This window comes from Micromonospora sp. NPDC050686 (genome assembly GCF_040654475.1).
Lineage (GTDB): Bacteria > Actinomycetota > Actinomycetes > Mycobacteriales > Micromonosporaceae > Micromonospora.
Genome location: NZ_JBFAID010000044.1, coordinates 1 through 54,233, shown reverse-complemented (window position 1 = coordinate 54,233; position 54,233 = coordinate 1). Strand labels below are relative to the sequence as shown.

Genomic DNA, 54,233 nt, shown 5'->3' with positions numbered 1-54,233 from the left:
TCATCTCGCCGGTCTGGCCGGCCGGGGCGGAGTTCGCCGCCTGGCTGGGGAGCTGGCCGGCGTGGTGGCTGGTGTGCATCGCCCGGTACGGGGCGCGGCTGCCGGCCGGCACGCTGCCCTGGCCGGGCGGCACGCTCGGGGCCCTGCTGCTCGCCGCGCTGACGGTGGCGTTGCTGGTGGCGGCCCGCCGGCCGGTGCTGCGCCGGCTGCTGACGGTCGTCGCGGTGGCGGTGGTGCTCGGCGCGCTGCCGGTGCGCCTGCTCGCCCCCGGGTGGCCGCCGCAAGGCTGGGTGGTGGTGGCCTGCGCGGTGGGGCAGGGCGACACCGTGGTGCTGCCGGTCGCGCCGGGCCGGGCGGTGGTGGTCGACGCCGGACCGGAACCGGGAGAGGCGGACGCCTGCCTGCGCCGGCTGGGCGTACGGGAGGTGCCGCTGCTGGTGGTCAGCCACTTCCACGCCGACCACATCGGCGGGGTGGCCGGGATGTTCCGGGGACGGCGGGTGGCGGCGGTGCTGGTGCCGGGCTGGTGGGAGCCGGCCGCCGGTCGGGCCCTGGTGCGGGCCGCGGCGGCCACCGGCGGCACGTCGCTCCGGCCCGCCGTGGCCGGTGAGCGCTTCCGGTTCGGCGCTGTCGAGCTGGCGGTGCTCGGGCCGCCGTACCCGCTGCGGGGCACCCGCTCGGATCCCAACAACAACTCGGTCATCCTGCGGGCGACCGTGGCCGGGGTCGGCATCCTGCTGCCCGGCGACGCCGAGACGGAACAGCAGCGGGCGCTGCTGGACCGCGCCCCGCCCGGCGCGTTCCGGGCCGACGTGCTGAAGGTGGCCCACCACGGCAGCGCCTACCAGGATCCGGACTTCCTGGACGCGGTCCGCCCGGCGGTGGCCCTGGTGCCGGTCGGCGCGGGCAACGGGTACGGCCACCCCAGTCAGGAGGTGCTGGGCCGGCTGGCCCGCAGCGGCGCCCGGGTGCTGCGTACCGACACTGACGGGGACGTTGCGGTGGTGTGGGGGCGGCACGGGCTGGCGGTGGTCTCCCGGGGCCTCGACCCCGGCCACCGGCCCTGATCTGCGCTCGGGCAACTTGCCGGGAATGATGAGACTGCGGTGAATGTCGGGATTTGCGATGTGTGCGGGGCCGGCCGCCGGAGGGTGGAACGAGCAGGCACGATACGGCGCGGGGCCGTGCGAGTATGGGCGGCGTGACCGCCGCCAGTCTCCCCCCCATTCTGCTCGTCCTGGGCGACGAGGAGCTGCTCGCCACGCGCGCCGTTTCCGAAACGGTGGCGGCGGCCCGCGCGGTCGATCCGGGCGTGGACGTCCGGGAGTACCAGGCGGGCGCACTCGCCGTCGGGGAGATCGCCGAGATGCTCAGCCCGTCGCTGTTCGGCGGGCGGCGGGTGCTGGTGCTCCGCGCCGGCCAGGACGCCCGCAAGGACCTGGTCACCGCGCTGCTCGCGTACGCGAAGAACCCCGACCCGGAGGTGCAGTTGGTCGTGCTGCATCTCGGGGGCGCCAAGGGCAAGGCCTTCGCCGACGGGCTGCGCGCCGCCGGCGCCACGGTGGTCCCCGCCGCGAAGCTCAAGGGGCACCGGGAACGGGTGGCGTTCGTGCGCGACGAGATCCGCCGCGGCGGCGGCAGGTGCACCGAGGACGCGGCCGAGGCGTTGATCGCCGCGGTCGGCACGGACCTGCGCGAGCTGGCGGCGGCCTGTTCGCAGCTGCTCGCCGACACCGACGGCCGGATCGGGGCGGAGACGGTGTCCCGCTACTACCGGGGTCGGGTCGAGGTGAGTGGCTTCACGGTCGCCGACGCCACCATGGTCGGGGACGTGGCGGGGGCGCTGGAGGCGCTGCGGTGGGCGCTGCACGTCGGGGTCGACCCGGTGCCGATCGCCGATGCCCTGGCCGACGGGGTCCGGACGGTGGCCCGGGTCGCCGCCGCCGGCCGGGGCGACCCGTACCAGCTCGCCAGCACCCTGGGCATGCCCGCCTGGAAGATCAAGAACGCCCAGCAGCGGGCCCGGGGCTGGACGCCGGAGGGCCTGGTGGTGGCGATGCGGGTCGCCGCCGAGTGCAACGCGGCCGTCAAGGGCGGCGCGGACGACCGGGCGTACGCCCTGGAGAAGGCGGTCTTCTCGGTCGCCGCCGCGCGACAGGGCGGCGGCCGGTGACCGGGGCGCCCCGCACGGCCTGGGCCACCATCCCGGCGGACGAGGAGCGGTTCCGGCCGCTCTACGCCCGGCTGCTCGGCCTGCGCTTCGTCAACCCCGGCGGGGTGCTCTGCTTCCTCTTCTTCGAGGGCGCCGTCGCGCTGGCCGTCCTGCTCGCCCTCGCCGAGCTGGTCAGCTGGTGGGCGGTGCTGGTGCTGCCGGCCGCGGTGGCGGTGATGGTGAAGCTCAACGACGTGGTGGCCGAGGTGGTGGTCCGCTCCGCGGCCCTGGTGCCCGAGCAGGAGCGGGACCGCTTCCGCCGGGAGATGGAGCCGGCCGTGGGGCGGGTGGCGGTGGACTGGTCCGCCCACGCCGTGCCCGGTGTGGTGATCGGGTCCGGCTCCGCGCTGCCCGCCGCCGACCGCAAGCACGAGCTGCCCGGCTGGGAGCGGCGCGAGCCATCGCACTGACCGCCCGGCGGCGGGGTCGCCCCGGCCGGGTCGGGGTTCCGCCCGGCGACCCGGGGCGGGCCGCGCGGGCCGGGCCTGCGCCCGGAGACGCAGACAACCGGAAGCCCGGAGACGCAGACAACCGGAAGCCCCGGGTCGGACCCGGGGCTTCCGGTCAGGTCTGGGCTCGGCCGGTCAGGCCGAGAAGGATGCCACCCGCTTGGCGATGGCCGACTTGCGGTTGGCCGCCTGGTTGCCGTGGATGACGCCCTTGCTGGCAGCCTGGTCCAGCTTACGGGCGGCGTCCCGCATCAGCGCGGTGGCCTTCTCGGTGTCGCCGGCCTCGGCAGCCTCGTGGAACTTCCGGATGGCGGTCTTCAGCGACGACTTGACCGACTTGTTACGCAGCCGGCGCTTCTCGTTCTGCCGGTTGCGCTTGATCTGGGACTTGATGTTCGCCACGCGACAGCCTCGTCTTGATAGCTCGGGTTGGTCTGCTTACACGCAACGAGCATGGGTCATCGCCGCGCGAAAAGCCAGGTTACCAGGTCTGCCCGGACGAGCCAAAACGGCTCAGGTCCACCCTCGCCGGGCGGCCAGCCAGCCGAGCGCCTGCTCCCCGCTGAACCGCTGGTGGGACCGGATGTGCGGGGAGGCGGTCGAGGGGCCGGCCGGGGCGCTGGTGAGAAAGTATCCGGCGAGCGCGGCGAGGGTCACGTCGAGCGCGTCCGGCGGCGCGCCGGCGGCGGCCGGGTGGGTGGCGAAGGCGACGTCCGCGTCCGGTCCGGCGGTGCGGCCGGTGAGCAGCAGGGTGACCAGGTCGAACCAGGGCGGGCCGTGACAGAGCCAGGTCCAGTCGCAGAACCAGGCCCGCCCGGCGGGGTCGAGCAGCACGTTGTCCACCCGCAGGTCGCCGTGGATCAGCCCGGACGCGGGCGCCGCGTACGCCGGCAGCCGCGCCTCCAGGGCCGCCAGGTCCGGCAGCCGCCGGGCGGCCCACGGCGGCAGCTGCGGGACCGGCTCGTGGCCGGCGGCCACGTCGCCCCAGCGCAGGATGTCCTCCCGGGCCAGGTCGGCGAGGTGGGGCGGCCGGAGCGCGACCAGGCCCGCCGGGGGCGTGGCGAGCGCGGCGGCCACCTCTGCGTACCCGTCCAGGACAGCGGCCAGCTCGGCCGGGGCCCAGGGCAGCCGGGGCGTCCGGCCGTCGACGGCGTCCAGGCCGACGGCGTACCAACCGGCCTCGGCCAGGGCCCAGCGCGGGCGGGGGACCGCCAGGCCGGCCGGGAGCCAGGCGAGGACGGCCGCCTCCCGGTGGTACCAGTCGGCGAGGTGCCGCTGGTGGGCCAGGTCGGCGGCCTTCACGAACGCCCGGGCCCCGTCGGCGGTCGCCAGCACCGCGGCGAACCCGCGGGTGAAGCCCGCCCCGGCGCTGCGCGCCGACACCACGGGCCCGCCGAGCCGCGCGGCCACCGCGGCGCGCAGGGCCGCCGGCAGCGCCGGCCACGACGGACGTACGGCGGTGGCGTGGTAGGGCACCGGGCTGGCTGCGGTCACGCCTCCCAGGATGCCCGAGGCGAGGCGGCCCGGCCGGGACCGCTTGTCGGCCGGCTCTGCCAGACTGCGAGACCATGCGGACCGACGAGTTCTGGCAGTTGATCGACGAGGCGCGGGCGGGCGCCGGGGGAGAGGCCGACGCGGTCGCGGCCCGGGTGGTCGCGCTGCTCGCCGAGCGCGACCCGGCGGACATCGCCGGGTACGCCGAGCATCAGCGCCGGGTGCTCGTCGCCTCCTACCAGGTCGACCTCTGGGGCGCGGCGTACCTGATCAACGGCGGCGCCTCCGACGACGGCTTCGAGCACTTCCGGGGTTGGCTGATGACCCAGGGTCGGGCGGTCTTCGCGAGGGCGGTGGGTGACCCCGACTCGCTGGCCGAGCTGCCGAGGGTCCGGGCCGCCGCGCTCAGCGGCGAGGAGTTCGAGTGTCCCGACATGCTGACGGTGGCCTGGGCGGCGTACCGGAAGGCGACCGCCACCGAGCTGCCGGCCGAGCGGGACGCGGTGGTCCAGCCGGACCTCAACGACTTCTGGGACTTCGACGACGAGGAGGAGGCCCGCCGGCGGCTGCCGAAGCTGGCCGCCCTCTTCGTCGAGCCGCCGCAGGAGTGACGCCCCTCCGGGGCCCGTCCGGCCGGCACCGGAGGAGTGATCCGACCGCGTCCGGAGCGACGTGGGAGCATAGAGGGGGCCGGCGCGCGCCGGCCCGCTCACGTCAGCCGACCAGAACGGACCGCTGTGCCACCGACGCTCGATCCCGGCGCGAACGCTCCTGGTGCCACCGACCCGGCGCGGATCAGGAACTTCTGCATCATCGCCCACATCGACCACGGGAAGTCGACCCTGGCCGACCGGATGCTGCAGCTCACCGGCGTGGTCGACCCACGGCAGATGCGCGCGCAATACCTCGACCGGATGGACATCGAGCGCGAGCGTGGCATCACCATCAAGAGCCAGGCCGTCCGGATGCCGTGGACCATCCGGGAGGGCGAGCGGGCCGGTGAGCAGGCCGTCCTCAACATGATCGACACTCCGGGCCACGTCGACTTCACCTACGAGGTGTCCCGCTCGCTGGCCGCCTGTGAGGGCGCCCTGCTGCTGGTCGACGCCGCGCAGGGCATCGAGGCGCAGACCCTGGCCAACCTCTACCTGGCGCTCGAGAACGACCTGAAGATCATCCCGGTCCTCAACAAGATCGACCTGCCGGCCGCCCAGCCGGAGAAGTACGCCGAGGAGCTGGCCCACCTGATCGGCGGCGACCCGGCCGACTGCATCCGGGTCTCCGGCAAGACCGGCGACGGCGTGCCGTACCTGCTCGACGAGATCGTCCGGCAGTTCGTCCCGCCGGTCGGTGACGCCGCCGCCCCCGCCCGGGCGATGATCTTCGACTCGGTGTACGACGTCTACCGGGGCGTGGTCACCTACGTCCGGGTGATCGACGGTCGGATCAGCGCCCGGGACCGGATCAAGATGATGTCCACCGCCGCGGTGCACGAGCTGCTGGAGATCGGCGTCATCTCGCCGGAGATGGTGAAGGCCGACGCGCTCGGCGTCGGTGAGGTGGGCTATCTGATCACCGGGGTCAAGGACGTCCGGCAGTCCCGGGTCGGTGACACGGTCACCATCAACTCGCGGCCGGCGGCCGAGGCGCTGGGTGGCTACAAGGACCCGAAGCCGATGGTCTACTCCGGCCTCTACCCGATCGACGGCTCGGACTACCCGAACCTGCGCGAGGCGCTGGACAAGCTCAAGCTCAATGACGCCGCCCTCGACTACGAGCCGGAGACGTCCGGCGCGCTGGGCTTCGGTTTCCGCTGCGGCTTCCTCGGCCTGCTCCACCTGGAGATCATCCGGGAGCGGCTGGAGCGGGAGTACAACCTCGACCTGATCTCCACCGCCCCCAACGTGGTCTACCGGGCCATCACCGAGGACGGCCAGGAGATCGTGGTGACCAACCCGAGCGAGTACCCGACGGGCAAGATCGCCGAGGTGTACGAGCCGGTGGTGCGGGCCACCGTGCTCACCCCGAATGACTACGTCGGCGCGGTGATGGAGCTGTGCCAGGGGCGCCGGGGCAGCCTGCTCGGCATGGACTACCTCTCCGCCGACCGGGTGGAGCTGCGCTACACGCTGCCCCTCGCCGAGATCATCTTCGACTTCTTCGACCAGTTGAAGAGCCGCACCAAGGGCTACGCCTCGCTGGACTACGAGCCCTCCGGCGAGCAGGCGTCCGACCTGGTCAAGGTGGACATCCTGCTGCACGGCGAGCCGGTGGACGCGTTCAGCGCGATCGTGCACAAGGACAAGGCGTACGCGTACGGCACCACCATCGCCGCCAAGCTGCGCAACCTGATCCCGCGGCAGCAGTTCGAGGTGCCCATCCAGGCCGCCATCGGCAGCCGGGTCATCGCCCGGGAGACCATCCGGGCGATCCGCAAGGACGTGCTCGCCAAGTGCTACGGCGGTGACATCAGCCGTAAGCGCAAGCTGCTGGAGAAGCAGAAGGAGGGCAAGAAGCGGATGAAGATGGTCGGCCGGGTGGAGGTCCCCCAGGAGGCCTTCATCGCCGCCCTCTCCTCCGACTCCGGCGACGGCAAGCCTCCCGCCGGGAAGAAGTGACGCCAGCCGGGTTCTCCGGAGCCACCTGACGGCGGCGCGGTGACCCCGGACCGCCGGACCGAGCCGGGCGGCGGAGCCACGTGCGACCGAGCGCGACACCGCAGAGTGCCCCTGAGGTGTCGCGCTCGTTTCGTTTGACGAGGCGGCGGTAGCCCGGGCCTCGGCGGGCGGGCCGGCCGAGGCGCCAGCGGGAGCGGAGACCGAAACCGGCTGGCCGGCGGAGGAATTTTCGCTCTGTCCGCCACGCCCCCGATGATCGTTCCTGCCCCGCTGAGCTGCGGCTGTCGTCCGCCGCCGGCGCGATCGAGGCAGCCGCGGGCATCGACGGTCGGCCACCTGTTGGGGCTGAGTCGGTTTGGGTTCTCGGCGGGTCGGGCATCTAGCGGTCACGACAGGAAACACACCAAACGGTGTGACAGTAGCTTTTCGAGGAGAATCGACATGGAGCTCACCGTCTGGGGCATCATCACCGCCCTGTTCGTCGGTCTGATCGTCGGGGCGCTCGGCCGGCTGGCCGTCCCCGGCCGCAACCCGATGCCGATCTGGCTGCACATGCTCATCGGTGTGGGCGCCGCGCTGCTCGGTACGGTCCTCGCCCGGGCGATCGGCATCGCCACCGAGACTGCCGGCATCGACTGGCGTGAGCTGCTCGTCCAGGTGGTGCTGGCCGCCATCGCGGTCGCCCTGGTGTCCGGCGTGGGCCGTCGCCGCCACGTCACCCACCGGTAATTCCGCGACATCTCGCGACCTCAGCGGGCGCCCGACCGATCCGGTCGGGCGCCCGCTTCGCGTCGGTGACCGTTCGTCTCCGTGGCTCCCCGATTCACCGAGGATGGCGCGCGTCGATGGCCACCGGCCCTTCGGGCGCCCGGCCGACGCGCGTAGGCGCCTCCGGGGTTGCCCCGGGAGGCGGCGTCTGTGCAGGGAGAACGGCATGCATCGTCCCAGATCGGGTGATCCGGCCCCGGCTGCGGCCGAAATTCGGTTTGGCAATTCGGCGGCCCGGGAATCTATTGCTCCGACAGGAAAACCACACAGTTTGGTGTGACTGAGTCTTGAAGGAGGAGGGCGACCATGGAGCTCACCGTTTGGGGCATCATCACCGCCCTGTTTGTCGGTCTGATCGTCGGGGCGCTCGGCCGGCTGGCCGTCCCCGGCCGCAACCCGATGCCGATCTGGCTGCACATGCTCATCGGTGTGGGCGCCGCGCTGCTCGGTACGGTCCTCGCCCGGGCGATCGGCATCGCCACCGAGACCGCCGGCATCGACTGGCGTGAGCTGCTCGTCCAGGTGGTGCTGGCCGCCATCGCCGTCGCCCTGGTCTCCGGGGTGGGTCGCCGACGCGGCGTCTCGCGCTACTGATCCCACGCACCCCAGCGGGCGTCCGACCCTCGTGGTCGGACGCCCGCTCGCGGGTGTCCCGCCGGCCCCGTGGTGACTCGTCCCGATCTGCCGCCCCACCGCACTCCTGCGGTACCGTCGCCTCGCGCGGCTCGCCACCGCCCCCTGTCGTAAAGAAATTTTACCTACTAAGGTGCGGCGGAGAAGGTTAGTGCCAGGACGGCGCGAGGGAGAGTGGCGTGAACAGGTGGAAGCGGCTGGCCCCGGTCACCGCCTTCGTGGCGTCGGCCGCGATGGTGCTCACCGGCTGCGGAGGCTCCGACAAGGCGGAGTCCCCCGACAACAGCAAGCTGACGGTCTGGATGATGGGCGAGGGCGGCGACGAGCAGACGGCGTTCCTCGACGGCGTCGAGACCGAGTTCCGCAAGAAGCATCCCGACACCGACGTGGTGGTCCAGTACGTTCCCTGGCTCGAGGCGCCGAAGAAGTTCCAGGCGGCGCTCGCCGGCGGTGAGGGACCGGACGTCACCGAGCTCGGCAACACCGAGACCCAGGGCTGGGCGGAGCAGGAAGCCCTCGCCGACGTCTCCGACAAGTTCAACGGCTGGGCCGAGGGCAAGGACATCCTGCCCGACCTGGTCAAGAACGCCCAGCTCGACGGCAAGCAGTACGGCGTGCCGTGGTACGCGGGCGTGCGCGCCGTCTACTACCGCACCGACTGGTTCGCCGAGGCCGGCGTGCAGCCGCCGAAGACCTGGGACGACATGGTGGCCGCCGCCAAGGCCGTCCAGGCCAAGAAGCCCGGCACGTACGGCATCGCCCTGCCCGGCAACTCGGAGCTGCCGTTCTACTCCTTCCTCTGGGGCGCCGGCGCGGAGATCGCCACCAAGCAGGGCGACACCTGGAAGTCCGGTTACAACACGCCGGAGGCACAGAAGGCGGTCAAGTTCTGGACCGACCTGGTCACCGTGCACAAGGTCGCCCCGCCCGCGGCGGCCGGCTGGAACGAGGTCGACGCCCGTACCCAGTTCGCCACCGGCAGGGCCGCGATGGCCTTCGCCGGCAGCTGGCAGGGGGGCGCGATGAAGAAGGACAACCCCGAGATCGAGAAGGTGTGGGGCACCTTCCCCATCCCCGGCCCGGACGGCCAGGCGGCCCCCGCCTTCGCCGGTGGCTCGGACGTCGCCATCTGGAAGGACAGCGAGCGGCAGGCGCTGGCCTGGGACTACCTCACCGTCCTGCTGAGCAAGCAGAACGACAAGGAGTTCGCCGGCAGCCTCGGCTTCTTCCCGGTCTACCAGGACCTGGTCGGCGGCGGTGAGTACACCGACGACAAGGTGATGGGCGCGTTCGCCACCGCCATGCAGAACACCAAGCTGACCCCGCTGACCCCGAAGTGGGTGGAGGTCAGCCGGACCAAGACCGTGACCCAGGCGATGAACAGCGCGGTCATCAAGGGCCAGAAGACGGTCGAGCAGGCCACCGCCGACGCGGCCACCGAGATGGAAGGCATCTTGAACAGCAAGTGAGCCTACTGACCAAGGGCCCCGGGACGGCCGCCGCGCGGGAGACCCCCGCGCGGCGGCGGCCCCGCGTGGACCGCCTGCCGTACCTGCTGCTGCTGCCCTGCCTGGCGATCATCGCGGTGCTGCTGCTCTGGCCGCTCGGCCAGGTCGTCGCGATGTCGTTCTTCAAGCTGAACAACGTCCGGCAGTTGCGCGGGGACCGCGAGTGGCCGTGGGTGGGGCTGGCCAACTACGCCCAGATCCTGGGCGACCCGTTCTTCCGTACGGTGCTGCGCAACACGGTGCTCTTCGCCGCCGCGAACGTGGTGCTGACGATGATCCTCGGCACCCTGGTCGGCCTGCTGCTCAACCGGCTCGGCAAGCGGATGGCCACCTTTGTCGCCAGCTGCGTGATGCTGGCCTGGGCGACGCCGGCGCTGACCGGCACCATCGTCTGGAAGTGGATCTTCGACGACACCAGCGGCCTGGTGACCTGGCTGTTCAACAAGCTGCCCGACGGGCTCTCCACCGCCCTGTTCGGGCGCAGCGACTGGACCGGGTACGGCTGGTTCAACGCCCCGCTGCTCTTCTTCACCATCCTCACCCTGGTGGTGGTCTGGCACTCCTTCCCGTTCGTCGCGGTCAGCGTGCTGGCCGGGCTGAAGAGCGTGCCGAGCGAGCTGCAGGAGGCGGCGCGGGTCGACGGGGCCGGCCCGTGGCGGGTGTTCTGGTCGGTCACCTTCCCGGTGCTGCGGCCGGTCTTCGGGATCCTGGTGGTGCTCTCCACCATCTGGGACTTCAAGGTCTTCACCCAGCAGTTCGTGCTGGCCGGCGGCACCCAGGACCGCTCGACGTTCATGCTCTCCATCTACTCGTACGCCGAGGCGTTCTCCCCGCCGCCCAAGTACGGCCTCGGCGCGGCGATCGCGGTCATCCTCACCGCGATCCTGCTCCTGGTGACCGGCCTCTACGTCCGCATGGTGCTCCGGCAGGAGGAAGCGTGAAGCGGATCGCGCTGAACGGGGCCGGCCTGCTGGTCGCGCTCTTCGCGGCCTTCCCCGTCTACTGGATGGTCGCCACCTCGCTCAAACCGAACAGCGAGATCTTCGCGTCCACCCCACGGCCGGTGCCCACCGAGCCGACGCTGGAGCACTACCGGGAGATCCTCGGCGGCAACCTCATCCCGGGCGTCACGTTCCTCGACTTCTTCCTCAACAGCGTGCTGGTCGCCGTCGCCACCGTGCTGCTCAGCGGCCTGGTGGCGCTGCTGGCCGCGACCGCGGTGGCCCGGTTCCGGTTCAAGCTGCGGACCAGCTTCCTGATCATGCTGCTGGTGGTGCAGATGATCCCGCTGGAGGCGCTGGTCATCCCGCTGTTCCTGATGATCCAGCGGCTCGGGCTCTACAACACCCTGCCCAGCCTGATCCTGACCTACCTCGGCTTCTCGCTGCCGTTCGCGGTGTGGATGCTGCGCGGCTTCGTCGCGGCGGTGCCGAAGGAACTGGAGGAGGCGGCGGCCATCGACGGCGCCAGCCGGGCGCAGACCTTCCGCCGGATCCTCTTCCCGCTGGTGGCACCGGGCCTCGTGGCGACCAGCATCTTCTCCTTCATCACCGCCTGGAACGAGCTGATCTTCGCGTTGACCTTCATCAACGACCAGGGGCGCTACACCCTGCCGGTCGCGATGACGTTCTTCTTCGGCCGCGACGACACGGCCTGGGGGTCGGTGATGGCCGCGTCGACGCTGTTCACCCTCCCGGTGATCGTCTTCTTCCTGCTGGTGCAGCGCCGGATGGTCTCCGGGCTGGTCGCCGGCGCGGTGAAGGGGTAAGGCCGGGCCCTGCTCAACGCCTCCGGTAGAGCAGCGGCCCCCGGTTAACACAATCCGCGCCTCGCGGGGCTGCCCGTAGGCTCGTCGCCATGACGGGCAGAGTGGTGGCGGTGAACCTCGGGGTGGTGACCGAGGCGGAGTGGGCGGGCGACGCGAGCGGCCGCAGCGGGATCGACAAGCGGTCGGCCGACGGTCGGGTGCCCGTGTCGTCCGAGGGCGTGGCCGGCGACTTCATCGGCGAGCGGGCCCACCACGGCGGCCCCGACCAGGCCGTCTACGCGTACGCCGAGGAGGACGCCGGCTGGTGGGCCGCCGAGCTGGGCCCGGCGCCTTCGGCGAGAACCTGACCACGTACGCCGTGGACGTCACCGGGGCGGTGATCGGCGAGCAGTGGTCGATCGGTTCGGCGCTGCTCCAGGTGACCAAGCCGCGCACCCCGTGCACCACCTTCGCCGGCTTCTGGGGAATGCCGGATCTGATCAAGCGGTTCACCGTGCGCGCGGCGCCGGGGGCGTACCTGCGGGTGCTCCGGGAGGGCGACGTGGGCGCCGGTGACCCGATCGAGGTGGTGCACCGGCCCGGGCACGGGGTCACCATCGGCGAGGTGTTCCGGGCGATGAACCTGGAGCCGGCGCTGCTGCCGCGCCTGATCGAGGCGACCGACCTGCCCGAACCCCTGCGCGAGAAGGCCCACCGCCGGCTCTCCGGCATCCGCCCCTAGCCGCTCCGCCGCACCCGAAAGGGGCCGGCGGCGGGGCTCAGGCGTCGGCGAAGACCTCGGCCAGCACCTGCGCCTGGTCCGGCCGGTCGTCGGTGATCTTGTTCCACCGGCCGGCCCGGGCGGTCCACTCCAGCTCGCCGAAGCGGACCCGCTTCACCCCGTGGTCCTGGGCGTGCGAGACCAGCCAGTGCGCGTACCGCCAGCCGTCCCGGGGGTCGGGGGCGGGAACGGCCAGGCCGGTGAGGTCGGCGGCGGCGCTGCTCAACCCCCAGTCGAGGGTCAGCCCCTTGGTCAGCGCCAGCGTCGCCGCCTGCCCGCGCATCGTCGGGTACGGGCCGACCGCGCAGGCCACCGCGCCGGTCGCGTCGCCGAGCAGCGCCCGGGTCAGCACCGCCGACTCGTCCGACCACTTCTGGTACGCCTCCGGGAACGCCGACCGCTGCACCTTCTGCGCCGCGTCGGTGACCCGCATCCGCTCCCAGCCGCGCACCTTGGCCAGGGCGGCGTAGAACTTGTTGGCCGCGTACCTCGGGTCACGGATCTCCGCCGGGCTGCCCCAGCCCTGGCTCGGCCGCTGCTGGAACAGGCCCACCGAGTCCCGGTCACCGCCGGCCAGGTTGCGCAGCCCGGACTCCTGGAACGCGGTGGCCAGCGCGACCACCACGGCCCGCTCGGGCAGTTGGCGCTGGATGCCGATCGCGGCGATGGTGGCGGCGTTGGCCATCTGGTCGCCGTCGAGCACGACCCGGCCGTCGGCCTGCACCACGCAGGACCGGTCGGCCACCGGGAGGCGCAGCTTGTCGCCCACCTGCCGGGCGAGGAACCAGACTCCGACCACGGCGACGAGAACGAAGACCACTCCACCTGCCACGACTGCCCGAGTTCGCACCCGCACCTCCCGTTCCGACAGTCCGACAAGAGTACGTTCCGGAACCCGGCGTGCGGGTCGTCCGACCGGTTGGCCTCCGTTCCGTGTCGCACCGGCTGCACAGTGTGTCGGGGTTCCCCCACCCGGCGGCCGGAAACCGGGTCAGTCGACCGGCACCCAGGCGGCCGGCCGCTTCTCCCGGAAGGCCGCCACCCCCTCCCGGCCCTCCTCGGACAGGAAGTAGCCGGTGGAGCGGGCGGCCAGCTCGGCGATCTCGGCGCGCAGGTCGGTGGCGGCCGGCCGGCGCAGCAGCTCCTTGGCCCCGGCCAGCGCCGTCGGCGCGCCCCGCACCAGCGACGCGCAGCAGCGCGCCACCGCCTGGTCCAGCTCGGCGGCCGGCACGGCGGCGGTGACCAGGCCGACCTCGGCGGCCCGGCGGCCGTCGAAGGTGTCGCCGGTGAGGTAGAGCTCGGCGGCGGCCCGGGGCTGGAGGCGGGGCAGCACGGTGGCGGAGATGACCGCCGGGATGACCCCGATCCGGACCTCGGTGAAGGCGAAGGTGGCCGCCTCGGCGCAGATCGCCAGGTCGGCCGCCGCGATCAGGCCCAGCCCGCCGGCCCGCGCCGGCCCGGCCACCCGGGCCACCACCGGCTTCGGGCACTCCCAGACCGCGGCCAGCACGTCGCCCAGCTTTCCGGCGGGCACCGAGCCGCTGGCGTACGCGGCGGCGGTCTCCTTCAGGTCCGCGCCCGAGCAGAAGACCGGGCCGGTGTGGTCCAGCACGATCACCCGGACCGTGTCGTCGGCGACCGCGGCGGCCAGCCCGTCCAGCAGTTCGGTCATCAGCGGGGTGGAGAGCGCGTTGCGGTTGTGCGGGCTGTCCAGGGTGAGGGTGGTCACCCCACGGGCCGTGGAGACCCGCACGAGCGCGTCGGAGGAGGTCATGCCGGGCACACTAGTGGCCATGCCCGGCGCTCTTCCAGAAGGTGATCCCGTCCCCGCGGACGGCTCGCTGCCCGCCACCGCCACCGCTGCGGTGGGCGCGCGCGGCTTCGGCGTCTACGTCCACGTGCCCTTCTGCGCCAGCCGCTGCGGCTACTGCGACTTCAACACGTACACGGCGGCCGAGCTGGGTGGCGGGGCGAGCCGGGAGACGTACGCGGACACCGTGCTGGCCGAGCTGGCGCTGGCCGCCCGGGTGCTGGGCGACTCGCCGCCGCCCCGGGTGGACACGGTCTTCGTCGGCGGCGGCACCCCGACCCTGCTGCCCGCCGACGACCTGGCCCGGATCCTGGCCGGCATCGACCGCACCTGGGGGCTGGCCGCCGACGCCGAGGTGACCACCGAGGCCAACCCGGAATCGGTCACCCCGCAGTCGCTGAAGACGCTGCGGGCGGCCGGCTACACCCGGATCTCGCTGGGCATGCAGTCCGCCGCGCCGGGAGTGCTGGCGATCCTCGACCGGCGGCACAGCGCCGGCCGGGCCACCACCGCCGCGGCCGAGGCCCGCGACGCCGGGTTCGACCACGTCAACCTGGACCTGATCTACGGCACGCCGGGGGAGAGCGGCGACGACTTCGCCGCCTCGCTGGCGCAGGTGGTCGCCGCCGGGGTGGACCACGTCAGCGCGTACGCCCTGATCGTCGAGGACGGCACCCGGCTGGCCGCCCGGATGCGGCGCGGCGAGCTGCCGTACCCCTCCGACGACGTGGCCGCGGACCGCTACCTGGCCGCGGAGGCCGCCCTAGGCGCGGCCGGTTTCTCCTGGTACGAGGTCTCCAACTGGGCCCGCACCGAGGCGGGCCGGTGCCGGCACAACCTGCTCTACTGGACCGGCGCCGACTGGTGGGGCCTCGGCCCGGGGGCGCACAGCCACGTCGGCGGGGTGCGCTGGTGGAACGTCAAACACCCCACCGCGTACGCGAAGCGGCTCGCCGCCGGGGAGTCCCCGGGCCTGGCCCGGGAGCTGCTCACCCGGGACGAGGCGCACATGGAGGACGTGATGCTGCGCCTGCGGCTCGCGTCCGGCCTGCCGCTGCGGGCGCTGGACGCGGCCGGCCGGGCTGGGGCCGAGCGGGCCCTGGCCGGCGGCCTGCTGGTCCCCGACCGGTACGCGGCCGGCCAGGCGGTGCTCACCCTGCGCGGCCGGCTGCTGGCCGACGCCGTGGTGCGCGACCTGCTGCCCTGACCGGTGCGCCCGGCCGCCGACGCCCACCGGCCGCGTCGACCGGTGGGGCGCCGGAACCCGGCCGGCGGGTGGCCGGCCGGGCGGGCGTCACTTGATGAAGCTGGCCGACATCGGGTAGCGGTACAGGTTGCCCTCGTTGGCCCTCATGCCGGCGATGATGCCCAGCACGATCTGGATCAGCACGACGGCGACGCTGGGCAGGAAGAGCAGGCACCAGCTGACGAAGAGCAGCACGAAGGCGATCGCCGACCAGAGCAGCTGGAAGTTCAGCGCGGCCAGGGCGTGCGCCCGCGCCGCCGGGGACTTCTGCCCCTGCACCAGGTAGGCGATCAGCGGGGCGACGAAGCCCAGCGGCCCGAAGCTGATCAGCGCGCCGACGGCGCCACCGAAGTGCGCCACCAGGGCCCAGGTCTTGTCCTCGTTGCTGGCGTAGCCGGCCGGCGCGCCGTACCCGCCGGCCGGGTAGCCGCCGCCTGGCGGGGGGTAGCCGCCCGGTGGGGGCTGGCCGCCGGGTGGGGGATAGCCGCCGGGGTCCGGCGCGCCGGACAGTGGTGCGGTGGGCTCGTTGGCCGAAGAGGGGCCGAAGGGAGCCGACGGTGGGATCGGTTCCGGCTGCGGGCCGGGTTCACCCGATCCCGGAGGGCGAGGTGGTTCAGTCATGGACGTCACGGTAGGTGTTGCCGGCAAGGGCGCACCAGAGCGACACCGGTGTCCGGACGGCGACGTTCGGTCACTCTCCGCGCCGACGGCCGGCCCGCCGGGGCCCGGACGGACCGGCGGTCCGTCGTTGATCATCGCGCGGACGGGTACGCCGACGTAGACTGGCACTCGCTACAGTCGAGTGCCAGACGCTCGCCCGGCGTGGGGCGTGCACCGGGTGGATCCGGCAGGAGGTGGGAGATGGGTCTCGACGACCGCAAGCTCGCCGTGCTGCGCGCGATCGTCGAGGACTACGTCGCGACGCAGGAGCCGGTGGGCAGCAAGTCCCTGGTCGAACGGCACCAACTGGGCGTCTCCCCGGCCACCGTGCGCAACGACATGGCGGTGCTGGAGGAGGAGGGCTACATCCGGCAGCCGCACACCAGCGCCGGCCGGGTGCCCACCGACCGCGGCTACCGGCTCTTCGTCGACCGGCTCTCCCGGGTCAAGCCGCTCAGCCCGGCCGAGCGCCGGGCGATCGAGCGCTTCCTGGTCGGCGCGGTCGACCTGGACGACGTGGTGCACCGCACCGTACGCCTGCTGGCCCAGCTCACCCGGCAGGTCGCCGTGGTGCAGTACCCGAGCCTGGCCCGGTCGAAGGTGCGCCACCTGGAGCTGGTGCCGATCTCCACCACCCGGCTGATGGTGGTCATGATCGCCGACACCGGCCGGGTCGAGCAGCGGCTGGTCGAGCTGCCCGGGCCGATCTCTCCCGAGGACGTCACCGACCTGCGCCGGCTGGTCAACGAGAAACTCTGCGGCAGCCGCCTGGCCGACACCCCGCCGCTGGTCCAGGCCCTGGTCGACGAGGCCACCCCGCAGCTGCGCGGCGCCATGACCACCCTCTCCACGGTGCTGCTGGAGACCCTGGTGGAGCGGCACGAGGAGCGCATCGCGCTGGCCGGCACCGCCAACCTCACCCGGGGTGGCCTGCTCGACTTCCAGGGCTCCCTGCGCCCCATCCTCGAGGCGCTGGAGGAGGAGGTGGTGATGCTCAAGCTCATCGGCGAGGCAGAGTCGACCACCACCCGGGTGCTGATCGGCGACGAGAACGAGATCGACAACCTGCGGGCCGCCTCGGTGGTCAGCACCGGATACGGCCCGGGGGCGACGGCGCTCGGCGGGCTCGGCGTGTTGGGGCCGACCCGGATGGACTACCCCGGCACCATCGCCACGGTGCGGGCCGTGGCACGCTACGTGGGCGAGCTGCTGGCCCAGAACTGATCCACCGACGCCGGGCCGGTGGGCGGCGCCGGCCGACGACCGCGCAACGCGACACGAACATGAGGACACGGAACGCAGTGGCCAGGGACTACTACGGCATTCTCGGCGTGAGCCGGGAGGCCTCCGACGACGAGATCAAGCGCGCCTACCGCAAGCTGGCGCGGCAGTACCACCCGGACGTCAATCCGGACCCGGAGGCACAGGAGAAGTTCAAGGACATCAACGCCGCGTACGAGGTCCTCTCGGACGACCGGAAACGGCAGATTGTCGACCTGGGCGGCGACCCGCTCGCCCCGGGCGGCGGGGGCGGTGGCGCCGGCGGTCCCGGTGGCGCCGGCCCGTTCGTCGGCTTCCAGGACATCATGGACGCCTTCTTCGGCGGGGCGGCCGGCGGCGCGCGCGGCCCCCGCCCGCGTACCCGGCCGGGCGCCGACGCCATCCTGCGTCTGGAGCTGGACCTCAACGAGACCGCGTTCGGCGTCGAGGCGCCGATCACCGTCGACACCGCGGTGCTCTGCACCACCTGCTCGGGCGCCGGCACCGCGGCCGGCACCCACCTGGCCACCTGCGAGGCGTGCGGCGGCCGGGGCGAGGTGCAGTCGGTGCAGCGCACCTTCCTCGGCCAGGTGGTCTCCGCCCGGCCGTGCACCGTCTGCCAGGGCTACGGCACCACCGTCCCGCACCCCTGCCCGACCTGCGCGGGCGATGGCCGGGTGCGGACCCGCCGGTCGCTGACCGTGAAGATCCCGGCCGGCGTCGAGGACGGCATGCGGATCCGGCTGGCCCAGCAGGGCGAGGTCGGCCCGGGCGGCGGCACCGCCGGCGACCTCTACGTGGAGATCCACGAGCGGCCGCACGACGTGTACTCCCGCAAGGGCGACGACCTGCACTGCCGGGTGACGGTGCCGATGACCGCCGCCGCGCTCGGCACCCGGCTGACCATCAAGACGCTGGACAGCGAGGAGACCGTCGACGTCAAGCCCGGCACCCAGCCGGGCAGCACGCTGCGGCTGCGCGCCCGGGGCGTACCGCACCTGCGCGGCACCGGCCGGGGTGACCTCTACGTCCACCTGGACGTGCGGACCCCGACCAAGCTCGACGCCGACCAGGAGCGGATGCTGCGCGACTTCGCCAAGACCCGGGGCGAGGAGGTCGCCGAGCTGACCAAGCAGGGCGGCTTCTTCTCCCGGATGCGCGACGCGTTCAACGGGCACGCCTGAGGTGTCGGCGCCGCTGTTCCTGGTCGAGGCGCTGCCCACCGGCGACACGCTGACCCTGGACGGCCCGGAGGGGCGCCACGCGGCCACCGTCCAGCGGCTGCGGGTCGGCGAGGAACTCGTGCTCGCCGACGGCCGGGGCGGCACGGCGGCCGCCGAGGTCACCGCCGTCGGCCGGGGCACGCTCGACGCGCGGGTCACCTCCCGGGGGTATGTCGACGCGCCCGTACCCCGGCTCGTGGTGGTGCAGGGCATCGCCAAGGGTGACCGGGGCGAGTTGGCCGTGCAGGCGATGACCGAGGTCGGGGTGGACGAGATCGTGCCCTGGGCGGCGTCCCGCTCGGTGGCGCAGTGGCGGGGCGACCGGGGCGTACGGGCCCGGGAGAAGTGGGCCGCCACCGCCCGGGAGGCGGCCAAGCAGGCCCGACGGGCGTGGCTGCCGGTGGTGGCCGGTGCGCCGGACGAGTCGAGCACCACCGTGACCCGCCGACTGGCCGGGGCGGGTGCCGCCTTCGTGCTGCACGAGGAGGCCGAGGAGCGCCTGAGCACCGCCGAGCTGCCCGGGACCGGGGAGATCGTGCTGGTGGTCGGCCCCGAGGGCGGGATCGCCCCGGCCGAGCTGTCCGCCTTCCGCGAGGCCGGCGCCCGCCCGGTCCGCCTCGGCCCCACGGTCCTGCGCACCTCCACCGCCGGAGTGGCCGCCCTGGCCGTCCTCGCCACCCGCCTCGGCCGCTGGTAACCCTGCCGGCCTCTCGTTGACCAAGGGGTTTGCGTCGGCTTCCGCGCCGGATCCGGACGCAAACTCCTTGATCATCGCGCAGGGCGGAGCGCGGGGAGGCGGGGTCAGGTGCGCAGGTAGGAGGCGCCGTTGAGGTCGACGATGGTGCCGGAGGCCCATTCGGCCTCGGGGCTGGCCAGCCAGTGCACGGCGGCGGCGATCTCCTCGGGGCGGGCCACCCGGTTGAACGGGGACTGGGCGCGGATCGCGGCACCCCGCTCGCCAGCCAGGTGGGTGGTGGTCATGTCCGTCTCGACGAAACCCGGCGCGACCGTCGCCACGGCGATGCCGTACGGCGCCAGCGCGAGCGCCAGCGACTGGCCCAGCGCGTTCAGGCCCGCCTTGCTGGCCCCGTACGCGGGCTGCTCCGGCTCGCCCCGGAAGGCGCCCCGAGAGGAGACGTTGACGATCCGCCCGCCCCGTTCGCGCATGTGCTGGGCGGCGCACCAGGTGACGTTGGCGGCCCCGGTCAGGTTGGTCTCCACGACCAGCCGCCACTGCTCGCGCCACTGCTCGTACGTGGCGCCGAAGACCGGGTGCGGCAGGTCTCGCGGGCCGTACACCCCGGCGTTGTTGACCAGAACGTCCAGCCCGCCCAGGGCCTGTGCCGCCGCGTCGACCATGGCGCGTACGCCGTCCGGGTCGGCCAGGTCGGCGCGGACCACCACATGTCCGTCGCCGGGCAGCTCGGCCCGCAGCGCCTCGGCCAGCTCCGCCGAGTCCCGGTGGTGGATCGCCACCCGGTCCCCGTCCGCCGCGAACGCCCGTGCCACCGCCCGGCCGATGCCGCGTGAGGCCCCCGTCACCAATACCGCCCGTCCCGCCATGGCCGCCATCCTGCCGCAGCGGCAACCGGTGTTGAGCGGGGGGCCCCTTCCTCCACCCCAGGCGTTAGGCGGGGCCCCTTCCTTACACTGCCCGGATGGGAACCGACTGCCTGTTCTGCCGGATCGCCGCCGGGGAGATCCCGGCCACCATCGTGCGGGAGACCGACCGCACCGTCGCCTTCCGGGACATCGACCCCAAGGCGCCCACCCACGTGCTGGTCATCCCGAAGGAGCACTACGCCGACGTGGCGACGCTCGCCCTGGACGACCCGGGCCTCGCTGGCGAGGTGCTGGTCACCGCGGCGGCGGTGGCCGAGGAGGAGGGGCTGGACGCCGACGGCTTCCGGCTGATGTTCAACACCGGGCCGCACGGCGGCCAGGAGGTCTTCCACGTCCACGCGCACCTGCTCGGTGGCGCCCCGCTCGGCCCGATGCTCTGCAGGTAAGGAAAAGCCTGTTGTTAACAGACGTCTGTTAACAACAGGCCCCTCCTTACACTGCACGGGTGAACGAACGGTACGAACGGATCGTGCGGCGGGTGCAGGCCGACGCCCGGGTACCCGCCCTCGCGGCCGCCCTGCACCGGGCCGACCGCCCGCTCTGGGCCTGCGCGGTGGGCGGCACCGGCAACGACACCCCGCTGGACGCGGACACCGTGTTCCGGATCGGGTCGGTGACCAAGACCTTCACCTCGGTGCTGGTCCTGCAGTGCCGGGACGACGGACTGCTCGACCTGGACGACCCGATCGGGCGGCACCTGGACCTCCCGGCGCACGGGGACGCCACCGTACGCCGGCTGCTCTCGCACACCTCTGGCCTGCAACGCGAGCCGTACGGCGACGTGTGGGACAGCCTGCGCGCCCCCGGTGTCGCCGAACTCCTCGCCGACCTGGCCCGGGCCGAGCGGGTACTGCCCCCGGCCCGGCGCTACCACTACTCGAACCTGGGGCTGGCGCTGCTCGGCGAGCTGGTCGCCCGGCTGCGCGGCGGTACCTGGGCGGAGGTGCTGGCCGACCGGGTGCTGGCCCCGCTCGGGTTGACCGGCACCGGCCCGGTGCCGGGTGAGCGGGCGGCGACCGGCTTCCTGGTCGACGCGTACTCCGACGAGGCCCACCCGGAGCAACCGACCGACTTCGGCGCGATCGCGCCCGCCGCGCAGCTCTGGAGCACCGCCCCCGACATGGCCCGGTGGGCGGCGTTCCTGGCCGACCCGGCGGCGCTCGACCCGGCCGGCGCGGTGCTCGCCCCGGCCACCCTCGACGAGATGCGCTGGCCGCTGACCGTGACCGACGAGACCTCCTGGGGCGGCGGCTTCGGGCTCGGGTTGATCCTGGTGCCGCAGGAAGGCCGGGTCATGCACGTCGGGCACGACGGGGCGATGCCCGGCTTCCTGGCCGCCGTCTACGGCCGGCGGGGCGGCGAGGGCACGGCGGGCGCGATGGGCGCCGCGGTGCTCGCCTCCTCGGGCACCGCCGCGGAGGTCTTCGACCTGCCGCACCGGCTGCTGGCCGCCGCGGCCGAGCACGACCCGGCGGAGATCGAGCCGTGGCGGCCCGGCCCGCCCGCCCCGGCGCACCTGCGCGGGACGCTGGGCCGCTGGTGGGGCGAGGGTTTCGAGTACGTCTTCTCCTGGTACGACGGGACGCTGCGGGCCCGCGGCGCCGACGACCCGGCCGGCAAGCCGCCGGCGGTGTTCGCGCCGCTGCCGGACCGGCCTGACGTGTTCCGGACCGTCGCCGGCCGGGAGGTCGGCGAGCTGCTGCGGCTGACCCGCGACGAGCGCGGCGTGGTGGTCCGGATGCACTGGGCGACCTACCGCTTCACCCGCCACCAGGAGACCTTCGACGGGTACGACTTCCGCTCCGGTAGTTGACCTTCGACCAGCCGAAATGGGCGAGGTGCCCCGGGTGTTGACCCGATACGATGGGGGCAACGTCCGTCCGCCGGGCCAGCAGGGTTCGGCGCCGAGATCGAGAGCAGGTGGCGCAGGGCCCGTCGGGCCCGAGCTATGACCGACACCCCACCTCCCGCCCCGCCCCGGGTGCAGACCAGGATCACGGTCCCCAACCCGAAGATCATGGTGAACCTGCTCGGCGCGGGCGACGAGATCCTGCGCCTCATCGAACGCTCGGTCACCAGCGACGTCCACGTGCGGGGCAACGAGATCACCATCACCGGCGCGCCCGCGGACAATGCCCTCGCCGAGCGCCTCTTCAGCGAGCTGCTCGAACTCATCGAGAAAGGCGAGACCCTGACCACTGACGCGGTGCGGCGCACCGTCGGCATGCTCGAGCAGGGCAGCGCCGAGCGGCCCGCCGAGGTCCTGACGCTCAACATCCTCTCCCGGCGCGGCCGCACCATCCGCCCCAAGACCCTCGGGCAGAAGAAGTACGTCGACTCGATCGACTCGCACACCATCGTCTTCGGCATCGGCCCCGCCGGCACCGGCAAGACCTACCTGGCGATGGCGAAGGCCGTCCAGGCGTTGCAGGCCAAGCAGGTCGACCGGATCATCCTCACCCGGCCGGCGGTCGAGGCGGGGGAGCGGCTGGGCTTCCTGCCCGGCACCCTCAACGAGAAGATCGACCCCTACCTGCGGCCGCTCTACGACGCGCTGCACGACATGCTCGACCCGGACACCATCCCCAAACTGATGGCCGCGGGCACCATCGAGGTGGCGCCGCTGGCGTACATGCGGGGGCGTACGCTGAACAACGCGTTCATCATCCTGGACGAGGCGCAGAACACCACGCCCGAGCAGATGAAGATGTTCCTCACCCGGCTCGGCTTCGGTTCCAAGATCGTGGTCACCGGTGACGTCACCCAGGTGGACCTTCCGGGCGGGACGTCCAGCGGCCTGCGGGTGGTCCGGGAGATCCTGAACAACGTCGAGGACGTGCACTTCGCCCAGCTGTCCAGCTCCGACGTGGTCCGGCACCGGCTGGTCGGGGAGATCGTCGACGCGTACGCCCGCTGGGACGCCGAGCGGGAGAACCAGCAGGCGCAGAGCGTGCACGCCGTCCCGGGGCGGACCGCCCAGGGCGGCCGGGCCGGCCGGCGCCGCTAATCCACCAGAGGAAGCCACTTGTCCATCGAGATCGCCAACGAGTCCGGTGTCGAGGTCGACACCGACGCCGTGCTCGCCGTGGCCCGGCACGCGCTCGACGAGATGGGGGTCAACCCCCTCGCCGAGCTCTCCGTGCTGCTGGTCGACGTCGACTACATGACCGAGCTGAACCACCGCTGGATGGGTGGCGACGGCCCGACCGACGTGCTCGCCTTCCCCATGGACGAGGGCAGCGTCGACCACGGTCCGGGGGAGGCCGCCGCCACCGGCGGCGAGCCGGCGCTGCTCGGCGACATCGTGCTCTGCCCGGAGGTGGCGGCCAAGCAGGCGGCCACCGCCGGCCACGCCGCCGCCGACGAGCTGCACCTGCTCACCGTGCACGGGGTGCTGCACCTGCTCGGCTACGACCACGCCGAGCCGGAGGAGGAGCGCGAGATGTTCGAGCTCCAGGCCCGGCTGCTGGCCAGCTGGCGGTCGACCCGGTCCCGGTGATGTCCTCTCCGACACTGGCGGCCGGTGCCGCCGCCGGCCTGCCCGACCTGCAACTGATCTTCTTCGCGGCGAGCCTGGTGGTGCTCGCCGGGCTGATCGCGATGACCGAGGCCGCGCTGGCCGCGGTCTCCCCGGCCCGGGCCGCCGAGCTGGCCCGGGACGGCGCCCGCGGCGCGCGCGCCCTCCAGGTGGTGGCCGGTGACGTGGTCCGTCACCTCAACCTGCTGCTCCTGCTGCGGCTGCTGGCCGAGTTGACCGCCACCACGCTGGTCGCGCTGGTCGCCGTGGACACCTTCGGCGCCGGCTGGCGGGCCGCGTTGGTCACCGCGGGCGCGATGACGGTGGTCAGCTTCGTGGTGGTCGGCGTGGCGCCGCGCACCATCGGCCGGCAGCACGCGCACGCGGTGGGTCGTGGGGTGGCCCCGCTGGTGCGTTGGCTCGGCCGGGCGCTGAACCCGCTCGCCTCGCTGCTGATCCTGATCGGCAACGCGGTGACCCCGGGCAAGGGCTTCCGGGAGGGCCCGTTCGCCACCCAGGTGGAGCTGCGGGAGCTGGTCGACCTGGCCGAACAGCGCGGCGTGGTGGAGCACGGCGAGCGGCAGATGATCCACTCCGTCTTCGCCCTGGGCGACACGATCGCCCGGGAGGTGATGGTGCCGCGCACCGAGATGGTCTGGATAGAGGAGAGCAAAAATCTCTCCCAGGCGCTCGCGCTCTTCCTGCGCTCCGGCTTCTCCCGGATCCCGGTGATCGGGGAGAGCGTGGACGACGTGCTCGGCCTGCTCTATCTCAAGGACCTGATCCGGCGTACCCAGGGCGGGGATCCCCGCACGGCCCAGCTGCCGGTGTCGGAGCTGATGCGCCCGGCGACCTTCGTGCCGGAGTCCAAGCCGGTCGACGACCTGCTGTCGGAGATGCAGGCCGCCCGCAACCACCTGGTCATCGTCGTCGACGAGTACGGCGGCACCGGCGGGCTGGTCACCATCGAGGACATCCTGGAGGAGATCGTCGGTGAGATCACCGACGAGTACGATGTCGAACGCCCGCCGGTCGAGCGGCTGGCGGACGGGTCGGTCCGGGTGACCGCCCGACTGCCGGTGGAGAACCTGGGCGAACTGTTCGACACCGACCTGCCCACCGACGAGGTGGAGACGGTCGGTGGCCTGCTCGCCCAGGCGCTGGGCCGGGTGCCGATCCCCGGGGCGGCGGCCGAGGTGGCCGGGCTCCGGCTGGTCGCCGAGGGCACCACCGGCCGGCGCAACCGGATCGACACGCTGCTGGTCAGCCGGGTCGGGCCGGACGAGGGGCAGGACGCCCCGGGGCGCGGCGAGCGCGCCGAGTCCCGTGACCATCAGAACGAATTTGAGGAGAGGCAACCCGCCGATGCCTGAGTCCGCTGCCCTACCGGCCGCCCGGCCGACCCCGTCCGATCCGGCCGAGCTGAGCGCCGAGGACGGCAAGCTGGTCGTCCTGGCCCGGGGCGCGCGCGGTCGGGTGGGTGCCGTGGAGGGCGCGGCGGTCCGCGACCAGGACGGCCGGACGTACGCCGCGGCGAGCGTCTCGCTGCCCTCGCTGACCCTGACCGCGCTCCAGCTCGCGGTCGCCTCGGCGGTCGCCGCGGGGGCCAGCCGGCTGGAGGCGGCGGTGGTGGTCACCGAGGCGTCGACGCTGGACGGGGCGGGGCACGCGGCGGTCCGCGACCTCGCCGCCGACGCGCCGATCCACGTGGCGGCGCCGGACGGCACGGTGCTCGGCACGGTGGTCGAGTGACCGGCGCCGGTCAGCCGCAGGAGCGTCCGTACCGGGCGGGGTTCGCCTGCTTCGTCGGGCGGCCGAACGCGGGCAAGTCGACGTTGACCAACGCGATCGTCGGGCAGAAGATCGCGATCACCTCGAGCAAGCCGCAGACCACCCGGCACGTGATCCGGGCCGTGCTGCACCGCCCGGACTCCCAGCTCGTGCTGGTCGACACCCCGGGGCTGCACCGCCCCCGTACGCTGCTCGGCGAGCGGTTGAACGACCTGGTCCGGGAGACCTGGAGCGAGGTCGACGTGATCGGGCTCTGCATCCCGGCGAACGAGCCGATCGGCCGGGGTGACCGGTTCATCACCGGCGAGATCGCCGAGCTGAAGGCCACCGTGATCGCGGTGGTCACCAAGACGGACCTGGTGGACCGGAAGCGGCTGGCCGAGCAGTTGCTCGCGGTGAGCGAGCTGGGGGAGTTCGCCGAGGTGGTGCCGGTCAGCGCGGTCTCCGGGCATCAGGTGGACACCCTGGTCGACGTGATGACCGGCTACCTGCCGCCGTCGCCGCAGCTCTACCCGGACGACATGCTCACCGACGAGCCGGAGCAGGTGCTGGTGGCCGAGCTGATCCGGGAGGCGGCGCTGGAGGGGGTCCGCGACGAGCTGCCGCACTCCATCGCGGTGGTGGTCGAGGAGATGATCCCCGAGGGCCGGCTCATGAAGATCTACGCCGACGTGTACGTCGAGCGGTCCAGCCAGAAGGCGATTGTGATCGGCCACCGGGCCAGCCGGCTCAAGGAGGTCGGTACGACCGCCCGGAAGCAGATCGAGGAGTTGCTGGGCGGCCGGGTCTATCTGGACCTGCACGTCCGGGTGGCGAAGGACTGGCAGCGCGACCCCAAGCAGCTTCGCAAGCTCGGCTTCTGACGCCCCCCAGGCCGGGACGCTGATCCGTACCGGTCTGGCATATGGGATGTTTCACTTTCGTTCGGGGCGGCTGGCCGTTTTCCGGGGACGGCCAGCAGGGTAGGGAAAGTTTGCTTCCTTGCCCCCGGACATAGCTGCAGGCTGATGCGTAACCGATACCTGGACGTCCTCCGCTTCCTGGCGATCATCCGCGTGGTCGTCTACCACGTCACCGGCTACGCGGTGCTGACCCTGGTCTTCCCGGCCATGTCGGTCATGTTCGCGCTGGCCGGGTCGCTGATGGCGGCCTCGCTGGACCGGTCCGGTCCGCGGGCGGTGGCGCGCCGGCTGCGCCGCCTGCTGCCCTCGCTGTGGGTGGTCGCGGCGGTCTTCGTGCCGGCGATGCTGCTGACCGGCCTGCCGCTGACCAGCAGGGTGCTGCTCTGGCTCTTCCCGATCGCCGACCCGCCCGCCAACGGGTGGGGTGCGCTCGCGCTGAGCGTCATCTGGTACCTGCGGGACTACCTGTGGTTCGTGCTCGCCTCGCCGGTCGCGCTCTGGCTGTTCCGCCGCTGGCCGGTGCCCACCCTGCTCACCCCGTACGTCCTGCTCGCCGCGATCGAGTTCGGCCTGCTCCCGGCGGCGCCGGTGGTGCTGCGCGAGTTCGGCCTGTACTTCGGCGCCTGGCTGCTCGGCTTCGCCCACCACGACGGCCTGCTCCGCCGGCTCGCCAACCGGGTGCTGCTGCCGGTGGTGGCGGTCGTCGGCGGCGCGGGCGCGGCCTGGATCGCCACCCACCCGGGTCCCCGGGGCTACGACCTCAACGACATCCACCTCGGCAACGCGCTCTGGTCGACCGCCTTCATCCTGGTCGCGCTCGGCCGGGCGCCCGCCGCGGCGGACTGGGTGGAGCGCAGCCCGCGGTTCAGCCGGGCGGTCACCGTGGTGAACCGGCGGGCCCTGACCATCTACCTCTGGCACATGTCGTTCGTGGTCGCCCTCACCCCGCTGGTCGATGTGGTGGGGATGTCCCGCACCGACCCGGTCGGCCTGGCGATCCGGGTGGTGCTGGTGTTCGCCCTGGTCGGCCTGGTCACCCTGCTGGTGGGCTGGGTCGAGGACGTGGCGGCCCGGCGCCGGCCGGAGCTGGTCCCGGGTGGCCGGGCCGGCGCCGGCGCGGCGCGGACGGTGCCGACCAGCCCGCCCCCGGCCGGCGCGGCCGGGCTGCCGGTGAGCGCCGGCCGCGCGGTGGCCGGCACGCCGCCACCGTTGCCCCGCCCCCGCGATCACTCGGCCGAGTTCACCGGCTACCTCAGCGGGCGGTGAGGGTCACGTTGCCGCTGCCGGTACTCAGGTCGAGCAGCACCGACGCGCTCGGGTCGTCGGCGATCCCCAGGTCGGCGTCGCCGGAGCCGGTGCTGGACCGCACCCGGTAGCGGCCGGCCGGCACCACCACCTCGACGTCGCCGCTGCCGGCGTGGGCGCGGGCCGGCACCGGGGCAGTGACGTCCAGGGTGACGTTCCCCGAGTTCGCCTCGGCGTCCACCGCCCCGGCCAGCCGGCTGCCGGTGATGTTGCCGGAGCCCGTGCGCAGCCGGACCGAAGCGGTCACGTCGGTCACGTCGATGTTGCCGGAGCCGGTCTCCACCCGCACCGCGCCGTCCGCCCCGCGCACCTGGACGTCGCCCGAGCCGACCTGGAACTGCACCGGCCCGGTGTCGCTGAGCTCGACGTCGCCGGAGCCGTTCTCGCCCCGCACGTCGACGCCCTTCGGGACGGTCACCTCGTAGGAGACCGAGCAGCGTCGACCGCAGTCGGTGTCCAGCACCAGTTCGGCGCCGTCGACCAGCCAGGTGTCCGTCGGTTGGTCACCCTGGTAGCGCACCGTCCGCTTGACCCGTACCTCGCCGGCCCGGCCGGTGCCGTGCAGCACCACGTCACCCGCGCCGGGACGGACGGTGACCCGGTCGATCCGGGCCGGTTCGGTGGTGTCGAAGTCCAGCCGCCGGGAGGGCAGGGTGTCGCACCCGGCGAGGACGATCAGCAGGGCGGCGGCGCCGGCGGCGGGGAGAGCACGGGGAGCGGGCATGGCTGCACGCTACGGCCGCCCGCCCCGAGACCACATCCGGGTTCCGCCGCCGCCGCACCCCGAACGGACCCTGATTTCGCACCCCGAGGAGAATGACCGGATGGCCGGATACCGCCGTCAGCTGTACCGCGACGACGCGGTGGTGCTGCGCGTGCAGAAGCTCGGCGAGTCCGACCGGATCATCACCCTGCTCACCCGCCGGCACGGCCGGCTGCGCGCGGTGGCCCGGGGGGTACGCCGCACCACCAGCAAGTTCGGCGCCCGGCTGGAGCCGTTCGGCCACGTGGACGTGCAGCTCGCCGGCGACCCGAAGGGCAACCTCGGCAGCTCGCTGCACAGCATCAGCCAGGCCGAGGGGATCGACCTGTACGGCAAGCGGTTCCTCGGCGACTACCCGCGCTACACGGCGGCCAGCGCGATCGCCGAGACGGCCGAGCGGCTCACCCCCATCGAGCGGGAACCGGCGCTGCGGCTGTTCCAGCTGACCCTCGGCGCGTTGAAGTCGCTCGCCCGGGGCCAGCACGCCACCACGCTGGTGCTCGACGCGTACCTGCTGCGCGGGATGGCCCTGGCCGGCTGGGCGCCGGCGCTGACCGCCTGCGCGGTGTGCGGCGAGTCGGGCCGGCACCGGGCGTTCTCCGTGCCCGCCGGGGGTGCGGTCTGCCCGGACTGCCGGCCGCCGGGCGCCGCCCATCCGGCCCCGGCCACCATCGACCTGATGTCGGCGCTCACCACCGGGGACTGGGTGCTCGCCGACGCCACCGACACCGGCGTACGCCGGGAGTGCAGCGGCCTGGTCGCGGCGCACCTGCAGTGGCACCTGGAGCGCGCGCTACGCTCGCTGCCGCTGGTCGACCGGGGGGCCGCCCCGGCGACCGGGCCGCCCCGGGTGACCGGGCCCGGCGCGCCGCCGGACGCGGTGGCCGACGCGGGGGCAGGGGACGTGAGCAGGGAGATGACCGAGTGATCCGTTCGATGAGGGCCGGCCGGCGCGGGCCTGTGCCGCCGACACCGCACCCGTCGGGCGCCCGGCCGCCGGCGTTGCCCGCCGAGGCGCTGCCCAAGCACGTCGCGGTGGTGATGGACGGCAACGGCCGGTGGGCCAAGGACCGCGGGCTGCCCCGCACCAAGGGCCACGAGCAGGGCGAGTTCTCCCTCTTCGACACCATCGAGGGCGCTATCGAGCTAGGCATCCCCTACCTGTCCGCGTACGCGTTCTCGACCGAGAACTGGCGGCGCTCGCCGGATGAGGTCCGCTTCCTGATGGGCTTCAACCGGGACGTCATCCGGCGTCGCCGGGACCAGTTGGTCGAGCTGGGCGTGCGGGTGGTCTGGTCGGGGCGGGCCGGGCGGCTGTGGAAGAGCGTCATCTCGGAGCTGCGGACCGCGGAGGAGATGTCGCGGGGCAACTCGACGCTGACCCTGCAGTTCTGCGTGAACTACGGTGGCCAGGCGGAGATCGCCGACGCCGCGGCGGCGATCGCCCGCGACGTGGCGGCCGGGCGGCTGCACCCCGACAAGGTCACCGAGAAGACGATCCAGAAATACCTGTACCACCCGGAGGTCCCCGAGGTGGACCTCTTTCTGCGCCCCTCCGGCGAGCAGCGCACCTCCAACTTCATGCTCTGGCAGAGCGCGTACGCCGAGCTGGTCTTCCTGGACACGCTCTGGCCGGACTTCGACCGCCGCCACCTGTGGTATGCCTGCGAGCTCTACGCCCAGCGGGACCGGCGCTTCGGTGGGGCGCTGCCCAACCCGGTCGCGCCGGACGCCTGAGTCACCGCCACCAATTCGTCTCTCCGGCGTCACGCAACACACCCTTCGTTGTACCGGTGCGGTCCGCTCGCAGCGGTTAGATTCGCCTTGAGGGCGCAGCCATTCCCGCCGGCAGCGGGAGCGTGTTGACCAGCGAAGGCTGCCCCGCCTGGGGACGGCAGTCGCGATTCGCCTATCGGAGGCGGTCACTGCCCGGACGAATGGTTGCTGACTGCTGATGACGGTACGCAGTGCTGCCCCGACGGAATCCGGTGACCGGCAGTCGGGGCGGGCCCCGGCGTACGGCCCGGTCTGCTGCCGCCTGCTCGGGGCAGCCGGTTCGTCGGTGATCGTGCTCGGTGGGCTGCTGGCGGGCGTACGGCCGGTGGGCGAGGTGGCGATCGAGCTGCCGATCGTCCCCGCGCTCCGGAACTCGACAGGACTGTCGGTGTCCGTGGTCTACGTCGGGCTCACCATGCTGCTGCTCGCCTGGTGGCGGGTGGGCGTGCTGGTGCGCGCCGACGGTGTGTCCGTGCGCGGCCTGGCGACGACGGCGGCCTGGTGGGCGCTGCCCTTCGCCATCGCCCTTCCGGTCTTCAGCGGCGACGTGCACAGCTATCTCGCCCAGGGGGCGATGACGAGCGCGGGCCTGGACGCGTACCGGGTGGGACCCGCCGCGCTGGGCGGCCCGCTCACCGTGAACGTGCCCGACATCTGGCAGCACACGCCGGCGCCGTACGGTCCGGTCTTCCTTCACCTCGCCGCCGTGGTGACCGACGTGACCGGCGGCGTCTGGGTGGGCGTCGTCGGGATGCGCGTGCTGGCGCTGCTGGGGGTGGGGCTGCTGGTCTGGGCCGTGCCCCGGCTGGCCCGGGCCTGCGGGGTGCGGCCCGCGGCGGCGATGTGGCTGGGGGTGCTCAACCCGCTCGTGCTGCTGCACCTGGTCGGCGACGCCCATAACGAGGCGGTGATGCTGGGCCTGATGTGCGTCGGTCTGGTGCTGGTGCTGCGGCGCCGACCCGCGCTCGGGGTGGTGCTGGTCACGCTCGCTTTGCTCGTCAAGGCGCCGGCGGCGCTGGCGATCGCCTTCGTCGTGCCCATCTGGGCCCGCCAGCTGGAGGGCCGTCGACCGTGGCTGCGGGCGGCGCTGTGGACGGCCACCGTCTCCGGCGGCACCGCCGGTGTGGTCACCGCCCTGACGGGGACCGGCTTCGGCTGGCTACGGGCGCTCGGCACGCCCACCCACGCCCGCACCTGGATGTCGATCAGCACGGACCTGGGCTGGGCGGTCGGCACCGTACTGCACCACCTGAAGGGCCTGGACGTCGAGCAGACCCGGCACGTCGTGTGGCTGGTCGGTCTCGTCGCCGCCGCCGGCGCCTGTCTGGTGCTGTGGCGGCGCAGCGAGCGGCTCGGGCCGATCGCCACGCTCGGGGTGTGTCTCGGGGTGGTCGTCCTCGCCGGCCCGGTCGTGCATCCGTGGTATCTGCTGTGGGCGCTCGTGCCCCTCGCGGCGGGCGCCCGGGGCACCACGATCCGCCGGGTGGCCGCGGCCGGCTCGGTGGCCCTCGTGCTGCTGGTCCTGCCGGGCGGCGTGCAACCCAGCCTGGCCGCCCTCGCCGGCGCGCTGGTCGGCACGGCGACGGTCCTCGTCGCGGCGGCCTTCACCCGCCGGTCGTCGCCCGGCGCCGCGCGCGCGGGATCCGGCGCCTGGCCCGGGCCGATGAGGCTTACCGGGGTGACCGGTGGGGTATCACCTGGACAGCAGCCAACGCGGAGGTGAACCACATGATTCAGAAGCGGATCGCGCAGTGGGCGCTCATGGCGGTCGCCGTGCCGCTGGCAGCGGCCGGCGCCCGCCGACTCAGCAACTCCCTGGAGGCCCGTCGCGGCCCGACCGGGGTGAGCCGCCTGCTCACCAAGGGCGCTGACATGCTCCGGCCGCAGAAGGCCAAGCGTCGTCGGTTCTTCTGATCTCGACGGCCGGTGCCCGCCGGCCGTCCCACGGACGCCCCGCATCCGGCTTTCCGGCCGGAGCGCGGGGCGTTCCGCATACGATCGGCGCAGGGCGCGCCGCCGGGACGCGCCCACCTACGGGGGTGGGGGATGCGCGATCTCCGGTACGAGATGACGGCCGCCCTGGCCGGGGCGGATCTGGCCGACCCGGGGCAGCGGGAACGGATCGCCGACCTGTGCGCCGGGGTGGCCGAGCGGTACTGCGCCGACCTCGGGCACACCCCAGCGGTGCGCTCCGGCGAGATCGCCGAGCTGGCCACCGGGGAGCCGGTCGCCGGCTGGGCGCCGACCCCGGCCGACGAGACCCAGCGGGCCTGGTGAGGCTCACGCCTCCACTTCGGTGCGGTCGCCCGCCCAGAGCGTGTGGAACGAGCCGTCCCGGTCCACCCGCCGGTAGGTGTGCGCGCCGAAGTCGTCCCGCAGCCCCTGGATCAGCGCGGCCGGCAGGCGCTCCGCGCGCAGCGCGTCGAAGTAGGCCAGCGACGACGAGAAGGCCGGGGTCGGCACCCCGGCGCGGGCCGCGTCGGCCACCACCCGCCGCCAGCCGGGCACCCCGGCGTTGACCCGGTCGGCGAACCACGGGGCCACCAGCAGCGTGGCCAGCTCCGGCTCGGCGTCGTACGCCTCCCTGATCCGGTCCAGGAAGCGGGCCCGGATGATGCAGCCGCCCCGCCAGATGGTGGCGGTGCCGCCCAGGTCGATGTCCCAGTCGTACTCCCGGCTGCCGGCGCGGATCTGGTCGAAGCCCTGCGCGTACGCGACGATCTTGCTGGCCAGCAGCGCGCGCCGGACGTCCTCGACGAACGTGTCCCGGTCGTCCACCTGCCACTTCCCGCCCGCGTCGGCGAAGGCGCGGCGGGCGGCCTCCCGCTGGTCGGCGTGCCCGGACAGCGACCGGGCGAAGGTCGCCTCGGCGATGCCGGTGATGGGGACGCCCAGGTCGAGCGCGCACTGCACGGTCCAGCGGCCGGTGCCCTTCTGCTCGGCCTGGTCGAGCACGACGTCGACGAAGGGCCGGCCGGTCGCCCCGTCGGTGTGCCCGAGCACGTCGGCGGTGATCTCGATGAGGAAGGACTCCAGCTCGCCGCCGTTCCACTCCCGGAAGATCTCCGCGATCTCCGCCGGGCCCGCGGACAGCCCGGCCCGCAGCAGGTCGTACGCCTCGGCGATGAGCTGCATGTCGGCGTACTCGATGCCGTTGTGCACCATCTTCACGAAGTGGCCGGCGCCGTCCGGGCCGATGTGCCGGCAGCACGGCGTGCCCTCGACGTGCGCGGAGATCTTCTCGAAGATCGGGCCGAGCTTCCGGTACGACTCCGCCGAGCCGCCGGGCATGATGCTCGGGCCGCGCAGCGCGCCCTCCTCGCCGCCGGAGACGCCGGTGCCGACGAAGTGCAGGCCGTGCCCGCGCAGCGCCTCCTCCCGGCGGCGGGTGTCGGCGAAGTGCGCGTTGCCGCAGTCGACGACGATGTCCCCCTCTTCCAGCAGCGGGACCAGCTCGTCGATCACCGCGTCGGTGGGGGCGCCCGCCTTCACCATGACGATCACCGCGCGGGGGCGCTCCAGCGAGGCGACGAAGTCGGCGAGGGATTCCGCAGCAATGAAGGTGCCCTCGTCGCCGTGCTCGGCCACCAGGCTGCGGGTGCGCTCCGGCGACCGGTTGTGCACCGCCACCGTGAAGCCGTTGCGGGCCAGGTTCCGGGCCAGGTTGCGGCCCATCACCGCCAGCCCGGTCACGCCGATCTGCGCCCGCTCTGCCATGCGTACCGCCGCCTTCCGTCTCGGTGCCCGTCCTGCGACCGTATCGCGGCCGGCGAGGGTCCGGGTGCGGACGTCGACGGCCGGTGATGGCCGCGTTCCGCACGGTGGTCAGCCCTCCGTCAGGTGGGCCTCGACGTGGGCGACCTTGGCGTGCATCGCGTCGGTGACCGCCGGCCGTACGTCGGCCTCGAGCTCGGGCCCGGTGCTGCCGGTAATTCGGGTGCGGGGCGGGGCGGCGGTCGGTTAGCGTGCCGGCATGCGTAACTGACGCCCTCTTCCGAGCCTGGTCCGCCGCCGTTTCGCCGCGGACCCGTCCTGCTCCGGGCGTCCGCATCCTCCTCGCCGCCGTCGCCGCGGTGTCTGTCGTGGTCGGACCCGCCGGAGCCAACCCGCTCACCGTGCCGTTCCGGCACTGTCGACAGTCAGGAGGCCGCGTATGCCCGCCAAGCGCAGTCCGAAGAAATCCCGCAAACCGTCGCCGTCCCGGGTGGACGTCACCCCGGAGGACCTCGACACCCTGGCCGTTACCCCCTTGGCGCTGCCGATGGCGCCGGTGGCCCTGCCGCGTCGGGCGGACACCTCGCCGCCGGCGAGCGTGCCGACCGACCGGCAGGCCGGCTTCTCCGGGCGCGCCCAGCGTGCGGGCCAGACCAGGTTTTACGCGTTCCGGCGCAGCTGACGCACCGGGTAACACGATGGGGAGACAGCCCGCGGGCGGGGCCGTGGTCATCACCACGGCTCCGCCCGCTCCCCTCCGGTCTCAGGAGTGCGTCGCCACGGGCGCTGTCGCCTCCGGTGCCGCGACGGTTGCCCGGTGCCGCCGTACGCCCAGGGCCAGCCCAGACAGGCCCGCCACCATCAGGACGCTCACGATGACCTTGAGCGGGACGCCTTCGGTGACGATGTCGAGCACCAGGCCGGCGGTGAGCACGAGCGGCACCCAGAGCGCCACCACACGGGCGCGCCAGGCGCCGAAGGCCAGCACCAGCAGACCGATCGTCCAACCCAGCAGCCAGACCGCGAACGACGACATCACGAACGGGTCGGCCTCGAGGGCGGTCACCACCGGCCGGGCGGTGTCCGCGTCGACCCCGGCACCGGCCAGCGCCCCGAAGAAGGCGTTGTACTGCCAGAGGTGGACGGTGGAGAAGTAGAGCCCGAGCACGGCCGCGGCACCGCCCACGGTGGCCACCACGGGCCGGAGCTGGCCCAGTACGACGGCGAGCCCGAGCGTGGCCGGCAGCAGCAGCAGGTGCGCCAGCGCGAACAGGAGTGTCTCCGCCCGCCACGCGCCCAGGTTGGCGGCGGCCACCGCCAGGTTGCCGGTGCCCTCCGACACGTCATCGGGGAACATCACCCAGTAGAAGGCGTTCGCGACGCCGTAGAGCAAGCCCCCGGCGGCCAGCGTGAACGCGGTGATCGATCGGCCGTACCGGCGTCCGGTGCTGTCATCCATCACAAGTCTCCCTCTCGAAACGGTGTGCTGGACGCTAGGCGCCGCGCCGGCCGGGATCGTCCGCCGCCGAGTTGACCTCGGGTGGAATCAGGCCTCGGCGCCCTCCACCCTCGGGTGGATGCCGCGAGGGGCCGCCGTCGATACCCTCTCCCCATGTCAGCCCTTGACGTCCGATTCCGGTGGCGGGAGATCGCCGTCGCAGTGGCGGGGGCCGCGCTGGTCGCGTTCGGGCTGGCCGAGCTCTACGTCCCGCTCGCCGGGTACGTCGAGGGCGAGGGACCGGACCTGGCGGCGTTGCCCGCCGGCTGGCTGGCCGTACTCACGGTGCTGCTCGTCGGCTACGGGCTCGCGGTGGCCGGCTGCACGGCGTACCCCCGGGCGGCCGCCGTCCTGGCCGCCGGCTGCTTCACCGCGCAGAGCTTCACGCCGGTTCTCCCCGAATGGCCGGTCGTGCCGCTGGTCGCCCTGCTCGCCGCCTGTTTCGGCTGCGTTGCGGTCGGCGGGCGGGGTGGGCCGGGGGTCGCGGCCAGCGGCTACTTCATCGCTCTCGGCGTCGAGAACGCCATGGCTGGTGACACCGACTGGGTGTTCATCGTCTTCGTCGCGCTGGCCGTGCTGGGCCCCGGTTACGCGGTGCGGATGCGGCGGGCGCAGGCGGCCCGGCTGGTGGCGCTCGCCGCGGAACGGGAGGCCGCGGCCCGGACCGACGAGCGGCTGAGGGTGGCCCGGGAGTTGCACGACATCGTGTCGCACGGGGTCTCGGTGATGGTGCTCCAGGCCGGGGCGGCGCAGGCGGTGCTCGACGCCGACGTCGCACGGGCCCATGAGTCGCTGGAAACCGTGCAGGACGTCGGGCGCGAGGTGGTGACCGAGTTGCGCCGGCTGCTGGTGATCCTCCGGGGCACCGAACCCGCGCCGGAGGGCCTGCCCTCGCTGCGGCGGATCGATTCGCTGCTGACCGCTGTCCGGGTGGCCGGGGGACGGACCGACGTCACCGTCACCGGTGACCTGGCCGAGGTGCCGGTGGCCGCCGACGTCAGCGGTTACCGGATCCTCCAGGAGGCGCTGACCAACGCCGCCCGGCACGCGCCCGGGGCGGCCGTCGCGATCACCGTGGAGGTGAGCGATGGCCAGTTGCGGTTGCACGTCGTCGACGACGGACCGGGCCCGGCCCGCGGCGGCTCCGACGGTGGCCATGGGCTCACCGGCATCCGGGAACGCGCCGAATTGTTCGGCGGGAGGGTCGAGGCAGGCCCGCGTCCGCACGGCGGGTTCCAGGTCCGGGTCGTGTTGCCGTTCGACGCCGACGTGGCCGGGTCGCCGCTGTCCGCGACCGGGAGTGCCAGGTGATCCGGGTCCTTGTCGCCGACGACGAGGCACTGGTCCGGGGCGGTCTGCGCATGATCCTCGGGGTGCACCCCGACATCGAGGTGGTCGCCGACGTCGCGGACGGTGCGGAGGCGGTGCGCCTCGCCGCCCGGCTGGAACCCGACGTGGTCCTGATGGACATCCACATGCCGCGCGTCGACGGGATAGCGGCCACCGAGCGCATCCTGGCCGCGCGCACCGACGTCCGGATCATCATGCTGACCACGTTCGACCTCGACGAGTACGTCTACCGGGCGCTGCGCGCCGGCGCGTCGGGGTTCCTGCTCAAGACCACCCCGCCCCGGGACCTGGCCGAGGCGCTTCGCACGGCGGCGCGCGGTGACGCCCTGCTCTCTCCGTCGATCACCCGCCGACTGATCGACCACTACACCGCCGCCGCGCCGGTCGCCGCCGGCCCTGGGCTGACGGAACTCACCGCCCGGGAGACCGACGTGCTGCGGCTGATGGCGCTGGGCCTGTCGAACCGGGAGATCGCCGGCCAGCTTTTCGTCGGCGAGGCGACGGTGAAGACGCACGTCAACCGCATCTTCGCCAAGCTGGGCGTCCGTGACCGGGTGCAGGCGGTGGTGCGGGCGTACCAGAGTGGGGTGGCGCGACCGGGCGGCGTGGCTTCCTAGGCCTAGCCGAGCAGCGGGCGGAAGGTGCCGAGCAGGACGCTGACCGTCAGCGCCGCACCGGCCGTCAGTGCCGCCGCGACGATCAGCAGCGTGTCGGCGAGAGTGAAGCGCTGCCGGCGGGCGACCGTCCGGGGGATGCCGGCGTCGAAGCCGCGCGCATCCATCGCCACCGCCAGCCGGGTGCCCCGCCGGATGGCGCCGACCAGCAGCGCGAACGCGGTCGACCCGAACAGCTGGAGCTTCGCCAGCGGGTTGCGGCCGGCGTCCACGCCGCGCGCGCGGCGGGCCATGCTGATCATCTGCCATTCCTGCTCCAGGAGCGGCACCAGCCGGAACGCCGCCAACGCGCCGATGGCGAAGCCGGCCGGCGCCTTCGCGTTCTGGACCAGCGCGTCGGCCAGGTCGGTGGCATCGGTGGTGGCGAAGACGATCACCCCGGGCAGCGCCACCGCCAGCAGCCGCAGCACCAGGCCGAGCGCGGTGACCAGGACCCCCTCGGTGACCAGGACGGGACCGGCGTGCAGCAGCACCGGGCCCGAGCGGTCGGCGGCGAAGAGCATCAGCGTGACCAGGATGCCGGCGGCGCCGGCCAGCAGCGGCCAGGCCCGCCGGGCCAGCACCCGGTAGCGGACGCCGAACAGCGGCAGCACGGCCAGTTCGACCGCGAGGGCGAGGGCCGGGGCGACCGGGTCCAGCGTCGCCAGCAGCACGAACGAGAAGACCAGCGCGGCGGCCAGCTTCGCCACCGGGTTGCGGCGGGCCAGCGGCGCGCCGGGCGCGGCGACCGGCTCGACGTCGATCACTGGCCGGCCGCCTCGGTCGGCTGCGCGGCTCGGCCCTCCAAGGTGACGGTCCGGTCGGCCAGCGCGGCGACGAAGTCCGCGTCGTGGGTGACCGTGACGACGCCGTGGCCGGCGTCGCGCAGCTCGGCGAAGAGGTCGACCAGCGCCAGCCAGGTCCGCCGGTCCTGGCCGAACGTCGGCTCGTCGCAGATGAGCAGGCGGGGCGCGGTGGCCAGGGCGGTCGCCACGCTCAGCCGCCGCGCCTCGCCGCCGGAGAGGGTGTACGGGTTGGCGCCCGCCAGCCGGCTGAGGCCCAGCCGCTCCAGCAGGGCGTCCACGGTGGCCCGTACCGCCGGCTCGGGCTGGCCGGTGCGGCGGGGCCCGAGCGCCAGCTCGTCGTGGACGGTGCCGGTGACGAACTGATGCTCGGGGTCCTGGAAGACCGAGCCGATCCGCCGGGTCAGGGCGGGGGCCCGCCAGCGGTGCGGGGGAGTACGGGCATCCCGGCCGGCGAGTTCGGCGGAGGCGGTGGCCGTACCGGTGCCGGGGCGGAGCAGCCCGCCCAGCAGCAGGGCCAGGGTGGACTTGCCGGCGCCGTTCGGGCCGAGCACGGCGAGCGCCTCGCCGGCGCGTACCCGAAGGTCGGTGGGGCCCAGCCGGGGCGGCAGGCCGAGCCGGTCGGCAGTGAGCAGCACGTCCCCGGCCGGACCGCTCGCCTGCCGGCGCGGCGCGGTGCGGCCCGGCACCCAGACGCCCTCGGCGGCGAGCGCGTCGCCGTGCCGGGCGAAGACCTCGGCCGGCGGTCCGTCGGCCCGGACCCCGCCGCCGGCCGCCAGCACGACGACCCGGTCGACCAGCGGCAGGGCCTCGGCGACCCGGTGCTCGACCAGGATCAGCGTGGTGTCGTCGTCCGCCGCGCGGGCGACGGCCGTGCGGACCAGCGCCGCGCCGGCCGGATCGAGGTTGGCGGTGGGCTCGTCGAGCAGCAGCAACTCCGGCCGCAGGGCGAGCGCCCCGGCCAGGGCCAGCCGCTGCTGCTCGCCGCCGGAGAGCGCGGCGGTGGGCCGGTCCCGGTGGTACGGGAAGCCGACCCGGCGCAGTGCCTCGTCCACCCGGGGCCAGATCTCCTCGGCGGGTACGCCCCGGTTCTCCAGCCCGAACGCGACGTCGTCGCCGCTGCGGGCCATCACGAGCTGGCTCTCCGGGTCCTGGAAGACGATGCCGACCCGTTCCCGGGCCTTGCGCGGGTCGAGCCCGTCGACCTCGACGGTGCCCTCCTGCTCGCCGGAGTCCTCGGCGAGCAGGCCGGCGAGGGCGGCGAGCAGGGTGCTCTTGCCCGCCCCGGAGGGCCCGAGCAGCAGCACCCGCTCCCCGCGCTCGATGCGCAGGTCCGCCCCGCGTACCGCCCAGCGCTTCCGCCCGGCGTGCCGCCACCCGAACCCGCGCAGCACCACCTCGCTCACCCGGCCGCGCCCCTTCCTCCGCGCCGGCGTCAGACCGCGGCGCGTTCGCGGCCGGCGGGGAAGCGGTCCAGCGCGCCGGTGTTGGCCAGGGCGCGGGTGAGCAGCCAGCCGCCGAGACCTGCCACGATCGCGGCGCTGACCACGGTGAGCGCCCCGTACGTCAGCCGGTAACCCATCCCGTAGGCGGTGTTCCAGACGAAGAAGTCGAACAGGGCGGCGCTGAGACCGGTCAGCGCGCCGGCGAGCAGCGCCGTCGGGAGCCGGAACGAGCGGTACGCGAAGGCGGCGAAGGCCAGCTCCGCGCCGAGCCCCTGGATCAGGCCCTGGACGATGGTGACGCCGCCCCACTCCGAGCCGAGCAGCGCGGAGACCGTCGCGGCGACCGCCTCGCAGAACAGCGCCGCGCCGGGCTTGCGGATGACCAGGCCGCCCAGCACCGCCGGGACCAGCCAGACGCCGTAGAGGATCGCCTGGGTGGCCGGCGCGGCGGCGAAGGCCGGGTCGGTCGCCTTCCACACCAGGCCCCAGGCCCAGAAGATGACGCCGAAGGCGACGGCGATCACCGCGGCGACCACGATGTCGATGGTGCGCCACTGCTTGCTGTTGGTGTTGTCCATGCGGTGCTCCCAGTCCAGTGGTACGAACCAGGAGAAGACGCACGCCGTGCCCGGACGGACCGGACGACGGCGCGGCTGGAGGTCGACCGAACTCCCTGCGCTGGCATTACCCAGATCAGGTTCGAGGGTCTGCGGGCCTCGGCCCGCACTCTCAGCGCTGTGCGCTCCCCTGTCGGAGGTGAAGTTGTCTCTCGGCAGACGCTAGCACCGTTGCCGGGCCCGGGCCCAGGTGGGCGGCCGGGCGTGGGTGGACCGGGTTAGGCTGCCGATCATGCAGATCGACGCGCGGGGTCTCACGTTCGAGGTACGCGCGGGCGGGCCGGCGGACGGCGACCCGGTGCTGCTGCTGCACGGGTTCCCCCAGCACAGCGGCGAGTGGGACGACGTGACGCCCGCACTGCACGCCGCCGGGCTGCGCACGTACGCGCTGGACCAGCGCGGCTACTCGCCGGGGGCGCGGCCGGCGGCGGTCGAGGCGTACCGGATTCCGGAGCTGGTGGCCGACGCGGCCGGCGTGCTCGACGCGCTCGGCGTGCCCACCGCGCACCTGGTCGGGCACGACTGGGGCGCGATCGTGGCCTGGGGCCTGGCGGCGGCCCACCCCGACCGGGTGCGGACGCTGACCGCGGTCTCCGTGCCGCACCCGGCCGCGATGGCGCGGGCGCTGGCCGACGACCCGCGCCAGAAGGCCCGCTCGTCGTACCTGGCGTTGTTCCGGATGCCGGGCAAGGCGGAGAAGGTGCTGCTCGGGCTGCGCGCCGCCGCGCTGCGCCGGATGCTCGCCGGGGTCGGCGACGCCGCCCGGGTGGCCCGCTACGCCGACCCGATGCGCGAGCCGGGCGCGCTGACCGCCGCGCTGAACTGGTACCGGGCGATGGCTGGGGCGGACCTGAAGGCGGTCGGCCCGGTGACCGTGCCCACCACGTTCGTCTGGAGCGACCGGGACGCCGCCATCGGGCGGACCGCGGCGGCGGCCTGCGCCGGGCGGGTGACCGGCGACTACCGCTTCGTCGAGCTGACCGGGGTGACCCACTGGATCCCGGACGAGGCGCCCGACCGGCTGGCCGAGGCGATCCTCGCCCGGGTCGGCCGGTGAGCGCGCCCGCCGTGCCGGCCCGGCCGCACACCCGCGCCTCGCTCGCCGCCCAGCTGCGCGCCCTCGGCGTACGCCCCGGCGGGACCGTGCTGGTGCACGCGGCCCTGCGCGGGCTGGGCTTCCTCTGCGGCGGGCCGGAGGCCGTGCTGCTCGCCCTGCGCGACGTACTCGGCCCGGACGGCACGGTGGTGGTGCCCACCCACACCCCGGAGAACAGCGACCCGGCGGGCTGGAGCAACCCGCCGGTGCCGGCGGACTGGTGGCCGGTCATCCGGGCGGAGATGCCCGGCTTCGACCCGGCGGTCACCCCGAGCCGGTTCATGGGCACCCTGGCCGAGCTGGTCCGGACCTCGCCCGGCGCCCGGCGCAGCGACCACCCGCACGTCTCGTTCGCCGCGCTCGGGCCGGCCGCCGAGCGGATCGTCGCCGGTCACACGCTGGCCGGCATGCTCGGCGAGGGCTCCCCGCTGGCCCGCCTGCACGAGCTCGACGCCGACGTGCTGCTGCTCGGCGTCGACCACGGCCACAGCACCTCACTGCACCTGGCCGAGTACCGGCAACCCGCGCCGCCCCGGCAGCGCTGCGGCGCGGCGGTGCGGACCGCCGACGGTGGCCGGGACTGGGTGTGGTGGGACGACGTCGACCTGGACGAGAGCGACTTCGCCCGGCTCGGCGCCGACCTGGAGGCGACCGGGGCGGTCCGGCTCGGCCCGGTCGGCGACGGGACGGGCCGGCTGGTGCGGCAGCGGGCGGCGGTGGACTTCGCGGTGGGCTGGCTGGCCCGCCACCGACGGACGGAGGAAGCATGACGGTGAGCGCGGAGGCGTACCTGGCGGTGGTCACGGAGACGATCGAACGGGTGGCGCGGACGCAACGCGACGCCGTCGGGCGGGCGGCCGACCTGATCGCCGAGGCGCTGCGGGCCGACGGCATCGTGCACGCGTTCGGCACCGGCCACTCCGAGGCGCTCGCCATGGAGATCGCCGGGCGGGCCGGCGGGCTGGTGCCCACCAACCGGATCGCGCTGCGCGACCTGGTGTTGCACGGCGGCGAGCCGGCCGGCGTCCTCGGCCCGAAGCTGGAACGCGACCCGGCCGTGGCGCACCGCCTCTACGCGCTGGCCCCGGTACGCCCGGCGGACATCTTCGTGCTGGCCTCCAACTCCGGGGTGAACGGGGCGATGGTGGAGTTCGCCGCCCTGGTCGCCGAGCGCGGCCATCGGCTCGTGGCGATCACCTCGGCGGAGCACTCGGCCCGGATGACGTCCCGCCACCCGTCCGGGCGCAAGCTCGCCGACTTCGCCGACGTGGTGCTGGACAACGGCTCCCCGTACGGCGACGCGACGCTCCCGCTGCCCGGCGGCGGCGCGGTCGGCGCGGTCTCCTCGATCACCGCCGCGCTGCTGGCGCAGCAGATCGTCGCCGAGGTGGTGGCGCGGCTGCTGGCGGCGGGGGAGCGGCCCCCGGTGTACCTGTCGGCCAACATCGCCGGTGGCGACGAGCACAACGACGCGCTGGAGGCCCGCTACGCCGGCCGAATCCGCCGCGGATCATGAACTGGTTTCGTCGACGTGGTGGCGGGGCACTTCCGGCGCTGCCGGCGGGGCGCTCCTCCGCCGGCGTCGCCGGTTGAGTGGGAGGTAGCGCCGAGTGTCGAAGGAAACCGAGAAGCAGCGCTGGCAGCGCAACTTCGCCGATCTGCTCCAGGAGTTGCGGGTCGCGCAGACCGGCGTGCAGATCCTCTTCGCGTTCCTGCTCACCCTGCCGTTCAGCAACGGTTTCACCCGGACCACCGAGTTTCAGAAGGACGTCTACATCGTCGCGTTGCTGGCCGCGGCGGCGGCCACCGCGATGATCATTTCGCCGGTGGCCTTCCACCGGGCGCTGTTCCGCCAGGGGCGCAAGCCGGAACTGGTGCGCTTCGCGCACACCATGGCCACCGGCGGGCTCGCCTTCATGCTGATCGCGATGGTCAGCGCGGTGCTGCTGATCACGGACTTCGTGCTCAGCCGGCCGATCGCGTTCCTGCTCACCGCGGTCACCGCGGTCTGCTTCCTAGCCTTCTGGGTCGTGCTGCCGTTCGCCCGCCGCAACTGGGGCGACGACGACATCGCCGACGAGGAGGACCTGCCCGCCCGGGACTGACCCCACCACCCTTGCGGCGAAAGGCGAAAATCGGAGGTGCCCGCACCGCTACCCCTGGGTAACACCCGGGGGTAGCTTTGTGATGTCGAGCACGTCACCGTGACGTCGAGCACGGCGACGAAGCCGGACCGAGGTGCGAGGGGGCAGCCGATGACCACGACCCAGGACAGCACACCCGTCTCCGACGGCGCCGGGCCGCTGCCGAAGGAAGCCGGCCAGGTCAGCGAGAAGGAGGCCCGCCAGGTCGCCGAGGCGGCCCGGGAGGCCGCCTGGGACCGGCCCAGCTTCGGCAAGGAGCTGTTCCTCGGCCGGTTCCGGCTCGGCCTGATCAACCCGTGGCCGCACTCCGACCCGGCCGACGACGCGCGCGCCGAGGAGTTCCTCACCGCACTCCGCGCCTTCCTCGACTCCGAGGTGGACGGCCCGGCGATCGAGCGGGACGCCCGGATCCCGGACGAGGTCCTGCTGGGCCTGGCCCGGCTCGGCGCCTTCGGCATGAAGATCGACCGGAAGTACGGCGGGCTCGGGCTGAGCAACCTGCACTACTGCCGGGCGCTGATGCTGGTCGGCTCGGTCAGCCCGGCGATCAGCGCACTGCTCTCCGCCCACCAGTCGATCGGCGTCCCGCAGCCCCTGAAGATGTTCGGCACCGCCGAGCAGAAGGAGACGTTCCTGCCTCGGCTCGCCGGCGGTGAGGTGTCCGCGTTCCTGCTCACCGAGCCCGACGTGGGTTCCGACCCGGCCCGGCTCGCCACCGTCGCCACCCCGACCGAGGACGGCACCGGCTACCGGCTCAACGGGGTGAAGCTCTGGGCCACCAACGGCACCCTCGCCACCCTGCTGGTGGTGATGGCCCGGGTGCCGGCCGCCGAGGGGCACCGCGGCGGGATCACCGCCTTCGTGGTCGACGGCGACGCTGAGGGCATCACCGTCGAGCGGCGCAACGCCTTCGTCGGCCTGCGCGGCCTGGAGAACAGCCTCACCCGGTTCCACGACGTCTTCGTGCCGAAGGAGAACGTGATCGGCGGCGAGGGCAAGGGTTTGAAGATCGCGCTGACCACGTTGAACACCGGGCGGCTCTCGCTGCCCGCGATGTGCGTGGGCGCGGGCAAGTGGTCGCTGAACGTGGCCCGCGAGTGGGCCGCCGACCGGGTCCAGTGGGGACGGCCCGTCGGCGAGCACGAGGCCGTCGCCAAGAAGCTGGCCTTCATCGCCGCCACCACCTACGGCATGGAGAGCATGCTCGACCTCTGCTGCCTGCTCGCCGACGACGACCGCAACGACATCCGGATCGAGGCCGCGCTGGTCAAGCTGTACGCCAGCGAGATGGCCTGGCAGATCGCCGACGAGCTGATCCAGATCCGGGGCGGGCGCGGCTACGAGACCGCCGAATCGCTGGCGGCCCGGGGGGAACGGCCCGTCGAGGTCGAGCAGATCCTGCGCGACCTGCGGATCAACCGGATCTTCGAGGGCTCGACGGAGATCATGCACCTGCTGATCGCCCGGGAGGCGGTCGACGCGCACCTCTCCGTCGCCGGCGACATCATCGACCCGGACGCGGGGCTGGGCCGCAAGGCGAAGGCCGGCGCCCGGGCCGGCGCCTTCTACGCGAAGTGGCTGCCCACCCTCGCCGTCGGCAAGGGCCAGACGCCCGGGGCGTTCGCCGAGTTCGGGCCGCTCGCCGGCCACCTGCGGCACGTGGAGCGGACCTCCCGCAAGCTGGCCCGGTCCACCTTCTACGCGATGTCCCGCTGGCAGGGAAAGATGGAACGCAAGCAGGCGTTCCTCGGCCGGGTGGTGGACATCGGCGCGGAGCTGTTCGCCATGTCGGCGGTGTGCGTGCGGGCCACCGCCGAGCGGGACACCCACCCGGAGAACGTCGAGCTGGCCGACCTGTTCTGCCGGCAGGCCCGGATCCGGACCGACCAGCTCCTCGCCGGCCTGTGGGAGAACACCGACTCGGTGGACGTGGCGGCGGCCAAGCGCATCCTCGCCGGCCGGTACGCCGCGCTCGAGGCAGGCGTGGTCACCCCGCCCGCCGACCTGCCGTGGGTGGCCCGCTGGGAGCCCGGACCCTCCACCGCCCAGGACGTCCGCCGCCGCATCCCCCGCCCCGAGTGAAAGGCGGGGCCCCCGCTTAACGCATTTTGTATAGGCGGGGGCCCCGCTCAACACCCTGCGGCGGGGGCGGCGCGGCGGGAGGTGGGGTGGCGGCGCGGCGGGTCGGGTCGGTCAGCGGGCGATGGCCCAGGCCAGGATGGCGGCCAGCAGCAGCCCGTTGAGACCCGCGAGCACCAGGTAGGCCGACGGCGGGATCCGGCGGCCCTTGCGGACGTAGCTCACCAGCACGCCCGCGTACACCAGCAGGGCCACGGCGACGGCGATCAGGAAGTACAGCACCGGCACACCCTAACGGCTGCCCCGCAGGCCGAGTCGACGCAGCTCCAGTGCGGCGAGCGCGTCGAGCGTCTCGTCGTCGCCGCGCCGCCACGCCTCCGCCACGTCGGGCGCCACCCGGGCCAGCCGGCCCAGCGGCTGACCGGTGAGCGCCCGCAGCGCGAGCAGGTCCCGTCCGGCGGGCGCGGCGGCGAGCCGCTTCGCCGCGCCGGCCCGGCGCATCCAGCGCACCCGCAGCGGCAGCCAGCCGAAGAGCACCAGGCCGAGCGGGAAGATCAGCACCGCCACGGCCAGCGCGAGGGCCAGTTGCTCGACCAGTTGCTGCTGGTCGCGGCCGGCCTCGGCGACCGCGCGGGCGGCCTCGGCCGCCTTCGTGAACGGGGCGGTCAGCTCGTCGCCCACCAGCGGCACCCGGCCGACCTTGCCACCGGCGTCGGCCAGGTTGTCGGCGAGGCCGCCGCCCGCGCCCTCCAGCTTCTTACCGGGTACGGCCAGCTTCTGCACCAGGTCGTGCAGCCACAGCGCGAAGCGGATCGAGGCGTACACCCAGGCGACCACGAGCAGATCGGTGAGGAGCTGGCGGGCGGCGGTCGGGAAACGATCGGCGTAGATCTTCACGCCGGACAGCGTGCCACGCTCCGGCCGGTCCGGCACCCCGTGCCCGCCCGGCCCGGGGGTGCCTGGGAGCGGGGCCGGTCAGCGGGCGCAGGTGGCGCAGCTGCCGAAGATCTCCAGGGTGTGGCTGACGTCGGAGAAGCCGTGCTGGGCGGCCACCCGTTCGGCCCAGGTCTCCACGGCCGGGCCGGCCACCTCGACGGTACGGCCGCAGGACCGGCAGACCAGGTGGTGATGGTGGCCGTCGCTGCACCGGCGGTAGAGGTGCTCCCCGCCGGGCGGCCGCATCACGTCGATCTCGCCGGCGTCGGCCAGCCCCTGCAGGGTGCGGTAGACGGTGGTCAGCCCCACCCGCTCGCCGCGCTGGCGCAGCATCGCGTACAGGTCCTGGGCGCTGTGGAATCCCTCGACCTCGGCGAGCAGCGCGCTCACCGCCGAGCGTTGCCGGGTGTTCCGGACCACGGTGCCGGACTCGGTCATGCCACCTCCCCGGGTCGGTCGGTCACTTCGCCTCCCCGGCGTGGCTGACCGCGTCCGCCACGATGTGCGCCACGTGCTCGTCGACCAGCGCGTACGCGATCTCGCGCCCGCGCCGTGAGCCGCGCACCACCCCGGCGCCGCGCAGCACCCGCAGGTGCTGGGAGACCAGTGGCTGGGGCGCGCCGAGCTTGTCCACGATCTCGTGCACGCACCGTTCACCCTGCGCCAGTTCGCTCACGATCGCCAGCCGGATGGGTGCCGCGAGGGCGCGCAGCAGGTCACCCGCCCCCTCGAAGGCCTCGTAGCCGTTCGTGCCGGTCACCTGACAACGGTAACCAATTGCCCGGGCGGCCGGTTCACCGGAGGACCACCTCGGGCGGCTCGGTGGCCGGCGCGGGGTGCGGGGTGCGGTGCCGGCGCAGCGCCCGCCGGCCGGCCGCGGCCAGCGCGACGACCAGGAAACTGGCGATGGCGAGCAGCACCACCGAGGCGCCGGGGGCGGTGTCCGCGGTGGCGGCCACCAGCACCCCGCCGCCGGCGGCCAGCAGCCCGAGCATCATGGCCGCCGCCATCGTGGTCCGGAAGCCCCGGGTCACCTGCTGCGCGGTGGCCACCGGCACCACCATCAGGGCGCTGATCAGCAGTACGCCGACCGCGCGCATGGCGATGGTGACGGTCACCGCGGTGGTCACCGCGAGCAGCATGTTCAGCGCCCGGACCGGCAGCCCGGAGACGCGGGCGTACTCCTCGTCGTGGCAGACCGCGAAGAGCGCCGGGCGCAGCACCAGCATGGTCACTCCGATCGCCACGCCGAGCACGCCGATGGTGGCCAGGTCGGCCGGCGACGTCGTGGTCAGCGACCCGAAGAGGTACGCGTTCAGCGAGGCGTTGCTGGCGTCGGAGAGCCCGACCAGCATCACCCCGCCGGCGATGCCGCCGTAGAAGAGCAACGCCAGCGCCAGGTCCCCGGAGGTGCGGCCCCGGGAGCGGACCAGCTCGATCACGATCGCGCCGAGCGTCGCGGCGATCACCGCCACCAGCACCGGGGAGCGGTTGAGCAGCAGGCCGGCGCCGACCCCGGTGAGCGCCACGTGCCCGATCCCGTCGCCGATCAGCGCCAGCCGCCGCTGCACCAGATAGATCCCGAGCGCCGGGGCGGCCAGCCCGATGACCAGGGCACCGACCAGGGCGCGCAGCATGAAGTCGTACTGGAAGAGGTCCATCACATGCTCCACAGCCCGGCGGGCTCCTCGTCGCAGTGCGGGTGCACATGGTCGTGGTCCGGCTCGGCGTGGTGGCCGGCCGGCTCCGGCACCGCGCCGTCGTGGGCGATGCCGCCCTGGTGTACGACGACCGCCCGGCTGATCAGCGGGCGCAGCGGCCCCAGCTCGTGCGCGACCAGCAGCACGGTGCCGCCGCCGGCGGCGAAGCCGCGCAGCGCCCCGGCGAACGCCTCCTGGCTGGCGGCGTCCACCCCGGCGGTGGGCTCGTCGAGGACCAGCAGTTCCGGCTCGCCGGCCAGCGCCCGGGCGATCAGGGTGCGCTGCTGCTGGCCGCCGGAGAGGGTGGCCACCGGATCGCCGGCCCGGTCGGCCAGACCGACGGCGCGCAGCGCGGCGGCGACCGCCTCCCGGTCGGCCCGTCCCGGCGGGCGCAGCACGCCCCGGCGGGCCAGCCGGCCGGAGGCCACCACCTCGCTCACCGTGGCCGGTACGCCGCTGCCGGCGCCCAGCCGCTGCGGGACGTACCCGATGCGCCGCCACTGCCGGAAGCGGCGCTGCGGGGTGCCGAAGAGGGTGACCGACCCGGCGACCAGCGGCACCAGGCCGAGCGCCGCGCGGATCAGGGTGGACTTGCCGGAGCCGTTGGCGCCGAGCACGGCGACCACCTCACCGGCGGTGACGGTCAGCGAGACGTCGCGCAGCACCGGGCGGCCGTCGTAGCCGACCGCCGCGTGGGCGACCTCGATCACGGGTGCGTTCATGCCGGCGCCGGGCCGATGATTCGCTCGCTGCCGCTCGCTCATGAGCACTCCAGGGCGGTGCGCAGGGTCTGCAGGTTGGTCCGCATCGCGGACAGGTAGTCGCCCTCGGCGGGCGGGCCCTCGATCGGGTCGAGCACGGCGGTCCGCGCCCCCACCGAGCGGGCGACCGTCTCGGCGACCTTGGGGCTGACCAGGGTCTCGAAGAAGATCGTGGTGGCCTGGTGTTCCCGGGCCTCACGGATCACCTCGGCGAGGTGCTTCGGCGCGGGCTCGGCCTCCGGGCTGAGCCCGGTCAGGCCGATCTGCTCCAGCCGGTAGCGCTCGGTCAGGTAGCCGAAGGCGGTGTGGCTGACCACGATCTCCCGGCGCCGGCAGTCGGCCAGCCCGGCGGTGAGGTCGGCGTCCAGCTTCGTCAGCTCGCCGCGCAGCGCCGCCGCCCGGGCGGTGTAGTCGGCGGCGTGCTCCGGGTCGGCCGTGCCGAGCCGTTCGGCGAGCCGGTCGCCGAGGGTGGCCAGCCGGGTCGGGTCGAGCCAGACGTGCGGGTCCTTGCCGCCGCTCTCCTCGTGGCCGTGGTCCGCCTCGCCCTCGTGGTCGTGGCCGCCGGCCGCCGCGTCGAGCAGCGGCTGCACGGTGGTCACGTCGAAGGCCCGGTCGGCGGCGTTCTGGTCGACCGCCTCGTCGACGTTGGGCTGGAAGCCCTTGAGGTAGACGACCACCTTCGCCTCGCTGAGCTGACCCACCTGGCGCGGGTTGAGCTCCAGGTCGTGCGGCTCGGCACCCGGCTTGGCCAGGTTGGTGACCCGTACCGCGTCGCCGCCGACCCGCTCGGCGAGGAACTGGAGCGGGTAGAAGGCGGCCACCACGTCCACCCCCCGCGGGTCGGCGCCCGCACCGTCGTCCGCGCAGGCGGCGGCGCCGCCGAGAGTCAGCAGGGCGACGGCCGAGGCGGCCAGGGTGCGCGGCGCGGTGCGGAGGGTCATGTCAGCAACTCTCCGCGATAACGAAATTGATTGTCAAAAACGCATAGGTGCATGTCACAGCAGCTTGACCAGGGCGACCGTGACGAGCAGCGTGAGCATCACCAGCCGGAGCACCCGGGTCTGCGGGGCCTGCACCGGCCAGGTCGTGGCCAGCAGCCAGAACAGGGCCGCGGCCAGCACCAGCAGCAGCACCCCGCCCACCGGTCCCGGCGCGAAGAACGCCACCAGGACCAGGATCAGCGTGGCCAGGAACACCGTCGTCGGGTTGGCCCGGGCCAACCGGGCCAGCCGGGAGTGCTGCGTACGCTGCATCCCACAGACTCTACGAGGAGGACGCCGTGCTGGTAACCAACCGGTTCGTGGTCGACGAGGGGCAGGCGGCCGCCTTCACCGAGCGGGCGCACGCCGCGCTGACCGCGCTCGCCGCCCGGCCCGGCTACCTGCGCGGGGAACTGCTCCGGGCGTACGACGACCCCCGGCACTGGTGCCTGGTCACCGAGTGGGAGTCGGTCGGGGCGTACCGGCGGGCGCTGGGCGGATTCGACGTCAAGGTGCACGCCACCCCGCTGCTCGCCGAGTCGCTGGACGAGCCGTCCGCGTACGAGACACTGGCCAGCGCCGCCCCGGACGGGGAGGTCGTCGAGCTGGCCAGCGATCGGGCCGCACGGCCGTACCGCTGAGCCGGCGGGCACTACCCTGCACGGTATGACCGCTCCCGGACCGCCGTACCCCGTGTCGCCCGGCCAGGGCGGCGGCCCGCCGGCTCCGCCGTCCGGAGGTCATCCCACGTCCCCCGCCGGTGGCCACCCCACCTCCCCGCCCGGCGGCGGTTTCCCGCCCGGATCGCCACCGGGTTTCCCGCCCGGTTCCCCACCTGGCGTCCCGGTCGGGGCGGACGCGCCGGCGCCGCCGTCCGGACCCGGGGTGGCCCCGCCGTTCGCCGCGCCGCCCACCGAGGGCCGGCAGTCCCGGCTCTGGCTCGGGCTGGGCGTCGGGGCGCTGGCCGTGCTGCTCTGCTGCGGCGGGGGCGGCGCGGCCGTGGTCGGCCTCGCGGTCAGCAACATGCAGGCGATCCGCGAGCAGGGCCGGACCGCGACCGAGCACTACTACCAGGGGCTACGCGAGCGGAACTACGGCGAGTCCTACGACGCGCTCTGCGACCCGGCCCGGCGGCGCGAGTCCCGGGCCCAGTTCGAGCAGCGGGTCTCCCAGCAGCCGCAGGTCACCGCCTACCGGGTCGGCGAGGTGGACCCGAACAGCCTCACCGTGCCGGTCGACGTGACCTTCGAGGGCGGGCGGCGGCGCACCCAGCAGGTGACCCTCGCCCCGGACAGCAACACCGGCGACATCGAGGTCTGCGGCATCAGCTGACCACGACCGGTCGGGGCCGGACGGGGTCACCCCGGTATTCTGCTGGGCTCGGGCCCCCGGTCGCCGTACCGTTGTCCCGAACCGACCGGTTCCATCCACATCTCGCCCCCGCCGACCGCCAGCCGGCGTAGGAGGAAACATGCCAGCCGACCGTATCGACGCCGTCGTCAGCCTCGCCAAGCGCCGAGGCTTCGTCTTCCCCTCCAGCGAGATCTACGGGGGTACCCGGTCGGCCTGGGACTACGGCCCGCTCGGCGTCGAGCTCAAGGAGAACGTCCGCCGGCAGTGGTGGCGCACCATGGTCCAGCAGCGCGACGACGTCGTCGGCCTGGACTCGGCGGTCATCCTGGCCCGCCAGGTCTGGGAGGCCAGCGGCCACATCGCCGAGTTCGTCGACCCGCTCACCGAGTGCCAGTCCTGCCACAAGCGGTTCCGCGCCGACCACCTGGAAGAGGCGTACGAGGCCAAGCACGGCAAGCCGCTGACCTCGCTGACCGAGCTGAACTGCCCGAACTGCGGCAACAAGGGCACCTTCACCGAGCCGAAGATGTTCAACGGCCTGATGAAGACCTACCTCGGCCCGGTGGAGAGCGAGGAGGGCCTGCACTACCTGCGCCCGGAGACCGCCCAGGGCATCTTCGTCAACTACAAGAACGTGGAGACGGTCGCCCGCAAGAAGCCGCCGTTCGGCATCGCGCAGACCGGCAAGTCGTTCCGCAACGAGATCACCCCGGGCAACTTCATCTTCCGGACCCGCGAGTTCGAGCAGATGGAGATGGAGTTCTTCGTCGAGCCGGGCACCGACGAGCAGTGGCACGAGTACTGGCTGCAGGAGCGCTGGAACTGGTACCTCGACCTCGGCCTCTCCGCGGACAACCTGCGCTTCTACGAGCACCCCAAGGAGAAGCTCTCCCACTACTCGAAGCGCACCGTCGACATCGAGTACAAGTTCCAGTTCGGCGGCAGCGAATTCGCCGAGCTGGAGGGCATCGCCAACCGCACCGACTTCGACCTGACCACGCACAGCAAGCACTCCGGCGTCGACCTGTCGTACTTCGACCAGACCAAGGGCGAGCGCTGGATGCCGTACGTGATCGAGCCGGCCGCCGGCCTGACTCGCGCGGTGCTCGCGTTCCTGCTCGAGGCGTACGACGAGGACGAGGCCCCGAACACCAAGGGCGGCGTGGACAAGCGCACCGTCATGCGCTTCGACCCGCGGCTGGCCCCGGTCAAGGTGGCGGTGCTGCCGCTGTCCCGCAACGAGGCGCTCTCGCCGAAGGCCAAGCAGCTCGCCGCCGACCTGCGCAAGCGCTGGATCGTCGAGTTCGACGACTCGCAGGCGATCGGCCGCCGCTACCGCCGGCAGGACGAGATCGGCACCCCGTTCTGCGTGACGGTCGACTTCGACACCCTGGACGATAACGCGGTGACCGTCCGGAACCGGGACACCATGGCCCAGGAGCGCATCTCCCTGGACCAGGTGGAGCAATACCTCATCGAGCGCCTCCCCGGCTGCTGAGGTGTAGGGCGGGGCCCCTTCTCAACGCATTCGGTAGAGGCGGGGCCCCCGCTCAACCCCCCCGCCCCCGGGCCGGGGCAGCACGACAACCGGACCGCCTGGAAACCTCCGTTCCTGCCGCCGCTGTGATATGCGCCGTGTTAAGCGGGCCCCCCGCCTGTGCAGAAGGAGTTAAGCGGGGGCCCCTCCTTACACTTGGGCGGTGAATGCGCTGAGGATCGGCTCGCACCAGGTGTGGCCGCCGGTGGTGCTCGCGCCGATGGCCGGGATCACCAACGTCGGCTTCCGCCGGCTCTGCCGGGAGCAGGGCGGCGGCATCTACGTCTGCGAGATGATCACCACCCGGGCGCTGGTCGAGCGGAACCCGAAGACGCTGCGCATGATCGCCTTCGGCGAGGAGGAGCGGCCGCGCAGCCTCCAGCTCTACGGCACCGACCCGGAGATCACCGCCGCCGCCGTGCGGATCGTCGTGGAACGGGATCTCGCCGATCACATCGACCTCAACTTCGGCTGCCCGGTGCCGAAGGTGACCCGGCGGGGCGGCGGCTCGGCGTTGCCGTGGCGCCGCCGGCTCTTCGCCCGGCTGGTCCGGGCCGCGGTGGACGCCGCGTCACCCGCCGGGGTGCCGGTCACGGTCAAGATGCGCAAGGGCATCGACGACGACCACCTGACGTACGTCGAGGCCGGGCTCGCCGCCCAGGACGCCGGCGTCGCCGCGGTCGCCCTGCACGGGCGTACGGCCGCGCAGCGCTACTCGGGCACCGCCGACTGGGACGCCATCGCCACCCTGAAGCAGGCGCTCGACGTCCCGGTGCTCGGCAACGGCGACATCTGGGAGGCGGACGACGCGCTGCGGATGGTCGCCCACACCGGGGTGGACGGGGTGGTGATCGGCCGTGGCTGCCTGGGCCGGCCGTGGCTCTTCGCCGACCTGGAGGCCGCCTTCAACGGCCGGCCCGAGCGGCGGCTGCCCGGCCTGGGCGAGGTGGCGGTGACCATGCGCCGGCACGCCGAGCTGCTGGTCGAGCAGTTCGTGGCCGGGGCGCGGAACCCGGCCCGGGGCGAGCGCGACGGCTGCACCGACTTCCGCAAGCACGTCGCCTGGTACCTCAAGGGCTTCCCCATCGGCAGTGAGCTGCGCCGCTCCCTCGCCATGATCGACAGCCTGGCCCAGCTCGACGACCTGCTCGGCAAGCTCGACCCCGAGGTGCCGTATCCGCTGGAGAATCTGGGCCAGCCGCGCGGCCGGACCAACTCTCCGGGCAAGGTCTACCTGCCCGACGGCTGGCTGGCCAGCCGGGACGACGACACCGTCCCCGACGGCGCGGAGCTGGACGACTCCGGCGGCTGACCCGGGCGTACCGAAGGGCCCGGCCCCTGGTGGGGGGGCCGGGCCCTTGTCGGTGGTGCGGACGGATCGTCAGGAGGCGGTGTAGCCGCGGGTGGCGATCCAGTCGGCGAGGTTGTCGACGCTGATTCGGTAGGAGGCGGTGTTCGGGTTGGCGGAGTCGGCGATGGTG

At 73.6% G+C, this 54,233-nt stretch carries 59 protein-coding genes, 2 pseudogenes and 1 riboswitch (1 of these 62 running past the window's edge); of the genes and pseudogenes, 40 read left to right on the top strand and 21 right to left on the bottom strand.

What is annotated here, in order from left to right:
- From AB0H57_RS24355 to AB0H57_RS24345, 3 genes are all read left to right on the top strand, one after another.
- Positions 1 to 1,067, top strand: partial view of a ComEC/Rec2 family competence protein gene (locus AB0H57_RS24355; RefSeq protein WP_357510141.1) — the end only. The gene continues 1,333 nt to the left of window position 1, outside the view; the window shows 1,067 of its 2,400 coding nt (coding positions 1,334–2,400); the start codon falls outside the window, past its left edge; it ends in the stop codon at positions 1,065 to 1,067.
- A gap of 125 nt (positions 1,068 to 1,192) precedes the next feature.
- A complete protein-coding gene (gene holA, locus AB0H57_RS24350) occupies positions 1,193 to 2,173 on the top strand; it encodes a DNA polymerase III subunit delta (RefSeq protein WP_357510117.1) in 981 nt (326 codons plus the stop codon).
- The gene (locus tag AB0H57_RS24345) at positions 2,170 to 2,622 is read left to right on the top strand and encodes a hypothetical protein (RefSeq protein ID WP_357510115.1); all 453 of its coding nucleotides are present in this window, start codon (positions 2,170 to 2,172) and stop codon (positions 2,620 to 2,622) included. Before holA ends, AB0H57_RS24345 begins: the two co-directional genes overlap by 4 nt.
- A gap of 174 nt (positions 2,623 to 2,796) precedes the next feature.
- Here AB0H57_RS24345 and rpsT read toward each other — a convergent pair whose 3' ends face one another.
- Both rpsT and AB0H57_RS24335 read right to left on the bottom strand, forming a co-directional pair.
- Positions 2,797 to 3,063: a 30S ribosomal protein S20 gene (rpsT, locus tag AB0H57_RS24340; protein ID WP_357510113.1), complete on the bottom strand. Its 267-nt coding sequence runs from the start codon at positions 3,061 to 3,063 to the stop codon at positions 2,797 to 2,799.
- A gap of 111 nt (positions 3,064 to 3,174) precedes the next feature.
- Entirely contained in the window at positions 3,175 to 4,167 is a 993-nt protein-coding gene (locus AB0H57_RS24335; protein WP_357510139.1) for an aminoglycoside phosphotransferase family protein, read from the bottom strand.
- A 62-nt stretch (positions 4,168 to 4,229) separates the two neighbouring features.
- On the opposite strand from AB0H57_RS24335, the gene AB0H57_RS24330 reads away from it, so the two are divergent.
- The 8 genes and pseudogenes from AB0H57_RS24330 to AB0H57_RS24295 all read left to right on the top strand — a co-directional run bounded on the left by AB0H57_RS24330 (position 4,230) and on the right by AB0H57_RS24295 (position 12,171).
- Entirely contained in the window at positions 4,230 to 4,766 is a 537-nt protein-coding gene (locus tag AB0H57_RS24330; protein ID WP_357510111.1) for a DUF4240 domain-containing protein, read from the top strand.
- Between the two features lie 126 nt (positions 4,767 to 4,892).
- Complete coding sequence (gene lepA / locus AB0H57_RS24325; RefSeq protein ID WP_357510109.1) at positions 4,893 to 6,773, top strand: translation elongation factor 4; 1,881 nt, start codon at positions 4,893 to 4,895, stop codon at positions 6,771 to 6,773.
- Positions 6,774 to 7,214: 441 nt separating this feature from the next.
- Positions 7,215 to 7,502, top strand: a complete 288-nt coding sequence (locus AB0H57_RS24320; RefSeq protein ID WP_357510107.1) for a GlsB/YeaQ/YmgE family stress response membrane protein — start codon at positions 7,215 to 7,217, stop codon at positions 7,500 to 7,502.
- A 345-nt stretch (positions 7,503 to 7,847) separates the two neighbouring features.
- Positions 7,848 to 8,135, top strand: a complete 288-nt coding sequence (locus tag AB0H57_RS24315) for a GlsB/YeaQ/YmgE family stress response membrane protein (protein ID WP_357510105.1) — start codon at positions 7,848 to 7,850, stop codon at positions 8,133 to 8,135.
- A 218-nt stretch (positions 8,136 to 8,353) separates the two neighbouring features.
- On the top strand, positions 8,354 to 9,643 hold the full coding sequence (locus AB0H57_RS24310) for a sugar ABC transporter substrate-binding protein (RefSeq protein ID WP_357510103.1): 1,290 nt from the start codon (positions 8,354 to 8,356) through the stop codon (positions 9,641 to 9,643).
- Entirely contained in the window at positions 9,640 to 10,623 is a 984-nt protein-coding gene (locus AB0H57_RS24305; protein WP_357510101.1) for a sugar ABC transporter permease, read from the top strand. Before AB0H57_RS24310 ends, AB0H57_RS24305 begins: the two co-directional genes overlap by 4 nt.
- Positions 10,620 to 11,450, top strand: a complete 831-nt coding sequence (locus tag AB0H57_RS24300; RefSeq protein ID WP_357510099.1) for a carbohydrate ABC transporter permease — start codon at positions 10,620 to 10,622, stop codon at positions 11,448 to 11,450. The genes AB0H57_RS24305 and AB0H57_RS24300 overlap by 4 nt, the downstream gene beginning before the upstream one ends.
- An 89-nt stretch (positions 11,451 to 11,539) precedes the next feature.
- Positions 11,540 to 12,171: pseudogene (locus tag AB0H57_RS24295) on the top strand (MOSC domain-containing protein).
- A 37-nt stretch (positions 12,172 to 12,208) separates the two neighbouring features.
- Here AB0H57_RS24295 and AB0H57_RS24290 read toward each other — a convergent pair.
- Complete coding sequence (locus tag AB0H57_RS24290) at positions 12,209 to 13,066, bottom strand: hypothetical protein (protein ID WP_357510097.1); 858 nt, start codon at positions 13,064 to 13,066, stop codon at positions 12,209 to 12,211.
- Positions 13,067 to 13,201: 135 nt separating this feature from the next.
- Positions 13,202 to 13,984 carry an enoyl-CoA hydratase-related protein gene (locus AB0H57_RS24285; protein WP_357510095.1) on the bottom strand — a complete coding sequence of 261 codons (783 nt, stop codon included), beginning with the start codon at positions 13,982 to 13,984 and terminating at the stop codon, positions 13,202 to 13,204.
- Between the two features lie 19 nt (positions 13,985 to 14,003).
- On the opposite strand from AB0H57_RS24285, the gene hemW reads away from it, so the two are divergent.
- A complete protein-coding gene (gene hemW, locus AB0H57_RS24280; protein ID WP_357510137.1) occupies positions 14,004 to 15,227 on the top strand; it encodes a radical SAM family heme chaperone HemW in 1,224 nt (407 codons plus the stop codon).
- A gap of 87 nt (positions 15,228 to 15,314) precedes the next feature.
- Here hemW and AB0H57_RS24275 read toward each other — a convergent pair whose 3' ends face one another.
- Complete coding sequence (locus AB0H57_RS24275; RefSeq protein WP_357510093.1) at positions 15,315 to 15,887, bottom strand: DUF4870 domain-containing protein; 573 nt, start codon at positions 15,885 to 15,887, stop codon at positions 15,315 to 15,317.
- 240 nt (positions 15,888 to 16,127) lie between these two features.
- Here AB0H57_RS24275 and hrcA point away from each other — a divergent pair, with 240 nt between their 5' ends.
- The 3 genes from hrcA (at position 16,128) to AB0H57_RS24260 (ending at position 19,106) form a co-directional block, all read left to right on the top strand.
- Complete coding sequence (hrcA, locus tag AB0H57_RS24270) at positions 16,128 to 17,150, top strand: heat-inducible transcriptional repressor HrcA (RefSeq protein ID WP_357510091.1); 1,023 nt, start codon at positions 16,128 to 16,130, stop codon at positions 17,148 to 17,150.
- 77 nt (positions 17,151 to 17,227) lie between these two features.
- Positions 17,228 to 18,370, top strand: coding sequence for a molecular chaperone DnaJ (gene dnaJ, locus AB0H57_RS24265; RefSeq protein WP_357510089.1), 1,143 nt, complete (start codon positions 17,228 to 17,230; stop codon positions 18,368 to 18,370).
- Between the two features lies 1 nt (position 18,371).
- On the top strand, positions 18,372 to 19,106 hold the full coding sequence (locus tag AB0H57_RS24260) for a 16S rRNA (uracil(1498)-N(3))-methyltransferase (protein WP_357510087.1): 735 nt from the start codon (positions 18,372 to 18,374) through the stop codon (positions 19,104 to 19,106).
- A 104-nt stretch (positions 19,107 to 19,210) separates the two neighbouring features.
- Here AB0H57_RS24260 and AB0H57_RS24255 read toward each other — a convergent pair whose 3' ends face one another.
- The gene (locus AB0H57_RS24255; protein ID WP_357510085.1) at positions 19,211 to 19,972 is read right to left on the bottom strand and encodes an SDR family oxidoreductase; all 762 of its coding nucleotides are present in this window, start codon (positions 19,970 to 19,972) and stop codon (positions 19,211 to 19,213) included.
- A 95-nt stretch (positions 19,973 to 20,067) separates the two neighbouring features.
- Here AB0H57_RS24255 and AB0H57_RS24250 point away from each other — a divergent pair, with 95 nt between their 5' ends.
- The 8 genes from AB0H57_RS24250 (at position 20,068) to AB0H57_RS24215 (ending at position 27,508) form a co-directional block, all read left to right on the top strand.
- A complete protein-coding gene (locus AB0H57_RS24250) occupies positions 20,068 to 20,418 on the top strand; it encodes a histidine triad nucleotide-binding protein (protein ID WP_357510083.1) in 351 nt (116 codons plus the stop codon).
- 59 nt (positions 20,419 to 20,477) lie between these two features.
- Entirely contained in the window at positions 20,478 to 21,845 is a 1,368-nt protein-coding gene (locus AB0H57_RS24245) for a serine hydrolase domain-containing protein (RefSeq protein WP_357510081.1), read from the top strand.
- A 135-nt stretch (positions 21,846 to 21,980) separates the two neighbouring features.
- Positions 21,981 to 23,039, top strand: coding sequence for a PhoH family protein (locus AB0H57_RS24240; protein ID WP_357510079.1), 1,059 nt, complete (start codon positions 21,981 to 21,983; stop codon positions 23,037 to 23,039).
- A gap of 18 nt (positions 23,040 to 23,057) precedes the next feature.
- The gene (ybeY, locus tag AB0H57_RS24235; RefSeq protein ID WP_357510077.1) at positions 23,058 to 23,531 is read left to right on the top strand and encodes an rRNA maturation RNase YbeY; all 474 of its coding nucleotides are present in this window, start codon (positions 23,058 to 23,060) and stop codon (positions 23,529 to 23,531) included.
- Positions 23,507 to 24,922: a hemolysin family protein gene (locus tag AB0H57_RS24230; protein ID WP_357510135.1), complete on the top strand. Its 1,416-nt coding sequence runs from the start codon at positions 23,507 to 23,509 to the stop codon at positions 24,920 to 24,922. Before ybeY ends, AB0H57_RS24230 begins: the two co-directional genes overlap by 25 nt.
- Positions 24,915 to 25,301 carry a cytidine deaminase gene (locus AB0H57_RS24225; protein WP_357510075.1) on the top strand — a complete coding sequence of 129 codons (387 nt, stop codon included), beginning with the start codon at positions 24,915 to 24,917 and terminating at the stop codon, positions 25,299 to 25,301. Before AB0H57_RS24230 ends, AB0H57_RS24225 begins: the two co-directional genes overlap by 8 nt.
- Positions 25,298 to 26,203, top strand: a complete 906-nt coding sequence (gene era / locus AB0H57_RS24220; RefSeq protein ID WP_357510073.1) for a GTPase Era — start codon at positions 25,298 to 25,300, stop codon at positions 26,201 to 26,203. Before AB0H57_RS24225 ends, era begins: the two co-directional genes overlap by 4 nt.
- 144 nt (positions 26,204 to 26,347) lie before the next feature.
- Positions 26,348 to 27,508 carry an acyltransferase gene (locus AB0H57_RS24215; protein ID WP_357510071.1) on the top strand — a complete coding sequence of 387 codons (1,161 nt, stop codon included), beginning with the start codon at positions 26,348 to 26,350 and terminating at the stop codon, positions 27,506 to 27,508.
- On the opposite strand, the gene AB0H57_RS24210 is transcribed toward AB0H57_RS24215, so the two are convergent.
- On the bottom strand, positions 27,495 to 28,271 hold the full coding sequence (locus AB0H57_RS24210) for a DUF4097 family beta strand repeat-containing protein (protein WP_357510069.1): 777 nt from the start codon (positions 28,269 to 28,271) through the stop codon (positions 27,495 to 27,497). The two genes, AB0H57_RS24215 and AB0H57_RS24210, sit on opposite strands and share 14 nt — an antisense overlap.
- Before the next feature lie 100 nt (positions 28,272 to 28,371).
- Between AB0H57_RS24210 and recO the strand changes: the two genes are divergently transcribed.
- The 5 genes from recO to AB0H57_RS24185 all read left to right on the top strand — a co-directional run bounded on the left by recO (position 28,372) and on the right by AB0H57_RS24185 (position 32,363).
- Positions 28,372 to 29,238: a DNA repair protein RecO gene (recO, locus tag AB0H57_RS24205; protein ID WP_357510067.1), complete on the top strand. Its 867-nt coding sequence runs from the start codon at positions 28,372 to 28,374 to the stop codon at positions 29,236 to 29,238.
- Between the two features lie 8 nt (positions 29,239 to 29,246).
- Complete coding sequence (locus AB0H57_RS24200; RefSeq protein ID WP_357510133.1) at positions 29,247 to 30,047, top strand: isoprenyl transferase; 801 nt, start codon at positions 29,247 to 29,249, stop codon at positions 30,045 to 30,047.
- A gap of 217 nt (positions 30,048 to 30,264) precedes the next feature.
- Positions 30,265 to 31,809, top strand: coding sequence for a polyprenol phosphomannose-dependent alpha 1,6 mannosyltransferase MptB (gene mptB, locus AB0H57_RS24195; protein ID WP_357510065.1), 1,545 nt, complete (start codon positions 30,265 to 30,267; stop codon positions 31,807 to 31,809).
- A gap of 5 nt (positions 31,810 to 31,814) precedes the next feature.
- Positions 31,815 to 32,000 carry a hypothetical protein gene (locus tag AB0H57_RS24190; protein ID WP_357510063.1) on the top strand — a complete coding sequence of 62 codons (186 nt, stop codon included), beginning with the start codon at positions 31,815 to 31,817 and terminating at the stop codon, positions 31,998 to 32,000.
- 132 nt (positions 32,001 to 32,132) lie between these two features.
- Entirely contained in the window at positions 32,133 to 32,363 is a 231-nt protein-coding gene (locus tag AB0H57_RS24185) for a thioredoxin reductase (protein WP_357510061.1), read from the top strand.
- A gap of 3 nt (positions 32,364 to 32,366) precedes the next feature.
- Here AB0H57_RS24185 and gndA read toward each other — a convergent pair whose 3' ends face one another.
- Entirely contained in the window at positions 32,367 to 33,803 is a 1,437-nt protein-coding gene (gene gndA / locus AB0H57_RS24180) for an NADP-dependent phosphogluconate dehydrogenase (protein WP_357510059.1), read from the bottom strand.
- A gap of 436 nt (positions 33,804 to 34,239) precedes the next feature.
- On the opposite strand from gndA, the gene AB0H57_RS24175 reads away from it, so the two are divergent.
- The gene (locus AB0H57_RS24175; protein WP_357510057.1) at positions 34,240 to 34,482 is read left to right on the top strand and encodes a hypothetical protein; all 243 of its coding nucleotides are present in this window, start codon (positions 34,240 to 34,242) and stop codon (positions 34,480 to 34,482) included.
- Positions 34,483 to 34,563: 81 nt separating this feature from the next.
- Here the strand turns inward: AB0H57_RS24175 and AB0H57_RS24170 are convergent, their stop codons facing one another.
- Complete coding sequence (locus AB0H57_RS24170) at positions 34,564 to 35,259, bottom strand: hypothetical protein (protein WP_357510055.1); 696 nt, start codon at positions 35,257 to 35,259, stop codon at positions 34,564 to 34,566.
- Positions 35,260 to 35,412: 153 nt separating this feature from the next.
- On the opposite strand from AB0H57_RS24170, the gene AB0H57_RS24165 reads away from it, so the two are divergent.
- Together AB0H57_RS24165 and AB0H57_RS24160 are read left to right on the top strand one after the other, a co-directional pair.
- Entirely contained in the window at positions 35,413 to 36,609 is a 1,197-nt protein-coding gene (locus tag AB0H57_RS24165) for a sensor histidine kinase (protein WP_357510053.1), read from the top strand.
- The gene (locus AB0H57_RS24160; protein ID WP_357510051.1) at positions 36,606 to 37,265 is read left to right on the top strand and encodes a response regulator transcription factor; all 660 of its coding nucleotides are present in this window, start codon (positions 36,606 to 36,608) and stop codon (positions 37,263 to 37,265) included. The genes AB0H57_RS24165 and AB0H57_RS24160 overlap by 4 nt, the downstream gene beginning before the upstream one ends.
- Before the next feature lie 2 nt (positions 37,266 to 37,267).
- Here AB0H57_RS24160 and AB0H57_RS24155 read toward each other — a convergent pair whose 3' ends face one another.
- The 3 genes from AB0H57_RS24155 to AB0H57_RS24145 are packed head-to-tail and all read right to left on the bottom strand — an operon-like array spanning position 37,268 to position 40,127.
- A complete protein-coding gene (locus tag AB0H57_RS24155; RefSeq protein WP_357510049.1) occupies positions 37,268 to 38,068 on the bottom strand; it encodes an energy-coupling factor transporter transmembrane component T in 801 nt (266 codons plus the stop codon).
- A complete protein-coding gene (locus AB0H57_RS24150) occupies positions 38,065 to 39,510 on the bottom strand; it encodes an ABC transporter ATP-binding protein (RefSeq protein ID WP_357510047.1) in 1,446 nt (481 codons plus the stop codon). Before AB0H57_RS24150 ends, AB0H57_RS24155 begins: the two co-directional genes overlap by 4 nt.
- A gap of 29 nt (positions 39,511 to 39,539) precedes the next feature.
- Positions 39,540 to 40,127: an ECF transporter S component gene (locus AB0H57_RS24145; RefSeq protein WP_357510045.1), complete on the bottom strand. Its 588-nt coding sequence runs from the start codon at positions 40,125 to 40,127 to the stop codon at positions 39,540 to 39,542.
- Positions 40,128 to 40,201: 74 nt separating this feature from the next.
- Positions 40,202 to 40,308, bottom strand: a riboswitch (TPP riboswitch).
- A gap of 90 nt (positions 40,309 to 40,398) precedes the next feature.
- Between AB0H57_RS24145 and AB0H57_RS24140 the strand changes: the two genes are divergently transcribed.
- From AB0H57_RS24140 to AB0H57_RS24120, 5 genes are all read left to right on the top strand, one after another.
- Complete coding sequence (locus AB0H57_RS24140; protein ID WP_357510042.1) at positions 40,399 to 41,223, top strand: alpha/beta hydrolase; 825 nt, start codon at positions 40,399 to 40,401, stop codon at positions 41,221 to 41,223.
- Complete coding sequence (locus tag AB0H57_RS24135; protein ID WP_357510040.1) at positions 41,220 to 42,032, top strand: AAC(3) family N-acetyltransferase; 813 nt, start codon at positions 41,220 to 41,222, stop codon at positions 42,030 to 42,032. Before AB0H57_RS24140 ends, AB0H57_RS24135 begins: the two co-directional genes overlap by 4 nt.
- Positions 42,029 to 42,778: an SIS domain-containing protein gene (locus tag AB0H57_RS24130; RefSeq protein ID WP_357510038.1), complete on the top strand. Its 750-nt coding sequence runs from the start codon at positions 42,029 to 42,031 to the stop codon at positions 42,776 to 42,778. Before AB0H57_RS24135 ends, AB0H57_RS24130 begins: the two co-directional genes overlap by 4 nt.
- A 94-nt stretch (positions 42,779 to 42,872) precedes the next feature.
- Entirely contained in the window at positions 42,873 to 43,367 is a 495-nt protein-coding gene (locus tag AB0H57_RS24125) for a DUF6328 family protein (RefSeq protein WP_357510036.1), read from the top strand.
- A 150-nt stretch (positions 43,368 to 43,517) separates the two neighbouring features.
- On the top strand, positions 43,518 to 45,488 hold the full coding sequence (locus AB0H57_RS24120) for an acyl-CoA dehydrogenase family protein (protein ID WP_357510034.1): 1,971 nt from the start codon (positions 43,518 to 43,520) through the stop codon (positions 45,486 to 45,488).
- Positions 45,489 to 45,599: 111 nt separating this feature from the next.
- On the opposite strand, the gene AB0H57_RS24115 is transcribed toward AB0H57_RS24120, so the two are convergent.
- The 8 genes from AB0H57_RS24115 to AB0H57_RS24080 all read right to left on the bottom strand — a co-directional run bounded on the left by AB0H57_RS24115 (position 45,600) and on the right by AB0H57_RS24080 (position 50,135).
- A complete protein-coding gene (locus tag AB0H57_RS24115; RefSeq protein ID WP_222957451.1) occupies positions 45,600 to 45,767 on the bottom strand; it encodes a hypothetical protein in 168 nt (55 codons plus the stop codon).
- A gap of 9 nt (positions 45,768 to 45,776) precedes the next feature.
- Positions 45,777 to 46,382 carry a hypothetical protein gene (locus tag AB0H57_RS24110; protein ID WP_357510032.1) on the bottom strand — a complete coding sequence of 202 codons (606 nt, stop codon included), beginning with the start codon at positions 46,380 to 46,382 and terminating at the stop codon, positions 45,777 to 45,779.
- Between the two features lie 78 nt (positions 46,383 to 46,460).
- A complete protein-coding gene (locus tag AB0H57_RS24105; RefSeq protein ID WP_357510030.1) occupies positions 46,461 to 46,859 on the bottom strand; it encodes a transcriptional repressor in 399 nt (132 codons plus the stop codon).
- 22 nt (positions 46,860 to 46,881) lie between these two features.
- Positions 46,882 to 47,181, bottom strand: a complete 300-nt coding sequence (locus tag AB0H57_RS24100; RefSeq protein ID WP_357510028.1) for a metalloregulator ArsR/SmtB family transcription factor — start codon at positions 47,179 to 47,181, stop codon at positions 46,882 to 46,884.
- 34 nt (positions 47,182 to 47,215) lie between these two features.
- Positions 47,216 to 48,082 (bottom strand): metal ABC transporter permease, encoded by an 867-nt coding sequence (locus tag AB0H57_RS24095; RefSeq protein WP_357510026.1) that lies wholly within the window; start codon positions 48,080 to 48,082, stop codon positions 47,216 to 47,218.
- Complete coding sequence (locus AB0H57_RS24090) at positions 48,082 to 48,843, bottom strand: metal ABC transporter ATP-binding protein (RefSeq protein ID WP_357510024.1); 762 nt, start codon at positions 48,841 to 48,843, stop codon at positions 48,082 to 48,084. Before AB0H57_RS24090 ends, AB0H57_RS24095 begins: the two co-directional genes overlap by 1 nt.
- A 38-nt stretch (positions 48,844 to 48,881) precedes the next feature.
- Positions 48,882 to 49,823, bottom strand: a complete 942-nt coding sequence (locus AB0H57_RS24085) for a metal ABC transporter substrate-binding protein (protein ID WP_357510022.1) — start codon at positions 49,821 to 49,823, stop codon at positions 48,882 to 48,884.
- A gap of 54 nt (positions 49,824 to 49,877) precedes the next feature.
- A complete protein-coding gene (locus tag AB0H57_RS24080; protein WP_357510020.1) occupies positions 49,878 to 50,135 on the bottom strand; it encodes a DUF6703 family protein in 258 nt (85 codons plus the stop codon).
- Positions 50,136 to 50,161: 26 nt separating this feature from the next.
- Between AB0H57_RS24080 and AB0H57_RS24075 the strand changes: the two genes are divergently transcribed.
- The 4 genes from AB0H57_RS24075 (at position 50,162) to dusB (ending at position 54,064) form a co-directional block, all read left to right on the top strand.
- Positions 50,162 to 50,503 carry an antibiotic biosynthesis monooxygenase family protein gene (locus AB0H57_RS24075; protein ID WP_357510018.1) on the top strand — a complete coding sequence of 114 codons (342 nt, stop codon included), beginning with the start codon at positions 50,162 to 50,164 and terminating at the stop codon, positions 50,501 to 50,503.
- Positions 50,504 to 50,747: 244 nt separating this feature from the next.
- Positions 50,748 to 51,194: a hypothetical protein gene (locus tag AB0H57_RS24070; RefSeq protein WP_357510016.1), complete on the top strand. Its 447-nt coding sequence runs from the start codon at positions 50,748 to 50,750 to the stop codon at positions 51,192 to 51,194.
- A gap of 139 nt (positions 51,195 to 51,333) precedes the next feature.
- A complete protein-coding gene (locus tag AB0H57_RS24065) occupies positions 51,334 to 52,713 on the top strand; it encodes a glycine--tRNA ligase (protein ID WP_357510014.1) in 1,380 nt (459 codons plus the stop codon).
- Positions 52,714 to 52,915: 202 nt separating this feature from the next.
- On the top strand, positions 52,916 to 54,064 hold the full coding sequence (gene dusB / locus AB0H57_RS24060; RefSeq protein ID WP_357510012.1) for a tRNA dihydrouridine synthase DusB: 1,149 nt from the start codon (positions 52,916 to 52,918) through the stop codon (positions 54,062 to 54,064).
- A 69-nt stretch (positions 54,065 to 54,133) separates the two neighbouring features.
- Here dusB and AB0H57_RS24055 read toward each other — a convergent pair.
- Positions 54,134 to 54,233 (bottom strand): annotated as a pseudogene (locus tag AB0H57_RS24055) (phytochelatin synthase); the annotation flags it as partial.

What these genes read in the sequence shown, in the direction of transcription:
- AB0H57_RS24145 (WP_357510045.1), bottom strand. Translation starts at nt 40,127, where the DNA reads ATGGACAACACCAACAGCAAGCAGTGGCGCACCATCGACATCGTGGTC.
- AB0H57_RS24215 (WP_357510071.1), top strand. Translation starts at nt 26,348, where the DNA reads ATGCGTAACCGATACCTGGACGTCCTCCGCTTCCTGGCGATCATCCGC.
- AB0H57_RS24090 (WP_357510024.1), bottom strand. Translation starts at nt 48,843, where the DNA reads ATGAACGCACCCGTGATCGAGGTCGCCCACGCGGCGGTCGGCTACGAC.
- holA (WP_357510117.1), top strand. Translation starts at nt 1,193, where the DNA reads ATGGGCGGCGTGACCGCCGCCAGTCTCCCCCCCATTCTGCTCGTCCTG.
- AB0H57_RS24185 (WP_357510061.1), top strand. Translation starts at nt 32,133, where the DNA reads ATGCGCGATCTCCGGTACGAGATGACGGCCGCCCTGGCCGGGGCGGAT.
- AB0H57_RS24130 (WP_357510038.1), top strand. Translation starts at nt 42,029, where the DNA reads ATGACGGTGAGCGCGGAGGCGTACCTGGCGGTGGTCACGGAGACGATC.
- hemW (WP_357510137.1), top strand. Translation starts at nt 14,004, where the DNA reads ATGCCCGGCGCTCTTCCAGAAGGTGATCCCGTCCCCGCGGACGGCTCG.
- AB0H57_RS24250 (WP_357510083.1), top strand. Translation starts at nt 20,068, where the DNA reads ATGGGAACCGACTGCCTGTTCTGCCGGATCGCCGCCGGGGAGATCCCG.
- AB0H57_RS24200 (WP_357510133.1), top strand. Translation starts at nt 29,247, where the DNA reads ATGAGGGCCGGCCGGCGCGGGCCTGTGCCGCCGACACCGCACCCGTCG.
- AB0H57_RS24085 (WP_357510022.1), bottom strand. Translation starts at nt 49,823, where the DNA reads ATGACCCTCCGCACCGCGCCGCGCACCCTGGCCGCCTCGGCCGTCGCC.
- AB0H57_RS24285 (WP_357510095.1), bottom strand. Translation starts at nt 13,984, where the DNA reads ATGACCTCCTCCGACGCGCTCGTGCGGGTCTCCACGGCCCGTGGGGTG.
- AB0H57_RS24275 (WP_357510093.1), bottom strand. Translation starts at nt 15,887, where the DNA reads ATGACTGAACCACCTCGCCCTCCGGGATCGGGTGAACCCGGCCCGCAG.
- AB0H57_RS24140 (WP_357510042.1), top strand. Translation starts at nt 40,399, where the DNA reads ATGCAGATCGACGCGCGGGGTCTCACGTTCGAGGTACGCGCGGGCGGG.
- AB0H57_RS24330 (WP_357510111.1), top strand. Translation starts at nt 4,230, where the DNA reads ATGCGGACCGACGAGTTCTGGCAGTTGATCGACGAGGCGCGGGCGGGC.
- AB0H57_RS24080 (WP_357510020.1), bottom strand. Translation starts at nt 50,135, where the DNA reads ATGCAGCGTACGCAGCACTCCCGGCTGGCCCGGTTGGCCCGGGCCAAC.
- gndA (WP_357510059.1), bottom strand. Translation starts at nt 33,803, where the DNA reads ATGGCAGAGCGGGCGCAGATCGGCGTGACCGGGCTGGCGGTGATGGGC.
- AB0H57_RS24120 (WP_357510034.1), top strand. Translation starts at nt 43,518, where the DNA reads ATGACCACGACCCAGGACAGCACACCCGTCTCCGACGGCGCCGGGCCG.
- AB0H57_RS24175 (WP_357510057.1), top strand. Translation starts at nt 34,240, where the DNA reads ATGCCCGCCAAGCGCAGTCCGAAGAAATCCCGCAAACCGTCGCCGTCC.
- AB0H57_RS24065 (WP_357510014.1), top strand. Translation starts at nt 51,334, where the DNA reads ATGCCAGCCGACCGTATCGACGCCGTCGTCAGCCTCGCCAAGCGCCGA.
- AB0H57_RS24190 (WP_357510063.1), top strand. Translation starts at nt 31,815, where the DNA reads ATGATTCAGAAGCGGATCGCGCAGTGGGCGCTCATGGCGGTCGCCGTG.
- mptB (WP_357510065.1), top strand. Translation starts at nt 30,265, where the DNA reads ATGACGGTACGCAGTGCTGCCCCGACGGAATCCGGTGACCGGCAGTCG.
- AB0H57_RS24315 (WP_357510105.1), top strand. Translation starts at nt 7,848, where the DNA reads ATGGAGCTCACCGTTTGGGGCATCATCACCGCCCTGTTTGTCGGTCTG.
- AB0H57_RS24105 (WP_357510030.1), bottom strand. Translation starts at nt 46,859, where the DNA reads ATGACCGAGTCCGGCACCGTGGTCCGGAACACCCGGCAACGCTCGGCG.
- AB0H57_RS24225 (WP_357510075.1), top strand. Translation starts at nt 24,915, where the DNA reads ATGCCTGAGTCCGCTGCCCTACCGGCCGCCCGGCCGACCCCGTCCGAT.
- AB0H57_RS24165 (WP_357510053.1), top strand. Translation starts at nt 35,413, where the DNA reads ATGTCAGCCCTTGACGTCCGATTCCGGTGGCGGGAGATCGCCGTCGCA.
- AB0H57_RS24210 (WP_357510069.1), bottom strand. Translation starts at nt 28,271, where the DNA reads ATGCCCGCTCCCCGTGCTCTCCCCGCCGCCGGCGCCGCCGCCCTGCTG.
- AB0H57_RS24255 (WP_357510085.1), bottom strand. Translation starts at nt 19,972, where the DNA reads ATGGCGGGACGGGCGGTATTGGTGACGGGGGCCTCACGCGGCATCGGC.
- AB0H57_RS24095 (WP_357510026.1), bottom strand. Translation starts at nt 48,082, where the DNA reads ATGGACCTCTTCCAGTACGACTTCATGCTGCGCGCCCTGGTCGGTGCC.
- recO (WP_357510067.1), top strand. Translation starts at nt 28,372, where the DNA reads ATGGCCGGATACCGCCGTCAGCTGTACCGCGACGACGCGGTGGTGCTG.
- AB0H57_RS24240 (WP_357510079.1), top strand. Translation starts at nt 21,981, where the DNA reads ATGACCGACACCCCACCTCCCGCCCCGCCCCGGGTGCAGACCAGGATC.
- AB0H57_RS24170 (WP_357510055.1), bottom strand. Translation starts at nt 35,259, where the DNA reads ATGGATGACAGCACCGGACGCCGGTACGGCCGATCGATCACCGCGTTC.
- hrcA (WP_357510091.1), top strand. Translation starts at nt 16,128, where the DNA reads ATGGGTCTCGACGACCGCAAGCTCGCCGTGCTGCGCGCGATCGTCGAG.
- AB0H57_RS24320 (WP_357510107.1), top strand. Translation starts at nt 7,215, where the DNA reads ATGGAGCTCACCGTCTGGGGCATCATCACCGCCCTGTTCGTCGGTCTG.